This is a genomic window from Lysobacter sp. Root690 (assembly GCF_001427785.1).
Lineage (GTDB): Bacteria > Pseudomonadota > Gammaproteobacteria > Xanthomonadales > Xanthomonadaceae > Lysobacter.
This window is the reverse complement of record NZ_LMHM01000011.1, coordinates 83,781-139,318: the sequence shown is the minus strand read 5'-3', so window position 1 is coordinate 139,318 and position 55,538 is coordinate 83,781. Positions and strand designations below refer to the sequence as shown.

The window sequence follows — 55,538 nt, the reverse complement described above, 5'->3', positions numbered from 1 at the left end:
CCGCACGGCCACCGTGTACGAAGATCGGCCGTTCAATCAGGCGCGGATGTTCGGCCATCGCGACGATCAGCGCCTCGTCGTCGAGCGAGGCGTCGTCCAGGCCCAACTCGCGGTATTCGTCCTCGCCACTGCGCAGCAGCTCGCGCGCGGGCAGGCCCAGCAGCGCGAGCAGATCGCGCAATTGCGCGGCGTCGAGCGCTGTGTCCAGGTAGGCGACGATCGCCGGCTGTACGCCGCGTGCATGCAGCAGTTCCAGCGCGCCGCGTGATTTGGAGCAGCGCGGGTTGTGGTACAGCCGGGTCGGGGCGAGGTGGGCGTCGTTCATCCAGCGATCTCCTGTGCGGTTTCGGCGGTGCAGGGCGCGGCCGACAAAGCGTTCGCGGCGCGGGAACCGGTCGATTTCGGCGGGCTGGCGTATTCGCTCGGACCGGGCTTGCGGCGATCCAGTCGCGACGGCGCAACCGTCGGCGATCTGTCCGCGGCCTGCGTGCCGAAGGCCGCGCGGCCGTTTCGGACGGCACCGCCTGAAACGAAAAAAGCCGGCTTTCGCCGGCCTTTCCGTGAAACTGGTGGGCGGTGCAGGGTTCGAACCTGCGACCCTCGCCGTGTGAAGGCGATGCTCTACCGCTGAGCTAACCGCCCGATGTTGAATCGGGCCGCAGATTCTAATGGGCCTGCGGGGAACAGGCAAGCCTTGTTCGGCATTCGGGATTCGGCCCCGGCGTTGCCTTACAGATCCAGCACCCAGTCGTTGTGCCCGGCGAAATGGGTAGGGTGCGCGTCCCGGTAGGCCTTGACCTCGTCCATCTGGTCCTTTTCGCGCTTGAAGTCGGCCTCGCGCTTGCTCTTGTCGAGGAACGGGGCGTAGCTGTCGGCGCCGCGGTCCTTTTCCCATTTCTCGCGGAAGTCGGCGAACTCCTCGCGGTGGAAATCGAAGATGCTGCGGTCGCCCGGCGCCTGCCGGCCGCCCCAGTCGTCGTCTCGCAGCGAGGCGATCGCGTCGCTCTTGCTGCCGGCGTTGCGGAACTCGGCCAAGGTGGTCACCGCGTAGTCGTACTTGAGGTTCCAGTCCGGGCGCGCGATGCCGTCCTCGGCCAGGGTCTTGAACCACTCGTACTGGTCCTTGACGAAGCTCTTGTCCTTCGCGCTCTGCACCCAGGTGCCGATCAGCAGGCTGACCACGCCCGCGGCCACGCCGACCGCCGACAGGCCGCGCGACAGCGTGGACAGCACCCGCGAGGCGGTGTTGGCCTGGCCGCCCTGGGCGGCGCTGGCGAAGGCGCTGAGCGCGTTGGCGCCGGCCGAGGCGAGTTCGCTGGAGCCCGAGATCAGGCTCAGCACCGCCTCGGCGCGGTCGCCGGGGCTGCCGTCCTCGCCGAAGGCTTCCTTCACCGCCATGCCGCCGGTGACCACGTCGAGCACGCCGCCGGCCACGCCGGTGAATTTCGACACCACATCGACCGCCGCGGTGGCCGAGCGGCTCAGGCGCGAAGCGTCGGCGCCCGCGTCGCCGCCGGAGATCAGGCCGCGGAAACCGTCGGTGACCTTGTCGGCATCGCTCAGGCCGGTCGGCGCGGGCACGTCGGTGGCGGCGACGCGTTCGCCGACCTTGCTGACGATGCTGTTCGGTTCGGCCGAGCCCACGCCCAGCGCGCTTTGAGTCTTGCCGTCGACGCCGAGCAGATTCAGCGCCGAAGCGTCGATGCCGACCAGATTCGGCAACACCTTCGCCGCGTCGGGCAGCGAGCCGACGAAGCCGATCAGGCCGCCGGCCACGGCGAGATTTTCCTCGGCGGTGCCGAACTCGCCGGTGCTCAGCGAATGCACCGCGCCGGCCAGGCCGAACGCGCCGGTCACGGCCGGCAGCAGCCCTTGCGAATCGAGCTGGTCGAACAGCTTGCGGATCGAATCCTTGTCGCCGCTGCTGAAATCGATCTTGGAAAACGCCTTGTCGATGTCTTCGGATTTGTAACCGTTGGCGCGCAATTCGGCGGCGACGTTGGCCACGTCCACGCGCGCATCGGCGCCGTCCTTGCCGAGCAACACGTCGATCTGTTCGCCGATGTCGCCGGGCAGGCCGGTGACGGTGTCGAGCGTGCCCTTGACGGTCTCCAGTACGTCGGCCACGCCGCCGCCCTTGGCTTCGTCGCTGACCTTGGTCGGATCGGCGAAGGCGCTGTCGAAATCGCGGGCCAGCGCGTTCGCGGTGAAGGTCTGGCCGGCGCTGCGGGCGCGGTCGGGATCGAGCAGCGACAACTGGCCGATCGCGTCCTCGACGTCGGCGCGCGCGCGCGGCGCGTCCCAGGCCGGCAGTTTCGAAATCTGATCGACGTAATCGGCGCTCTCGACCACGCCGGCGAGCTTGTCGACCATCGCCTTGCGATCGGCCTCGGGCACGGCCTTGACCGCTTCGTCGAGCTTGGCGGCGAAGTCGGTCGCGATCGGCTCCTGCCGCATCAGGTATTCGATTTCGCGATTGATCGCGGCGCTATCGAAGATGTCCTTCATGTCGGCCGGTTCGAGCTGGGTCAGGCTTTCGACCTCGGTCTTGGTGCCGGTCCAGGGCTTGGGCGCTTCGTAGGTCGGTTTGATGAACTTGCCGTTGCTGACCGCGTCGCGCGCTTCCAGCAAGCGCACCAGCTTGGCTTGATTGCTGTCGGGTTCCAGATCGGCGTCTTTGTACTGATCGACCAGTTCCTTGTACGCGGCCTGGCCGATGGTGAGTTTTTCGTCGCCGCTTTCGATGTCGGTTTTGAGCGAGAACGCATCGGTCTCGCCCTTGGGCGGCAGGCCGGCCTTGTCGCGTGCGAGATCGACCGTCGGCGCGCCGATGTCGAGGTATTTCTGCTCGGCCGCGGCGAAGATCGACGGATTGCCGATCTGCGCGACCACGTGCTTGGCGCCGTCGTGGGTGGTGAAGCGGATGTAACCGGGTTGGACCTCGCCGGGAATGTCGACCGCGCGGATGTCCTCGTAGGTGATCTGCGCGTCGCGCGCGACCATCTGGTAACCGCCTTCGGTCACGCGCTCACGGATCTCCTTGCCCTGGGTCACCGGATTCGGCGGGCCCTGGTAGGGCTCGTGGCCGGGGCCGCTGGTCGGGCCGTTCGATTTGGCAACCGGTGGCGTTTCTTCCTTGCGCTGCAATTCGGCCAAGGTCGGCAGGGCGGCGCGGGAGGTGGCTTCGATCGCCATGATGAGCGACTCCTGTGTGGGCACGGTCGGTGTAACGACGGTGCCCGCGGCAGGGGGCGGGTGCATCTGGGGAAAACCCGAGAAACGCGCGCTTGCGCGTGATGCGCATCACGACGGCGATGACAGCGCTGTCGTCGGCGCGGTTCGGGCGAGGGTGTGGAGCTGATTCAGTCGCATCGCCGGCGAACCGCGTCGCGCGCGGTCCGCCGGTTTTCAGTGCGCAAGTCGTATACGAACGCGTATTTATTTCGCGCCTGCGTTCAACGCAACGCGATTATTCCAGCTGTTCTTTCGCGTACGCCGCATCGAGCGCTTCCATCGCGTCGAGCGGCTTGAGCTTGGCGGCTTTTTCGTACGCCGCCGCCGCGGCCGCTTCCTGCTTGTCGCCGTGCAACAGCATCAGCACGTTGCCGTGTTCGATGTGGGCGATCGGCGAGTCGGGGGTCAGCTTGACCGCGTTCTTGATGTGCTTTTCCGCTTCGGCGGCTTTCGCGCCGTAGGTCAGTCCGCCGATCATGCCGCCGATCTTGTTGATGATCTCGGCGTGGTACAGCGCCATCGCGGTATGCGCTTCGGCGTGCTTGGGTTCGAGTTCCAAGGTGGTGTCGAGCGCGGCGCGCACCTTGCCGGCGATGCCGGCCTTGAGCGCCTTGGCGATGCTGATGCCCTGGCTGTAGCGGCCCAATGCGAACGCGTGGCGGTAGTGGCTGTTGGCTTCGTCGGGCAGCGCCGCGACCGCGGCTTCGGCGAGCTTGGCGGCTTGTTCGTAGCGCTTGAGTTGTTCGGCTTCGTCGTCGACCAGATAGGTCGCGTGAATGCCCAGGGCCTTGACCGCGACGGAGGCGCCGGCGGGGCCGAGCGCCTGGCCGGCGTCGAACGCGGCCTTGAAATCGCCGCGGTGGAACGCGCGCCAGGCGTCCTGCAGCGCGGCGGCGAGCGCGTCGGCGTCCAGGCCCTTGGGCGCGGACTTGCCGGCGGCCTTGATCAAGGCTGCGGCGCGCTTCGCGTCGGGGTAGGGCTCGGCGTCGCCCGCGTGCAGCTTGGGCCAGGCTTTCTTGAGGGCGTCGCCGGCGTAGGCGTAGCCCTTGGCATCGTGGGGAAAGGCGGCCCAAGCGGTTTTGGCGGCCATCTGCGGTCCTTGTCGACAGGTCGGGAAGGCAGCATCCCGCCGTGGCCGCGCGATGGCAAGGGGCAGCGCGAAGCTGTTCGCCGCCTGAAGCGCTTAGTGTGATTGCTCGATGGGGCGCGGCCACAGTGGCCTGGTGAAACCGCCCAGTCCCGGGCGGTCAGCGGAGCAAACGATGGCAGCTGTGAAACGCAAGAAGCAGGCGGCGGCGGGCGAAACCACGCTGCGTCATTTTTGGCTGGCCGGTCTGGGCCTGGCCGTGATCGCGCGTCGCGAGGCGATCGCCTCGGCCGGTCGCGCCGCCGGCAGCGTGCAGTCGCTGCAGCAGCGCGTGCGCGATCTGGCCGTGGATGCGCGCAGCAATGTGCGCGGCGGGATCGAGACCGTGCGCGATCAGGTCGAGCCCAAGGTGGTGAAGTTCAGCGCCGATGTCGAAGCGCGCCTGGCGCCGGTGCTCGACAAGCTGGGCCTGAAGAAGGACGGCAAGGGCCGCGGCCAGCGCAAGTCGCGCAAGCCGGCGGCGAAGGTCAAGCCGCAGTCGCGCCGCACGGTGCGCAAGCCGGCCGCGCGTCGCGCGCGCAAGGCCTGATTGGTTCGGTCCTCGCGGCCGAGTTGCAGATCGAAACAAGGGGCGCCGATGGCGCCCCTTGTCGTTTACCTGCCTATGGCGATAAGGATCGCCGCCGGTCATGCGCGCCGATGGCGATCTCGACCCTGAGCGACCCGACCTGTCACGGGATCTCGCAGCCGTAGCCGTACAGGCACTCGTAGTACGCGAGCTCGCAATGGCTGCCGCCGCTGGCGCGGCATTCGTCGCGCAGGTTGATGCAGTTGTTGGGGCGACATTGCGCGTACACGACGCTGGAACAGGCCAGCAGGGCGAGCGCGATGAGCATGGCGACGCGGGTACGGGCGATTTTCATGCGGAACTCCTTTTCGTTGGATGTCGGGGTGACGTTGCCGGCGCTGTCGACGCCATGTCGCGGCCGGTTACCACGGTTCGCCCGCCACGATCGCCGCGGCGATCACCGCGCCGCCCATCGCGGCGAGCCATGGACTACTTGCTGAAACCGCAGATGTCCTCGCAACGCTGCCGGCGTACCTCGCAGACCGGCACGTTGCCCAGGGTGCTGACGCAATAGTCGTAGACCCGCTGGCATTGATTGACGTCGCAGCCGGCCGCGTCGGCGATCGAGGCGTAGGACAGGCAGGCGGCGAGAACGGCGAACAACGGCAGTTTGTCGGCGATGGCGCGCATGGGTCGCTTCCTTGTGTGGCGGATGGCCCGCCGCGGCGCGGCGGGTGGGCCCAGGCTAGCGCGGGCGGCGTTGATCGAAACGGCCGCAGGTCGGGTCGGTAGTGGCCGTTCGTGATCCCGGTCGCGCAACCGGGCGAAGCCCGTGGGGCAGGGCGATGGCTTTCGATGGGACCGAAGTGGGCGTTGCGCGCACAGCCGGCGCGCGCGTCACGCGCGCGCCATGCCTCGGGGCTTCAATCCAGATAAGCCCGGATCAGCGTATTGAGATGCATCCGTTCGGCGTCGCGCAGGAACGGCGCCAGCAGCATCATCACCTGGACGATGCCGTCGCGGATCGCGGCGTGCTCGTCCTTGTCGCCGCGCGCGGCGGCGTAGTTGAGCCAGAAGGTCGCGATCACCAGGACGTTGGTCGCGGTCGCGGCCAGTTCGTCGCCCGACGCGCGCATGACCCCGGCCTGCGACAACCCGCGCATGACCATGTGCGCCTGTTCATCGGCGCGCTTGAGGATGCGCGCGAAGCGCAGGCGCAGGCGGCGGTTGCGGCTGAGGATCTCGACCAGATCGCGGTACAGGAAGCGGTAGTCCCAGATGCACTCGAACACCAGATGCAACTGCAGCCAGATGTCCTCGAGCCCCGGCAGGCGGCCCTGCGGCGCGGCGAGCGCGATGTCCATGCGCTCTTCGTAGCGCGCGAACAGCTGCTCGATGATGTCGTCCTTGTTGCGGAAGTGGTAGTACAGATTGCCCGGGCTGATCTCCAGCTCGTCGGCGATGTGGTTGGTGGTTACATTGGGCTCGCCTTGCGCGTTGAACATGGTCAACGCGGCATCGAGGATGCGCTGGCGGGTCTGTTTCGCCATTGAGCGGGCCGGGGCCGGAGGCGGCGCGGCTTAGCCGCGCAGCTTCTTGACCATGTCGACGTACTTCTTCTTCGCCTCGTCCTGGCCGGTGCCCTTGAGCTTTTCCCAGGCCTCGTACTTGGCGGTGCCGACGAAATCGAAGAACCCCGGCTTGGGGCCGCTGACGTCGCCGTCGGCGCCCTGCTTGTACAGCGCGTACAGGCGCAGCAGGGTGTCGTTGTCCGGACGCTCGGGCAGGGCCTGGACGTCTTTCGCGGCTTGTTCGAATGCGGATTGAATATCGGACACGGGCTTCTCCTGGCGCCGGGCTGAGGCGGCATCACAGCATGCGCCCTGACGACCGGTCAATACGGAAAGGAATTGTTACTCGGCGTGGGCTCTGGCACCGTAGAGGCTCGCCGCCGCACGTGGCGGCCGATCGGCCATCCAGGAGAGGGGTATGAGCTATTTCGTCACCGGCGCGACAGGTTTCATCGGTCGCTTCCTTGTCAGTAATCTCCTGAAACGCAAGGGCACGATCCACGTGCTGGTGCGCAAGGATTCGCAAAAGAAGTTCGACGCCACGGCCAAGAAGATGGGCTGGGATCTCAAGCGCGTGATTCCGGTCGCGGGCGACATGACCCAGCCCAAGTGCGGCCTGACCGCCGCGCAGATTCGCGCGCTGAGCGGAAAAATTAAGCATTTCTTCCATCTGGCAGCGATCTACGACCTCACCGCCAGCGCCGCCGCGCAGCGCGAGGCCAATATCGACGGCACCCAGCACGCGCTGGACCTGGCCGCCGTGCTCAACGCCGGTTGTTTCCACCACACCAGCTCGATCGCCGCCGCCGGCCTGTACTCGGGCGTGTTCCGCGAGGACATGTTCGACGAGGCCGAGGGCCTGGACGATCCCTACCTGCGCACCAAGCACGATTCCGAGGGCCTGGTCCGCAACGAGAAGCGGATCAAGTGGCGGATCTACCGCCCGGGCATGGTGGTCGGCCATTCGCAGACCGGCGAGATGGACAAGATCGACGGCCCGTACTACTTCTTCACCTTCCTCAAGAAGCTGCGCGAGATGCTGCCGCCGTGGATGCCGATGCTCGGCCTGGAAGGCGGTCGCATCAACATCATCCCGGTCGACTACGTGGTCGACGCGATGGACCACATCGCGCACAAGCCCAAGCTCGACGGCCATTGCTTCCATCTGACCGATCCGGAACCGCAGCGCGTCGGCGAGGTGCTCAACACCTTCGCCCGCGCCGGCCACACGCCGGAGATGACCATGCGCATCGATGCGCGCATGTTCGCCTTCGTGCCGGCCGGCATCCGCGGCGCGGTGACCAACCTGCCGCCGGTCAAGCGTTTCATCGGCATGCTGCTGCGCGACTTCAAGATCCCCAAGGAGGTCATGAAGTTCATCACCTATCCGACCCGCTTCGACAACCGCGAAACCGAACGCGCGCTGCGCGGCAGCGGGATCAAGGTGCCGAACCTGGACAGCTACGCCTGGCGTTTGTGGGACTACTGGGAACGGCATCTGGACCCGGACCTGTTCATCGACCGCACCCTCAAGGGCAAGGTCTGCAACAAGGTCGTGGTGATCACCGGCGGTTCCTCGGGCATCGGCCTGGCGACCGCGGAGAAGGTCGCCGCGGCCGGCGCGGTCACCATCATCGTCGCGCGCGGCGAGGACGAGTTGTTCAAGGCGCGCGACGCGATGAAGGCGCAGGGCGGCAAAGTCTTCGCCTACACCGCCGATCTGGCCGACATGGCCGACTGCGATCGCCTGGTCAAGCAGATCCTGACCGAGCACGGCCACGTCGACATCCTGGTCAACAACGCCGGCCGCTCGATCCGCCGTTCGATCGAACTGAGCTACGACCGCTTCCACGATTTCGAACGCACCATGCAGCTGAATTATTTCGGCAGCCTGCGTCTGATCATGGGCTTCATGCCGAAGATGACCGAGCGCCGCAAGGGCCACATCATCAACATCAGCTCGATCGGCGTGCTGGCCAATTCGCCGCGGTTCTCGGCGTATGTGGCGTCGAAGGCGGCGCTGGACGCGTTCAGCCGCTGCGCCCAGGGCGAGCTGTCTGGCAAGGGCATCAGCTTCACCACGATCAACATGCCGTTGGTGAAGACCCCGATGATCGCGCCGACCAAGATGTACGACAGCATCCCGACCCTGAGCCCGGACGAAGCCGCCGACCTGGTGGTCAAGGGCATCATCGAAAAGCCCAGCCGCATCGCGACCCGCCTGGGCATCTTCGCCTCGGTGGTCAACGCGCTGGCGCCGAAGGCCTACGAGGTGGTGATGAGCACCGCGTTCGAACTGTTCCCGGATTCGGCCGCCGCCAAGGGCGATCGCAAGGGGCTCAAGGACGAGCACGCGAGCAACGAGCAGATCGCGTTCGCGGCGTTGATGCGTGGTGTGCATTGGTGAGTTCGCGGCGGATGTCCGCTTAAGCCCGCTGCGGTGAGGACGCACGTTCGGCTTCCTTCGTGGAAGCCGAGCGTTGGATGTTCGGAGGCTTCGGCCGTGGAGCTCATGCGGTCCAGGCCACCCGGTTTCCGACTGCCGAAGCCGTGCATCGATCCGGCTTATACGAATCCCCGAGACGTTCCCCCCCTTTGAAAAAGGGGGGCTAGGGGGGATTTGCTTTGCCTTTGCTTTCGCTCGACTTCCAGCCAAAAGCAAATCCCCCCAGCCCCCCCCTTTTTCAAAGGGGGGAAGACTTCGGGGTAGCGTCGTAATTGTTTTGCGAATGCATTTCGCTTTCGTGCGGACGCGTCAGTGCATGCGTGCCGCGTTGCTGTGCGCACGCGATCATCGCGGCTTAGGCCGCGTATCTCATCGAACGTTTGCGTCGCAAGCCGGTTTCGCGGTCGCGGCTTGCGCCGCTCCTACATCGAGCGTTCGCGCGTCCGACGAATGGTGCGGCAAACCGTTGCGGCGATCGTGGATCGCCAAGCGAATGCCGCATCAATGCACTAAGTCGGCCGAACCTGGCGAATCGGCCGAACCTAGTACGCCCGGCACTGGAAGAACCGCACCCGCGTCGCGCTGCCCGGCGGCGGCTGCAACTGCACGCGCGAGGAGCGCAATTCCGGATAGCCGTCGAGCACCTGGCAGATGCGGTCGACGTCCTGCTTGCTGGCGTCGGTCAAGCGGTAGATCAGCAGGTTCGACGGCGTCGACCACAGCGCGCGTTCGACCCCGTCCAGGGTCGCAATGGCGCGGATGACCTGGGCGCGATCGGCGGAAGGATTACCGGATGCGGCATTCGCCGGCGTCGCTGTGTTTGGCGTCGTCGGAGTCGCAGCGGGAACAGTTTCGTCGACGCGGGCCGGCGTGGCGGTTTCGCCAGCCGCGGGTGAACTGGCGGCAGGCGCGGCAGTCGATGCGGCCGTATCGGGCGCAGACGCAGCGGGCGCGGCTGCGGCTGGCGAGGTTGAAGCTGGCGCGGGGGCTGCGGCGGCCGGGTTCGCCGGCGACGTCGTGGTGGCCGGAGCCGTAGCGGTTTGGGTCGTGCTCCGCGCCGGTTCGGCGGGAGCGCGCGAGCTCAGCAGCGGCACCACGAAGCCCACGATCAGGCCCAGTGCAATCGCCCCCGCCCAAGCCGCGACGATGGTCTGGATGCTGCGCTTCTGCGCGGCGGCGATGACCTCGTGCCGGGTCGAGGCCGGCAACTGCGGCTCGACCAGTTCCCACAGCGTCTCGCCGCTGTACAGGTCCAGGCCGTCGGCTACGCGTTCGGAATGACCGTCGAAACGGCCGGTGGTGACCAGCAGGCCGCCGGCGGCGCCGTTGAAGCGCACCGCATCGGCCAGTTCGGCCACGGTCGCGGCGGAGACTTTGTAATCCGCATCGCCGAGCTTGCACGCCAGCAGCCAGGGCTTGCCGGCGCGCAGCAGGCGCAGCTCGGCCTGGGTGCCGCGGGCCAGCGATTCCTCCACCGATTCGGCCTCGAAACCGCGTTCGCGCAAGGCCTCGACGATCAGGCGCGCGAATTCGCGCCAGCGCATCTTGGACAGACCGGCAATGCCGGTGCTGACCTCAGTGCGATGACGGCGATACGACCAAAGGTAGGCGGTGGACGCCAGGCCGATCGTCAGTGCGACGGCGGCGGCGGACCACAGGGAGAAACTCGACATGCAGCACGAAGCCCATAAAAGACGCTGAGGATATACGGCTTCAGACACATGAAATTCATGAAAATTGAGACGCGTTTCGCGAATTCGATGTGTCCGTCATCAGCCGTTATTGATTCAACGTCCCAGATGCGGGTCTGTGAAGCCGAGTTTGCATGGGCCGGGAAGTCACGGCCGGGACGCTGAAAGTCAGCGTGCAACGGCTTTGCGAGGCGGTCGCGTGTCTGCACGCGGAGGCTGGAATAAGAAAGCCCGCCAGTCCGAAACCGTAAGGGGAGGGGAGCATACGGAAGCGCGGACTGGCGGGCTTAAACGTCGCGTCGCCGATGCGCGGCGACGCGGTGAAACCGGTTCGCGGCCGATGGATGGCTGCGAGGAACTGCGAGCGGGCGGTACTGCGATTGCCGCGTTGCTGCGACGGTTGAGCGTCGCTACTGCCGAGCGTCGCTACTGCTAAGCGTGTACCAATACCCGCTGTGAATCGCTTACGGTGCGACCGGCGGTTTGGGACGCGCGATCGACTTGCGCGCGGCCTTGGCCGGCTTGGCGGCCGACTTTGTAGCAGCCTTGCGCGGCGCGGCGGCCTTCTTGGCCGGTGCCTTCGCCGCCGGTGCCTTGGCCGCCTTGCGCGCAGCCGGGGCGCCGCCCTGGCGACGCAGCTCGGCGGTCAGCGCATCGACGCGGTCGCTCAGGCCGGCCAGATCGTCGCGGCCCGGCACGCCGAGCTTGACCAGCGCGCGCTGCACGCGTTCTTCGAACACCTTTTCCAGACGGTCCCAGGTGTCGGTGGCGCGTTCGCGCGCCTGGCCGACCTTGGACTCGACCGCATCGCGCAGCACGCTGGCCTGGCCGCCGGTGAACTTGCGCGCGGTCTGCTCGAGGTTGAGACCTTCCTTGACCAGACCTTCGAACAGCTTGGTGCCCTCGGCCTGAGCGCGACCGAACGCGCCGACGCCGGCCAGCCAGATCTGTTGCGCGGACTCGCTCAGCGTCTTGGACAGGCGCTCGGCCTGTTCCTGCGCGCTGCCCTTGCCGGCGGTGTTGCTGGTCTTGCCGGAAGTCTTCTTCGCGGTCTTCTTGAACTTGGCGGCCATGGACATCCTGTAGTTGGGGTTAGTGCTGTGCCCCCACCATGGCGTTGCTGTCTAGAGTATTCACACCACCCCTCGAAGGTTGTACCTGCACTCACAGGCAGCACCACGATGGTCTGCAGCCGTATCCCGGCTTTTGCTCCAGAGGCCTTAAGCGCGAGCCCCCGACTTGGCCGCGGATTTCGCCCGCGCCGCACGCGGCGCCTTACCGCGCCCGGCCACCAGATGATCCACATCATCCAGCGCCCGCCGCAGCCGCGCCGTGGTCTCGGTATCGCGCCGCGGCGGTTCGATCCCGTCGAGGATCGAGCGCTCGGTATCGGCCAGCACGTCCGCGCGCAGGCGCAGGCCGTGCGCGGCCAGCATCGGCCCCAGCGTGTCCGCGCGCAGGCGCAGGTCGGCCAGGGTGTTGCGGTAGGCGATCTCGCAGATGCGCTTGCGCGCCGAGAAGCTGAAGGCGTTGGTGAAGAACAGCTCGCGGTCTTCGGCGTTGGGTTCGAACACCAACTGGTCGACGTCCGGATATTGCTGGGCGTAACGCGCCAGCCCGACCTGCATGCGCGATTGCAGCAGGGTGCGGAAGGTCTGCGACAGCACCGCCGGCAGGCCGCCCGCGGCGAGGCTGTTGTCTTCGCTGACCGGCATGCCCTGGGGATGATTGAACGGCACCAGCGGATTGATCCCGATCAGCAGGTCGATGCCGCGTTCGAGCACCACCGAGGCATGCATGGTCCGGCGCAGCGCGCCGTCGACGAAGTGGCGGCCGCGGATCTGCACCGGCGGGTACAGCCCGGGCAGCGCGGCGCTGGCCTGGACCGCTTGCGAGATCGGCACGTCCTTCCAGTTGTCGCCGCCGAAGCGCACCGCGTCGCCGCTGTCGATGTCGACCGCGACCACGTACAGATCGGCGTCGAGTTCGCGGAAGTCGTTGCTGCGGCCGCGGCGGGTGAACACTTCGCGCAGGAACAGCTCGACCTGGGCGTTGTCGAACAGGCCGTTGGGGATCAGCCCGCCGAAGCGGGTGATCAGGTCCGACCAGCGCGCTTCCAGCGGCGAGAACAGCAGCTCGCGCCACCATTCGGTCGCCAGGCGCGGAAAGCTCGCGGCGCGCTTGATGTATTCGAGGAAGGCCGGACGCATGAAGGTCTCGGGACGGAACTCGACATCGGCGCTGTCGCCGGTGACGAAGATCCGGCACATCTCGGCGGTGTCCATGCGATTGGCCAGGCCGGCGGCGAGAAACGCGCCGCTGCTGACGCCGACGTAGCAATCCAGCCGGGTCAGGTCCAGGCCTTCGATGGCTTCGTCGAGGGCGCGCAGGGCGCCGAGTTCGTACATGCCGCCGATCGGGCCGCCGCCGGCGATGGCCAGGCCGATCCGCGGCTTGGCGTTGGGCGGTGCCGCCTTCGCGTTGCCCGCTTTGGAGGCGCGGGTCTTGGTCGCGCCGGCCTTGTATTTGCCGGTTTCGGACGCTGTCGGGTGGGAAGAGCCGTTGGCCGTGCGTTTGCGGTTCGCCCGATGCTGGGCGGCATGAAGTGACAGCATGTGATCGGCAGCACGTCCTAGGCGGAATCGGCCGAGTGTAGCCCAGCTGGGGCAAGCGTCCAGCGGGTTAGGACCAAGGTCGCAGGGCCGGGATGGTGATTGGATACGGTGCGATCGGGCACCTTCGATGCGCCTGTTGGCTCAGCGGTCGGATGTCGGGCGGGCAGCGCTTGCGGTACGGCGCGGACGTCGCGATCATCCCGAACGATGTCCAGAACGACCGACCTCAGCCAACGACTGGGCTGCCTGCTGGCCCGCCACCAGGCCCTGCACGACCCGCGCCGTGAGCCGCGCAACCAGTTGCGCTGGTTGCCGGAACTGCGCAGTTGGCAGGCGCGGCGGCTGGAGGCCAGCTTCGACCGCTTCCTGCGCGACCCGCGCCGGCGCCCGGCGGCGCAGTTCTTCCTCAGCGACGTCTATAACGACCGCGACTTCAGCCGCCGCGACGCCGACATCGCCAAGGTCCTGCCGATGATGCAGCGGCTGTTGCCCGGCGCGCTGCTGAATACCGTCGCCGACGCGATCGAGCTGGGCCTGCTGACCCATGCCTTCGACCTGCGCATCAGCCAGTGCCTGCACGAGATCGCGCCGCGCCGGCGCAAGCTCGACGGCCAGTTGTACGCGCAGGCCTATCGCGCCTGCGGCCTGCCGCGACTGCGCGACCATCAGATCGACCTGATCGCCCGGGTCGGCCTGGGCCTGGGCAAGGCGCTGCGGATGCCGGGGATCATGACCTTGCTGAAACTCTCGCGCGGCCCGGCCAAGGCCGCCGGCCTGTCGGAACTGCAGGGCTTCCTGGAGCGCGGCTTCGCCGCGTTCTCGCAACTGGGCGACGTGCGCGAATTCATCGCCGAAATCGAACAGGACGAGCGCGAAGTGGCGCGGCGGTTGTTCGAGGAGGATGGGGATCCGTTTCCGCATTTGGGGTGATGCGGCGGATCGGCGGGCTGTGGGGCCGTCGAGAAACACGGCCTGGCGCTTCACCTTTCTCCAGCGCGTTCGCGTTCTTTCACTTCGTCATTCCCGCGAAAGCGGGAATCCAGAGCCTTCAGCGCCGTCCCTCCAGTTCGTCATTCCCGCGAACGCGGGAATCCAGTGCCTTTCGTGCGAAAACGTTTGAAGTCACTGGATTCCCGCCTTCGCGGGAATGACGTTCTGGGGAGGACGTCAAGTAACCGGGTGCTTAGGCTCCGATTCCCGACTCCCGACTCCCGACTCCCGACTCCCGATTCCGAGTCTCGAATCCCCAATCCCGGCCTTACTTGAACCGCTCCTCCAGCACCCGCCGGATCTCCGACTCGATCGGCCCCTTCAGCGCGCCGAGCAGAAAGCCCAGCTGAGCCGACACATGCAACTGATTGGGCTGCAGCGCGATCTTGCCGTCGACGCCGCTGCGGCTGAAATTCAGGGTGTCGCCGACCCAGCCGTATTCGACGTCGAAACGCTCGGCGAGCTTCTTGGCGACTTCTTCGACGGCCTTGCGGGCCTTGGCCGGGGCGAGCGTGTGCGGGTGTTGGATATCGATACTGGACATGGTCGGGCTCGTCGAAGTCTGGGTTTCCCTGGAACCGACTATTGTGCGGGCAGGGACGGGCGCATCCAAGCCTCGTCCGGGCACTAGGTATCCGTCAGCCTGGGCGGCTACCGGATCGGTACGCCCGGTGCCCATGCGAAGGAGGCGTTTTTCGAGCTTCGGCCTGTTGCTCGCGACGCACGCGTGCTCACCGCTTCCGAGGGCAAAGCCGATCGGCGGCGCGCATGCGTATCCGTTCAGTCCGTTGCCGCACCCCGGATGTGCCTATCCCCACAACCTGCTAGATTCCTGCCGGGTGAGCGCACTCAAACTTCGATACCCCAACCGCGAACATGCCGACCTGCCGCTGAAACCCGGCGTGCATGCGATCGGCCGCGATCCCGCCGGCCGCACCGTGCTGGTCGAGGACGCCGGCGCGGCGATCGCGCAATTCAGCGTCGACCGCCGCGGCGTTTGGTTGCAGGTGCGCGAAGGCCTGCGCGGGCTGCACGTCAACGGTCGGCCGGTGAAGCGCATGGCGATGCTGCGGCCGGGCGATGCAATCTTTCTGGATGGGGTCGAGCTGCTGTTGGTGTCGGACAAGCCCGATGCGGCGCCGCCGTTCGGGGTCGAGATTCCGGCCGATTCGCGCATGGTCGTGCGCGGCGTCGGCGGCATCCACCATGGCCGCTGCTACACCCTGGAGCAGCCGCGGGTGATCGGCCGCGCCGGTGACTGCGATATCCGCATCAACGAGCCGGCCTTCGCCGACCGCCACGCCCGTCTGGAGGCGCATGCCGACGGCGTGGTGCTGCGCGACGTCGGCTCGGTCGACGGCAGCGTGGTCAATGGTCAGCCGGTGCGGCACGCCTTGCTCAAGCCAGGCGATCAGTTGCTGCTCGACGGCCAGCATCGGTTCGTGATCGAAGCGCCGACCCGTCAGTTCAGCGCGGCCGAGGCCTTGCAGGCGCAACTGGCCCAGGAAGCGGCCGCGAACGAAGACCGTCCGCCGCCGCCGTCGGCCTTGCCGGCGTCGGTGCGGCGCATGCCGTGGCTGCTGCTTGCGGCCGTGGTGATGGCGGGGTTGCTGGGGTTATTGCTGCTATACGGGGTGCGTTGAGCGTCGGTGGCTTCCTGTAGGAGCGGCGCAAGCCGCGACTGCGAGACCTCGCCTGCGTCGTAACTGCGGTATCTCGCGTGCCTTACGATCTCGCCTTCATGCCATCGCCGTATCCGCGATGTCGTTGTCGCGGCTCGCGCCGCTCCTACAGGGGCTTCAGCGACCGCGCTGCGGCTGGCTTGGCGCGGCTTCGTGCGTCGGTCACTCGTTTGTACAGCCGCCATCCCAACAGCACGGCCAAGATCGCCGCATACAGCAGCGGTTCGCGGATGTCGGATTTCACCAGCCACCAGAAGTGCAGCACCGCCAACACCGCGATCGCATAGATCAGCCGATGCAGCTTGCCCCACAGCCGGCCGAGTCGACGCATCATGCCCTGAGTCGAGGTCACCGCCAGCGGGATCAGTAGCAGCCAGGCCAGGAAACCGACGGTGATGTAGGGCCGCTTGGCGATCTCTTCGAAAATCTGGGTCCAATACCCCTTCAGATCGAGCAGCAGATACGCCGCCAGATGCGCGCTGGCATAGAAGAACGCGTACAACCCGAGCATTCGCCGGAATCGCAGCAACACCGCCTGGCCGGTCAGCTGGCGCAGCGGGGTGATCGCCAGGGTGATCAGCAGCAGGCGCAGCGCCCATAGCCCCAGGCGATGCTCGATCGCGGCGATCGGGTCGGCGCCCAGGCCGCCGCTGCCGGTGAGGAATTCCTCGCGGATCTGCCAAGCCAGGATCGCCGCGGGCGTCAGCGCGAGCGCATGCACCAGAACCTTGGCGGCGATCACGCCCTTGGGCGTCTTGCGCTTGGGGATCGGCCGCGACGCGCGCGCGGCGGCAGCATCGCCGCCGGGAGTACTGGTCGAATCGCTCATCTCAGAACCAGGTCTTGAGGTTCATGCCGGTATACAGCCCGGCGACCTGATCGGCGTAGCCGTTGTACAGCCGGGTCGCGATGCGGTCGGCGAACAACTTGCTGCCGGTGCCGGCGATGCGGCGCTCGGTCTTCTGGCTCCAGCGCGGGTGATCGACGTTGGGGTTCACGTTGGAAAAGAAGCCGTATTCGCTGGGCTGCAGCTGGTTCCAGCTGGTCACCGGCATCGACTCGACGAAGGTGATCGCGATGATCGACTTGATGCTCTTGAAGCCGTATTTCCACGGCACCACCAGCCGCAGCGGCGCGCCGTTCTGCTGCGGCAGCGATTTGCCGTACAGGCCGGTCGCGAGCAGGGTCAGCGGGTGCATCGCCTCGTCGATGCGCAAGCCCTCGCGATAGGGCCAGTTGATCGAGTCGTAGGCGATGCCGGGCATCTGCTTGCGATCGGCCAGGGTGGTGAAGGCGACGTACTTGGCCTTGGAGGTCGGTTCGAAACGCTTGAGCACGTCGGCCAGCGGCACGCCGAGCCACGGGATCACCATCGACCAGCCCTCCACGCAGCGCAGCCGGTAGATGCGCTCCTGCGGGGTCAGGCCCTTGATCAGGTCCTCCAGCGAGAGTTTGCCGGGCTTGGCGCAGGCGCCGCCGACCGCGACCGTCCACGGACTGGTGCGCAAGGTCTTGGCCGCGGCCGAGGGGTCGCCCTTGTTGGTGCCGAATTCGTAGAAGTTGTTGTAACTGGAGACGTCCTCGAAGCGGGTGAGCACTTCGTCGGTGCGAAACCCGGCCTTGGCCTGCTCGGGGCTGACCGGCTTGCCGGCCGGCGGCGGCGGGGCCTCGGCCTCGGCGCAGCCGGACAGGCTCAGCGCCGGCGCCAGGGCCAGCGCGGTCAGCAGGCGGCGGCGGTCGCGGTAGACCGCCTCGTCGGTGATTTCGGAAGCGGGAAGGTTGAGCACTTGGCGCAGCGACATGGGACGGCTCCGGAGCGGGGGACGAGCGGGTTCGCGGACGGACTTAGCACAGCGGGACTTCTGGAGCGGGCAATGCATTCAGCAATACGAGACCGCATGCCCATATAGAGGCAGCTGCCGGGGTAAAAGTTGCGCGAGTAACGACAGGTACACACGGTGTTGCACTGCGGCATACTTGGGGTCCACCCCACACCCCGGAGCCTCCCGATGTCCCGCGCCTTCAACTTTAGTGCCGGTCCCGCGACCCTGCCCGAATCGGTCTTGCTGCAGGCGCAGTCGGAACTGTTGGAGTGGAACAACGCCGGGGCCTCGATCGTCGAACTCAGCCACCGCGGCCCGGAGTTCATCCAGGTCGCCGCCGAGGCCGAGCGCAACCTGCGCACGCTGATGTCGATCCCGGACGATTACGCGGTGCTGTTCCTGCAAGGCGGCGCGACCGCGCAGCAGGCGCTGATCGCGCTGAACTTCGCCGACCCCGGCCAGACCGTCGACTACATCGTCAGCGGCCACTGGGGCAAGACCGCATTGAAGCAGGTCAAGCCTTACGTCAACGCGAACGTGGCCGCCAACGGCGAACCCGGCGGCTTCCGCGACATTCCCGCGCGCGACACCTGGAATCTGTCCAAGGACGCGGCCTATGTCCACTACACCGCCAACGAAACCATCCACGGCGTCGAGTTCCGCGATATTCCCGATGTCGGCGATGTTCCGCTGGTCGCCGACTTCAGCTCCTCGATCGTGTCCGAGCCGCTGGACGTTTCGAAATTTGGCGTGATCTATGCCGGCGCGCAGAAGAACCTCGGCCCGGTCGGCGTCAGCGTGGTCATCGTCAAGCGCGAACTGCTCGAACGCGCCGGCCAGCCGCGCGCGGAAATCTTCGACTACCGCGCCCACGTCAAGGGCGAGTCGATGCTCAACACGCCGCCGACCTACAACTGGTATCTGGCCGGACTGGTGTTCAAGTGGATGCTGGCCGAAGGCGGCGTCGAGGAATTCGCCAAGCGCAACGCGCGCAAGTCGGCGCTGCTGTACGGCGTGATCGACAACTCCGGCGGTTTCTATCGCAATGAAGTCGTGGTGGCCGCGCGCTCGCGCATGAACGTGCCGTTCTTCCTCAAGGACGAAGCGCTCGACAAGCCGTTCCTCAAGGAAGCCGAAGCGGCCGGGCTGATCTCGCTCAAGGGCCATCGCGCGCTGGGCGGCATGCGCGCTTCGATCTACAACGCGATGCCGGAAGCCGGCGTGCAGGCGTTGGCGTCCTTCATGCAAGACTTCCAACAACGGCACGGTTGAGATGGCCAGCAAAGATACGAAGAAGCCGGCCAAGCCCGGCAAGCAGAAACCCGTCGCCGCTTCCAAGAGCGCGACCGACAAGAAGGCCGCCGGCAAATCCAAGGCCGCCAAGGTCGAGGACGCCGCGCCCATCGCGGCCGCTCCCGACCTGGCCACCTTGCGCGAACGCATCGACGGCATCGACCTGCATATCCAGCAGTTGATCGGTGAGCGCGCGCAGTTCGCCAATCAGGTCGGCAAGGCCAAGGGCAAGCTCGCCGCGGCGGTGGATTACTACCGTCCCGAACGCGAAGCGCAGGTGCTGCGCCGGGTGGTCGACCGCAACGACGGCCCGCTGCACGACGAAGTGCTGGTGCGGCTGTTCCGCGAAATCATGTCGGCCTGCCTGGCCCAGCAGGAGCCGCTGAAGATCGGCTTCCTCGGCCCGGAAGGCACCCATTCGCAGCAGGCGGTGTTCAAGCACTTCGGCCATTCGATCCACGGCCTGCCGCTGGCGAGCATCGAGGAAGTGTTCCAGGAAGTCGAAGCCGGCAACGCCGATTTCGGCGTGGTCCCGGTCGAGAATTCGACCCAGGGCACGATCCAGTCCACGCTCGACATGTTCCTGACCTCCAAGCTCAAGATCAGCGGCGAAGTCGAACTGCGCGTGCATCAGCATCTGCTGTCGCGCAGCGGCCGGATCGAGGACATCGAGCGGGTCTATTCGCATCCGCAATCGTTCGCACAATGCAAGGCGTGGTTGCGCGAATACCTGCCGAAGGCCGAGAAGATCGCGGTGTCGAGCAACGCCGAAGCGGCGCGTCGCGCGCGCAATGCCGACGATGCGGCGGCGATCGCCGGGGCGAGCGCGGGCAATGTGTACGGGCTGCGTACGGTCGCCGGTCCGATCGAGGATCGTCCGGACAATACGACGCGATTCTTGGTGATCGGCCGCGAGCTGTTCACGCCCTCGGGCAACGACCGCACCTCGCTGCTGATCTTCATCAAGGACGAGCCGGGCGCGCTGTACAACGTGCTGTCGCCGTTCGCCAAGCGCGGCCTGAGCATGAACCGGATCGAATCGCGTCCGGGCCATACCGGCCGCTGGCAGTACGCGTTCTTCGTCGATATCGGCGGCCATGTGCAGGAACCGGCGATGCGCGAAGCGCTCGACGAACTGCAGGACCTCGCGCATGAAGTGAAGGTGCTCGGTTCCTACCCGGTGGCGATCGCATGAGTCAGGCGGCCGCGCAATCGCAGCAGCCGGAGTCGGCATCGACTCCGGCTTTCGACGAAGCCTGGTTCGCCGCGCGCGCGCAGCCCGGCGTGCAACGCTTGAAGGCCTACGACCCGGGTCACGATCTGGTCGCGTTGCGGCGCCGTTTCGGCGAGGCGAATCTCGCCGAACTGGGTTCCAACGAAAACCCATACGGCCCGTCGCCGGCCGCGCGCCAGGCGATCCTCGAATCGCTGCATGCGCTGCACCGTTATCCCGATCCGCTCGGCGCCGACCTCAAGCGCGCGCTGGCGACGCGGCACGGCGTGGACGTTTCGCAACTGCAGCTCGGCAACGGTTCGCACGAACTGCTGATGCAACTGGCGCAGGTGTTCGCCGGTCCCGGCGACGAGGTGGTGTTCTCGCGCTACGGTTTCGCGGTGTTCGCCCTGGCGACGCAATGCGCCGGCGCGACCATGCGCGTGGTCGAGGCGCTGCCGCGCGATGCGGCGATGCCCTGCGGCCACGATCTCGATGCGATCGCCGCGGCGATCGGCCCGCAGACGCGATTGGTGTATCTGGCCAATCCGAACAACCCCACCGGCACCTGGTTCGGCCGCGAGGCGATGATCGCGTTCCTCGAGCGCGTCCCGCCGCAGGTGATCGTGGTGATGGACGAAGCCTATGCCGAAATGGCCGACGCGCCCGATTACGCCAGCGCGGTGTCCTTGCTCGATCGCTACCGCAATCTCGCCGTCACCCGCACTTTCAGCAAGGCTTACGGGCTGGCCGGCTTGCGGGTCGGTTATCTGATCGCGCAGCCGGGCCTGATCGCGGTGATGGATCGCGCGCGCGAAAGTTTCAACGTCAACGGCCCGGCGCTGGCCGCGTGCGAGGCCGCGCTCGGCGATGTCGCGCATCTCGACTGGGCTTGCGCGCGCAATGCCGAGCAACGTTCGGCCCTGGCCGATGCGCTGACGCGGGGTGGGCTGCGGGTGTTTCCGTCGCAGACCAATTTCGTGCTGGTCGAATTCGGCGCGCGCACGCCGCAGATCGAGGCGGCCCTGGTCGAACTCGGCGTGATCCTGCGGCCGATGGGCGGCTACGGCTTGCCCGATTGCCTGCGCATCAGCGTCGGTTCGCCCGATGACAACCGTCGTCTGCTGAGCGCACTGGATCGGGTGTTGGCATGAGTGTTTCGGCGGATACGCAGCACACGCAAACTCAAGAGCAACAAGCCTGGATCGCCGGCACCGGCACGCCGCTGCGCGGCTCGCTGCGCGTGCCCGGTGACAAGTCGGTGTCGCATCGCGCGGTCATGCTCGGCGCCCTGGCCGAGGGCGTCACCCGAGTCACCGGTTTTCTCGAAGGCGAGGACACTCGTGCCACCGCGCGCGTGTTCGAACGCCTGGGCGTGCGCATCGAAACGCCGAGCGCGAGCGAACGCATCGTCCACGGCGTTGGCCTGCACGGCCTGCGCGGCATCGCCGAACCGCTGGATTGCGGCAACGCCGGCACCGGCATGCGTCTGCTCGCCGGCGCGCTGGCGGGGCAGGCCTTCGACAGCGTGTTGATCGGCGATGCGTCTTTGTCGAAGCGGCCGATGCGTCGTGTCACCGAGCCGCTCGCGGCGATGGGCGCGCAGATCGACACCGACGAAGGCGGCTTGCCGCCGTTGCGCATTCGCGGCGGCCGCGCGTTGACCGGGATCGAATACACCTTGCCGGTCGCCAGTGCGCAGGTGAAGTCGGCGCTGCTGCTGGCCGGCCTATACGCGCAGGGCGACACCGTCGTCCACGAGCCGCATCCGACCCGCGACTACACCGAGCGCATGCTCGCCGCGTTCGCCTGGCCGATCGAATTCTCGCCGGGTTACGCCAAGCTCAGCGGCGGTCACGTGCTGCGCGCGGCCGATGTCGCGGTGCCGGCGGATTTCTCCTCGGCTGCGTTCTTCCTGGTGGCCGCGAGCGTGGTGCCGGGTTCGGAGCTGATACTCGAAGCCGTCGGCATGAATCCGCGCCGCACCGGACTGTTGTCGGCGCTGCGGCTGATGGGCGCGGATATCGTCGAGGAAAATCCACGCGCCGAGGGCGGCGAACCCGTCGCCGATCTGCGCGTGCGTTACGCGCCGCTGCAGGGTGTCGAAGTGCCCGAGGCCCTGGTGCCGGACATGATCGACGAATTCCCGGCGTTGTTCGTCGCCGCCGCGGTGGCGCGGGGCCGCACCGTCATTCGCGGCGCGGCCGAGCTGCGGGTCAAGGAGTCCGATCGCATCGCGAGCATGGCCACGGGCCTGCGCGCGCTCGGCGCGACGATCGAGGAAACCCCCGACGGCGCGATCATCGACGGCGGCGCCCTGCATGGCGGCGAGATCGACAGCCATGGCGACCATCGCATCGCGATGAGTTTCGCGATCGCCGCGCAACTGGCGAGCGGCGAGGTCCGTATCGGCGACGTGGCCAATGTCGCGACTTCGTTCCCGGGCTTCGAGGCCTTGGCGGCGAAGGCGGGGATGCGGGTCGACGCGGCGCGGTAAGCCGTATTGCCGGATGCAGTGATACGACGGCGGCCTGGAGCCGCCGTCGTTGTTTTGCGGTCCGTGAGTCCGGGAGCCTTCAAGCCGTCTGGAAGCCGCGATGCCTTCGTGGTGGGGCTTGAGTTTCGACGCGTATGTTGCAGATCACGGAGCAGCCGAAGCGTTGCGTCCGTGACAAGGAAGGGACTTTCGCAATCCGGATGCAACGCAGCGTGAGCACAAGACCTCGCGTTTCGCCGTCGTCAATCTGCGTGGCCGCGGCTCAGCCCATGTCCGAAACGGTCAGCGTGTACGCCAACGCTCGATTGCCGTAGCGAAATTCCTCGATCAGCGCGAACACGTTCCCGACCTGGCCATAGTCATCTTCGTGCCCTGGCTCCTTGCGCCAGTCGAGGTAGAAACGCAGACCTCGATGCTTCGCCGCCAGAGCGTCAAGATCCGGCGGTCCGACCAGTTCCAGATACTCCGCCTCACTGATGCGCCTGGACCAGTCCAGCAGCGCGTGAGGCGGGGACACCCGCGGCAAGTGGTAGCGATCGATAAGACCCAAGGCGCCGCCGGGCAGGGTGAATCCGCAGTACGACAAGTCGAGCGACATCGTGCGCGGATAGTCGGGCGATCTGTGCTTGCGAATCGCGATGGGATCGGCGAACTCGATGACGATGTAGGCGCTGACGGACAAGAGCGTGCTTCCGCGCGGGTGTGTTCGAAAAACGATTGCACGCCGTGGAGATTGAGACAAGACGTCCCAGTCATAGCCGAACCATCGCGATGCTCGCTCGACGATCGTCATGTCGCAACCGCACGACGGCGGTTTACCGATCCGTTCGGCCGCGGCCGCCACGCTCATGGTTTCGAATCAGTGCGGATCGGCGTGCAGCCGATGGCGTGCCAATGCCACGGTGCCACGAAGCCGCGATATCTCATGGAAGGAGCTTCAACCAGATGCCATTCGTCGCCGGTTGTCGAAGACGACGCGCCTGGTGGTCCAACGAATAACGGCGGCCCTCGCAGGCCGCCGTTATTCATTCAGTTGCTTGGCATCGAGTTGGTACCGACCCCGAGCCGGGTGGAGCGTTTCGCCACGCCATGGGCGTCGATCCGCGTTTCGCCCTCATGGCCGCTTATCCCGGCTTGCTGTCACGATGCTTATTGAAGCGGACGAAACTCCACCGGCTGCTCCACCACCGAGGCCACTTCGCGACCATTACGCGTGGCCGGCTTGAAGCGCCAGTCGCGCACCGCGGTCATCGCGGCGCGGTCGAGATCGCGCGAACCGCTGCGGCGGCTGACCGCGATATCGTCGGGCACGCCGTCCGCGCCGACGTTCACCCGCAGCACCACCGTGCCGCCTTCGCCGCGACGCAGCGCCGCGGCCGGATAACGCGGTTCCGGGCTGCGATTAGCGATCGGGCGGGCCTGGGTCGCGCGCGGCTTGGCCGCGACCGTCTTGGTGCTCGGCGCGGGCTTGGCGGCGCTGGGCTTGTTCGCCGTGTTCGCGGCATTGGCGATCGCGCCCGCATCGTTCGCGCCGCGATCCAGCGGCGGCAGCGCCACGATCGGCGGCAACGGCGCGGGCGGCGCGACCGGCGCGCGCTTGCCGTACAGATACCAACCTAGGAAGGTCGCGCCGAGCAGGATCATCAGCAGCCACAGGCCGGTGCGGCTGGGCGCGGCGTGGATCGCGGCCGCTTCAGGGGCCGGCGGCGTGTCGCGATCGGGCGCGTTGGGATCGATGGAATGTGATGTGGTGCTCATGTCGGCCTCCTTCTGACCGCCCCCGGGGGATGGGATCGGAGGCCGAGCTTCTTAGCGGCGTCGTTAGCGGGTGGTGAACAACGCGTGCATGCGGTTCAGTCGCGCGACAGGCTCAGGCACAGTCACTCGCGATCCGCGATGCATCGCTTCGCCACCGAAAAAAATCGCAGCGGCCGGCATCGAGACAAGGACGGACTGCTTCTCCGATTCCCAATTCCCAATTCCCGACTCCCGTCCCCAGCCTCACTGATTCGGATTGAACGTAATCGGCACGATCACCGCGCCCGCCACCGGTTGGCCGCCGCGCATCGCCGGCTTGAAGCGCCACGAACGCACCGCGCTCAGTGCCGCGCGATCGAGCGCGCGCGAGCCGCTGCCTTCGACCACGTCCACGCCGTCGACGTCGCCTTGCTCGCTGACCTCGACGCGGACGCGCACCGTGCCGCCTTCGCCGCGGCGCAGCGAGGCCGCCGGATACTGCGGCGGCCGATTGCCCGGCAGCGGCGACGCGGCGGTCTGCGCACCCGCGGCCGCGGTCGGCGCGGTCGGCGACTGCGGGCCGCTCGGCATGCTCTGCGGCGGCGCCGGCGGATTCGGGTTTTCGACCAATTGCGGGGTTTCCTGCGGCTCGCCGCCGGCCGTGGCGGGCGAGGGCTGCGGCGACGGAGCCGGCGCCACGCCCTCGCCATCGGCCGAGGCCGGCGCGGGCAGCGGCGCATAGAACGGTTGCGCGCTGGTCGGCGGGGTGTCGCCGCTGCGATAGAAGCCATCGCCGCGATTGCGGTTGCTCGACCAGACCCAGGCGAACAGGGCCAGGCCGATGGCGAATGCGCCCACGACCCACAGCCACGCCTTGCCCGACGGCAGCCAGGCGGCGAAATTGAAGGAACGGCGAGGTGCGGGTGACGGTGTCGACATGGGGCCGGCTGCTCGTGGATCTGATTCGTGATGCTCCGCATTCTGCATCGAAATGCCGCGCCGCGCCGAGCGCGCGTGATGCGGGTCCGCGCCGCGTCACCATGAAGTTCGCTAAAAACCCCGCCAGCCGCGATAATCTGCGGTTCTCCCGCCACGTCCTCCGGCACCGCCATGCTCGATCCGACCCTGCTGCGCCAACAGCCCGCCGAACTCGCCGCCCGCCTGCACGCCACCCGCGGCTATCTGCTCGATCCGGCGGCGCTGGCCTCGCTGGAAAGCGAGCGCAAGATGGTCCAGGTGCGGACCCAGGAACTGCAGGCCTCGCGCAACAAGCTGTCGGGCGAGATCGGCAAGCGCAAGAGCAAGGGCGAGGACGTGTCCGATCTGATGGCGCAGGTGTCGAGCTTCGGCGACGAGCAGAAGCGCGGCGAAACGCGTCTGGACGAAATCAAGGCCGAAATCGAGGCGATCGCGCTGGGCATCCCGAACCTGCCGAACGATTCGGTGCCGCTCGGCCCGGACGAAACCGGCAACGTCGAACAGCACCGCTGGGGCAACCCGCGCGAGTTCGATTTCGAGGTCAAGGACCACGTCGAACTCGGTGCGCGCAACGGCTGGCTCGACGGCGAGACCGCGGCCAAGCTGTCGGGCGCGCGTTTCACCGTGCTGCGCGGCGGCCTGGCGCGGCTGCATCGCGCGCTGGCCCAGTTCATGCTCGATCTGCACACCGAGCAGCACGAGTACCAGGAAACCAACGTGCCGCTGCTGGTCAACGCCGACGCGATGCGCGGCACCGGCCAGTTGCCGAAGTTCGAGGACGACCTGTTCGCGACCCACGTCGGCGAAGGCGAATCGGCGAGTAAGCGTTACCTGATCCCGACCTCGGAAGTGCCGCTGACCAATATCGTCCGCGACGAAATCCTCGAGGAGTCCGCGCTGCCGCTGCGCATGACCGCGCACTCGATGTGTTTCCGCGCCGAGGCCGGCAGCGCCGGTCGCGACACCCGCGGCATGATCCGCCAGCATCAGTTCGAGAAGGTCGAGCTGGTCACCATCGCGCGGCCCGATCAGAGCTACGAAGAACACGAGCGCATGACCCGCTGCGCCGAGGTCGTGCTCGAAAGCCTCGGCCTGCCGTACCGGCGCATGCTGCTGTGCACCGGCGACATGGGTTTCTCCGCGACCAAGACCTACGACCTGGAAGTGTGGCTGCCGAGCCAGGGCAGCTACCGCGAGATTTCCTCGTGCTCCAACTGCGAAGCCTTCCAGGCACGGCGCATGCAGGCGCGCTGGCGCAACCCGGCGACCGGCAAGCCCGAGCCGGTGCATACCCTCAACGGCTCCGGCGTCGCCATCGGCCGCGCGATGATCGCGGTGATGGAGAACTATCAGAACGCCGATGGCTCGATCACGGTGCCTGAGGTGTTGCGGCGGTATATGGGTGGGGTTGAGACGCTGGCTTGATGGCGCGAAGGTGGTAGCGGCGGGAGATCCTTTCCGGACCACCGATGCCGACCCTTCGGCACAAACGGTGGCGGGCGATGTTCACTCGCCCGGAAATACCTCCGCGATTCCGGTCCGTCGGTCCACTACGACCAGGAACATGCAGCCGGGCGGAGGTACAGGTTTGCAAAGGAAGCCGAACATCCATTCGCCGCCATCTTCCGATAGCTCGTTACCGAACGTATCGAGCGAGTAGCGCTCGAGATCGTAGCCGTGGGCCGTGGCGGCCTTGCGCGCGATCGGCAATGCCTGCTCGCGCGTCATCAAGCCTTCTGCCGGGCCGCTTCCTTCCTGTGCCGCGCCCGGGTTTTGCGCGATTGACGACGCTTCTCGGCATTGGTCCATCGCCGTGGGGCGATCTTTCCGCTGAAACCGCAGGTTATTGTCGAAGCAGACGTGATCGCATCCGCCGCCCACGCTGTGTCCGTGCGGACTCGCCAGGCAAGTGAGGACGCAATCCGCGGCCGGCGTGCACTGGTTTTTCAATCGGCCGACCAAGCAGTCTTCGTAAGCAGACAGCTCGCGCCGCGGAAGCGTCGTGCAGCCGTGGAAATGCGCGATGTCCCCCGTGTCGGGAGGCGGGGGTGGCTGTGCCTCGTGAGACGCCACAGGCCCGGTGGCAGGCGGGAGGTTTCCTGCGCCGCAGCCGCCAGCGGCCAGCGTCAATCCGGCGAGCAGTAGCGTTCCCACGATTCGGTGCATGTTTGACCCGGCCCCGCGCGATCGGATCGACACGTTATCAGCCTCGCGGACATTCGCTCCAGGCTGACAGACGTCCAAGCGCACCCGCGGCAATCCGGGCGGGACACAGCAAGCCCGGATCGGCCCGGACAGGATCGATGCTCACAAAAAAGCCGGGCCCGTCAGGACCCGGCCAATGCCGGCATGGGGGAGGGAACGCCGGCCTTGCACTTACACGGTGGGACACGGTACTCGCGGGACAAACGCGGAGAGCCTCACGCCGCGCGTCGTTGCGGCAGCGGGATGGAAGCGTGCGCCGCAGCGAGCGCGTCGGCACGATGCTGTGGCGAGTAAGCCACACCTTCGGCACGCACGAACTCGACATCGGTCACGCCAATGAAGCCGAGCACGTGACGCAGGTAGGTCTCCTGGAAATCGCTGGGCTGGCCGCTGTGCAGGCCGCCGCGGCCGCTGACGATGATCGCGCGCTTGCCCTTGGCCAGGCCTTCGGGGCCATCGGCGGTGTAGCGGAAGGTCTTGCCCGCGACCGCGACCCGGTCGATCCACGCCTTGAGCGTCGAAGGGATGCCGAAGTTGTACATCGGCACGCCCAAAACAATCACATCGGCGTCGAGGAATTGTTGCACGATGCGCTCGGAAGCCTCGGTTTCGGCCGGATCCGCCCCAGCCAGGGAACGACCGGTAAGATGCGGGATCGGATCGGCGTCGAGGTCGCGATAATCGATGCTCAGACCGGGCAGGGCGTCCAGCCACCGCGTTGCCACCGCGGCGGACAGCTCGCGAGTCACGGAATTTGCGCCCAGAGCGCTTGAATCGATGTGCAGGAGCTTCATTTCTATGACCTCGATGGGTCGTCTGATGCGGGCATCGCCGCGTTGGAGCAAAGTCTGCGTCGTTGCGTCAGTGGGATAAAGCTGCTTCAATATCACTAATTGTTCTATTATTGGAACTTCCGTCATGCACGATCTGAATGACCTGTACTACTTCGCCATGGTCGTCGACCACGCCGGGTTCGCCGCCGCGGAACGCGCGCTGGGCATTCCCAAGTCGCGCCTGAGCCGCCGCATCAGCCAGCTGGAAACCGACCTGGGCGTGCGCCTGCTGCAACGATCGACCCGCCGTTTCGCCGTCACCGAAGTCGGCAACAGCGTCTATCGCCACGCCCAGTCGATGCTGGCCGAGGCCCAGGCCGCGCGCGAAGTGGTCGACCGCCTCAGCGCCGAGCCGCGCGGGGTGATCCGGGTCAGCGTGCCGGTCGGTCTGGCCCAGCAGCAGATTCCCAAGCTGCTGCCCGAATTTTTGGCCAAATACCCACAGGTGCGCGTGCAGCTGCACGTCAGCAACCGCCGGGTCGACATCATCAACGAAGGCATCGACGTTGCCTTGCGCGTGCGCTCCAAGCTCGACGACGACGGCAGCCTGGTGATGCGCAGCTTCGGCCAGATCCAGGAGCTGCTGGTCGCCAGCCCGAAGTACCTGACCCGCATGGGCCGCCCGACCAATCCCGACGAACTGTCCGATCACGTCACCCTGAGCATCAGCGAAGACGACGCTCGCCAGCGCTGGGAGCTGCACGGCCCGGACGGCGAAGTGCGCAAGGTCGAACTCAAACCGCGGGTGATGGGTTTCGATTTCCCGATGCTGATGGCGCTGGCCGAGCAGGGCGTGGGCATCACCCTGCTGCCCGAGACCGTCTGTGCCGAAGCCGTGCGCCGCGGCGAACTGGAAGTGGTGCTGCCGAACTGGCGCCTGCCGCAGGGCATCTTCCACGCCGTATTCGCCTCGCGCCGTGGCCTGTTGCCGGCGGTGCGGGTGTTCATCGATTTCCTGGCCGAGAAGGCCCCGTCCCTGGTCGAATCCGCGCGCCTGCAATGCAGCGACATCAAGGGTATCCCGTGCCCCGACAGCATCGCCGGCCGCGACGGCAAGAAGCACGACAAGCCGGTGAAGATTTCCGCTCCGGCATGAGAGAATGCCCCGCGCCCGGTCCAGACCGGGCGCCTTGGGGGCGGCACCGCAACGGGCCGTCCCTGATCGATCCGGCGTTTGGGCTTAACCGCCGAACGCGCGATGATCGGTCGCCGGAGATCGCCTTCGTGCGTACCCGGGGAGCTGTAATTACGGAGAGATGGCCGAGTGGTTTAAGGCAGCGGTCTTGAAAACCGCCGAAGGGTCAAACCTTCCGTGGGTTCGAATCCCACTCTCTCCGCCATCGTCCCTGGCTTGATGGCGTCGTCGTCTCTGGTGGCGAGTCCTGCTGGTGCTCGGCGACTGAACGGTCTTGGTGGCTGATCCATAGTTACCTCGACCCAATTGAAACGCGCGCCCCTAGGCTGACATGTCGTCGCAGCCGCATGCGCGCGAATCCCACGGGTCGCTAACGACGATGGAACGCGTTGCCCGACATGATCGCGGTCGGCATATGGGCAGCCGGCGTCCTGTCGCCAGTGAATACGAAAGGTCTGCCGTCGATCTGGCGACTGCGTCTGGAATAGGTCACGCCGCCGAAGCGCAAGCGTGTTGAGGCAGCTATTTCACAGCCGCCTTCAGCGCGGCGAACGCCTGATCGGCAAATCTGCCGAGCGCGCCTTTCTGCGGTTGATAGTCGATGCCTTGCACTACGCTGACGGTCTTGTCATCGACTGCAATGCAATGAACGACAAACGTTCCGCTGGATTCGGACCCGCCCACGACGGTCACGAGTTTGCCCGGAGTGCTCTGCGAATTGGCGCGCAATCCGGCGCGCTGCGCGGCCTTGGTCACGACGCCGCTGCAGGTGTCCAGGCTCAATCGAGCGGCGGGCGTGCGCTCGACGTGATAAGTGACATTGAAATTATTTTCTTGCGCCAGTGCAGCAGTGGATGATCCGAGCAGCAAGGCAGCGCCTAATAGCGGAAGTGCGAGGTTCATGGCGAATTCCCGGTTGAGGTCCGGCAACAAGCTATCTCATTTCCTGACGGGGCTGGTGTAGGTTCCGTGTACGGGCGACGGCGCACCGGATGAGGGATGGCGCATTGCCGCGCCACTGGATGCGCTGCGAGCGTCCGTGAGCTTTCGGCCGTTGTGTTCTGCGCGATGCGATCTGACTTACCAGTCTTTGCGGGCGGGAAACGCAAGGATCGCCATGGCCTCGAGAATGACGCGGTTATTTCCTTTCTTGTCCGTGATCGACAAAGGCTGATCGTAGTGAGCCGACCGCACGATAAAGCAGGTGCCATTTACGCCCGTGTGGCGGTTGTACGACAAGCCCGGTTCGGCCCAGAACTTCTTGCCCAGCAAGGCGTTGAGTTTTTTGTCGCGGACGATGATGTCCCGATCCCCGATGATCAACGCCATTTCCGCGTTGCGGTAGTCGCGCGAAGCGCCTTCCCAATGGTTGCGGTCCTGTTCCTGGTCGCGATCGGTCAGTTGGTTCAGATCCTTGCTGAAGAAATCCTCCGGAATCGCGCTTTTCGATACGAAAAGCGCGGTGGTCTTCAGTTCGATCCGTTTTCCGTCGCGGTCGAAGATCACGTCCGGTATTGAGTCGGAAGTGACCGGGAAATCACCGGCCGGCGTGATGTTGTTCCCTAGTTGAAAAAAGCAGGCGCCGCTTTTGTCCTTGGTGAGTATCCCGAAGCCGCTGTCGATCAGATGGCGCCTTATCGCGCTGTTTACCGCGCCTTCTTGCTGGAGAAGCAAGCGATCCTTCGTGACGGCGACCAGGCTGGAGTCGAGTATCGCTTCGCCTACTTGTTCGATTTCGGCGACCGAGTCGTTGTGAATGCAGGCGCGCGCCGATTTGTGCTCGGCCGCGATGTGCTCGCTGATGAGGCTGTATTCCAGGTAATCGAACTCTGCCATGACCGCCTCGATGATCAACACGAGCAAGGAATACGTTTGCAGACGAGAAATACTCGGTCCAACAGGCGCGCGATTGCAAGTTGATCCGGATCGATGCCGTGACCTGAGCCGGCTGGCGGCGACGTTGCTTGACCGGTGAGATATCTCTTTGTGCCCGTCTAAACCTGGCCGTGTGACCGCTTCCGGCTTGCCGTCACGTTTCCGCAAGCAGAGATCGCAGATGAGCCGACGGCGCGACGCTGTTGCACGAACCGATCCGGCCATCACCCGTCCAAGGATGCGACATGTCGACGATCAAAGCCTTTCTGGAAGCAGGCAAATCCCTCATCACCCTCGGCGCCGGCGCCAATGCCGCGGCGCGGCAGCAGATTCGCGACGTAACCGGGCAGTTGGCCGACGAACTCGATCGGGCATTGTCTCTGGCCGATTCGTATTTGGTCGGAGTGCGCTTTTCCAAGGACGATCACGAACTCGCTGCCTATCTGTACGACGCGCGATCCAAGCTGATGGGCAGTTACCACGAGCACCACATTTGCGCGGGGCTGTATCAGCTGGCCGACAAGTTCGGGCAGATGTTCGATCCGACCCGGTTTTCGGTATCGCTGGGTTCTTATAGCGAAATTCCGCAATTGATCGAGCATCTCAAGAACGGTGAGCGCGCGGTCATCGACGATCTCGACGAGTTGATCGGCCAGTTTCACGAGCTGGCCGCGCGGCTGGACGCGGCGCCGGCGGAACAGAAAGAGCAGGCGCGGGCGGCGATTCTGGCTTCGGCCGACTATTTCCGCGACAAGCTCGCGCAGCAGCGCAAGCAAGTTAAAAATAGCCGGCGGCGGATCGTCGATACCTTATAGCGGCGCGGACGCCGCATCGCGGCGGGGTCCCATGATGGTGCTGGCTCCGACGACACGGGATTGCCGGACAATCGCATAGCCACTTGTCTACAACGACCCGCAACGGCCGCGCTAGCGATTCCGGCCGCCGCGCCCGCGCGAAGTTTTTTCGCGGCAGTGTCGATTCGGCCGCTGCTTGATCGTCGCCTTAGTGGAAGCCATGCGGTTTTCCACGATTCCCACCCGTTAAGGAGCGATGCCATGCAAGTCAAGCCGGTAGGTTGGTTCGAGATCTACGTCAACGACATCGAGCGTGCCCGCGCGTTCTACGAGGGCGTGTTCGCGCTCATGCTGGAAAAACTCGAAGGTCCCGATGCCGATTGGCAGATGTGGGCGTTCCCCGGTGCGATGGATCAGAGCAACGGCGCGTCGGGCGCGCTGGTGCATATGCCGGGCGCGCCGGTGGGCGGCAGCGGCACGATCGTGTACTTCATGTCGGCCGATTGCGCGGTCGAAGCCGGGCGTGCGGTCGCCCATGGAGGCACGGTCGACAAGGACAAGTTCTCCCTCGGCGAGTACGGCTTCGCGGCGCTGCTGACCGATACCGAAGGCAATACGATCGGCGTGCATTCGATGGAGTGAGGGGCAGGCGGACGGCCTACGCGCGAATCGCCGCGTTCGACGCGGCGATTCACGATTACGGCGCAGGACGGGTGCGCAATGCAACGCGGAAGCGGTTCCAGCCCCTGCATCGCAAGGGCCGGACGCTGTGTGCTGGTTCCGCGGCTTACAGCTCGATGCAGTCGAAGCTGACCTCGGGGTCGACTTCGGCGCTGTAGTCGACATCGTCGCGCTCGAAACCGAACAGCTTGAGGAACTCGTGCTTATAGCTGGCGTAGTCGGTGAGCTGGAACAAGGTCTCGGTGGTCACCTGCGGCCACAGCGCCTTGCATTCGCTCTGCACGTCCTCGCGCAGTTCCCAATCGTCCAGGCGCAGGCGGTTTTCCGAATCGGTTTCCGGCGCCTGACCGTCCTGGCGGTACATGCGTTCGCGCAGCAGGCGGTCGAGTTGATCGATCGGGCCTTCGTGCAGGCCTTTTTCCTTCATCACCTTGAACACCAGCGAGATGTACAGCGGCATCACCGGGATCGCTGAACTGGCCTGGGTGACGACCGACTTGAGCACCGCGACGTTGGCGCCGCCGCCGAGCTTCTGGCTCAGGCGCGCATCGAGTCGCTGCGCGGTCTGGTCGAGGTCGACCTTGGCCTTGCCGAGCGCGCCGTGCCAGTAGATCGGCCAGGTGATCTCGGTGCCGATGTAGCTGAAGGCGACCGTGCGCGCGCGCGGCGCCAGCGCGTCGGCGCGTTCGAGCGCGTCGATCCACAGTTCCCAGTCCTGGCCGCCCATCACCGTCACGGTGTCTTCGATTTCCTGCTCGGTCGCCGGTTCGACCGTGGCCTGGATGATGGTGTCCTTGTTGGTGTCGATCGCGGTCGAGGTGTAGGGCTCGCCGATGGTCTTGAGCGCCGAGCGCTTGAGTTCGCCGCCGCCCGGCAGCTTGCGCACCGGCGAGGCCAGCGAGTAGACGATCAGGTCGACCTGGCCGCCCATTTCGTTCTTGATCAGCTCGATCACCTGGGCGCGCGCTTCGTCGGAAAACGCGTCGCCGTTGATCGACTTGCTGTACAGCCCCTTGGCCTTGGCGAACTTGTCGAACGCGGCCGAGTTGTACCAGCCGGCGGTGCCGGGCTTCTTGTCGGTGCCGGGCTTTTCGAAGAACACGCCGAGGGTGTCGGCGCCGAAACCGAACGCGGCGGTGATGCGCGCGGCCAGGCCGTAGCCGCTGGACGCGCCGATCACCAACACTTTCTTCGGACCGTCTGCGCGCACGCCGCGGGCGACGGTGGCGTTGATCTGATCGCGGACATTGAGTTCGCAGCCGAGCGGATGCGTGGTGGTGCAAATGAAGCCGCGAACCTTGGGCTGAATGATCAACTCGATTACCTCGTCACTGGGCGATGGCCGGCAGTTTAGTACCTGCCATCGACTAATGCGCGGGTGGTAGGTGAGGGCGCGCAGGATGGGGCGCGACGACGCCCGCGAATCGGCGTCAGAAGCGCTCGTCGACCGGCAGATAGCGCCATTCGCCGACCGGCATCTTGCTCAGCGGAATGCGGCCGATACGCAGGCGTCTGGTCGATACCACCTCCAGGCCGACCTCGCCGCAGACGTGCCGCAACTGGCCCGGTTGCACGTTCTTGACCGCGAACCGCAGCCGGATCTCGTTCTGCCAGCTGACCTTGCACGGCGGCAGCGGGCGGCCAAGGTAATTCAGGCCGTGGGCGAGCTTCTTCAACCCGTATGGCGCGAGCTGACCGTTGACCTCGACCAGGAACTCCTGTTCGAGCTGCGCGTAATCCTCGTTCAGCCTGCGCCGCACGCGCGGGTCCTGGGTCAGCACCACCAGCCCGCTGGCGTCGGCATCGAGCGGCATCAGCGGGGCCAGATGCTGGAAATGGCGCTTGAGCCGGCGCACCCCCGACATATCGCCCTCGGCGTGGTTGACCGGCACGACCAGGCGGGCGCTCTCGTTGAACGGCAGCCCGGCCGGCTTGTGCAGCAGCATGGTGGCCGGCTCGGCGGGCTCGGCCCGCGCATCGGGGTCCAATTCGACCCGCTGGGCCATGATCGGCGCCTGCGGCTCCTCGACCACCTTGCCATCGACCCGGACCCAGCCGCCCTCGATGTATTGCTGGGCCTGCGCGCGTGAACAACCGATCAATTCGGCCAGGCATTTATCGAGTCGGACGGGTTCGGACATGAGGAAAGTCGATGTGGGAAGCGGCAAGTGTAAAGATATACGCCTGTCGCGCCGGAAATCCCCCGCAACCGGCGACGGCTTCACTCACAGGACGATATGAAGACTCCACCCGGTTTGCAGGCGCTGATCGACGACGGCGTGATCGACGAAGTGATGCGCCCGCTCAAGAGCGGCAAGGAAGCCGCGGTGTATGTCGTGCGCTGCGGCGACGAGATCCGCTGCGCCAAGGTGTACAAGGACATGGCCCAGCGCAGCTTCCAGCAGCGCGTGCAGTATCAGGAAGGGCGCAAGGTGCGCGGCAGCCGCGAGGCGCGCGCGATCGGCAAAGCCAGCAAATACGGCCGCAAGCAGCAGGAAACCGCCTGGAAGAACACCGAGGTCGACGCGCTGTACCAGTTGCGCGAGGCCGGCGTGCGCGTGCCCGAGCCGCACGGCTATTTCCACGGCGTGCTGGTGATGGAACTGGTGACCGACGCCGACGGCCATTCGGCGCCGCGCCTGGGCGAGGTCGAATTGGCGCCTGACCAGGCGCGCGGCTTCCACCGCTTCCTGGTGCGCCAGGTGGTCAAGATGCTGTGCGTGGGCCTGATCCACGGCGATCTGTCCGAATACAACGTGCTGGTCGCGCCGGACGGCCCGGTCATCATCGATTTCCCGCAGGTGGTCAGCGCGGCCGGCAACAACGCCGCGCGCACCATGCTGCTGCGCGACGTCAACAACCTCACCGCCAGCCTCGGCGCATGGGCGCCGGAGCTGCTCGATACCTGGTACGGCGAGGAAATGTGGGCGCTGTTCGTGGCCGGCGATCTGCATCCGGACAGCGAACTGACCGGCGTGTTCGTCCACGACGAATCGGCGGTGGACGTCGACAGCGTGCGTCACGCGATCAACGACGCGCGCGAGGAAGCGCTGATCCGGCAGCAGGGGCGCGAGGCGGCGGCCGAGGCGGATTAGGGCGCGCGCTTCGGTCTGTCCGGGGCGGCATGATGCCGCCTGGCTCCGGTACAGTCATGGCTATACGGTCAGGGCGGGCGCGGCGCGGCATGGAAATGGTTCTGTTCATCGGCGCCCAGGGCGCGGGCAAGTCGCGTTTTTATCTCGACCGATTCTTCGCCACCCACGTGCGGGTCAATCTGGACATGCTCAAGACCCGCCATCGCGAGCGGCTGTTGCTGCGCGCCTGTTTCGAGATGAAACAGCACTTCGTGGTCGATAACACAAACCCGACCCGCGACGAACGCGCCGCTTACATCGTCCAGGCGCGTGAGCATGGTTTCGCGGTGCGGGGCTATTATTTCGACGTGCCCTACGACGACTTGCTGTCGCGCAACGCCCAGCGCGAGGGCAAGGCTCGGGTGCCGGAGGTCGCGATACGCGCGACCCTGAAGCGATTGCAACCGCCGGCCTGGGCGGAAGGCTTCGAACAGCTCTACACGGTGCAGGTGCGCGATGGCGGCTGCATCGTGACCGATTATGAATCTGAAAGTGAAGGCGTGCGATGAAGTTCGAAAATCTCGATGCGCGCATGCGCGTCTACGAAACCGCTCATGACCACTGCGTACTGCCTGGTCTGCATATTGTGGTACGCCTGGACGGCAAGAACTTCACCCGCCTTACCAAGGAAACCTGGCCGTTCGAAGCGCCGTTCGACCCTTGTTTTCGCGACCTGATGCTCGATACCGTCACCCACCTGATGGAGTGCGGGGTCAGCGCGGTGTATGGCTATACCCAGAGCGATGAAATCTCTCTGCTGCTGCGACAGGACGACAACAGCTTCGGTCGCAAGACCCGCAAGCTGATCTCGGTGCTGGCCGGCGAGGCCAGCGCCAAGTTCAGCCTGGGCTTGGGCGGCGTGGGTGTTTTCGACGCGCGGGTGTCGCAATTGCCTTCGACAGCGAGTGTGATCGAGTACTTCCGCTGGCGCCATGAGGATGCACATCGCAATGCGCTCAGCGCGCATTGCTATTGGCTGCTGCGCAAGCGCGGCGATAGCGCACAGGCCGCGAACCAGGCCTTGCTCGGCCTGTCCACCGCCGGAAAGAACGAACTGCTGTTCCAGCACGGCATCCAGTTCAACGATCTGCCGGCCTGGCAGAAGCGCGGCACGGCGATCCATTGGGAGGATTACCAAAAGCCCGCGTTGGATCCCAAGACCGGCGAAGCGATCACTGCGCAACGCCGACGGCTGAGCCGCAACCTCGAATTACCGCTCGGCGAGGCGTACGCCGAGTACGTGCGCGGCTTTGTGATCTGATGGCATCGCGTCATTCGGTGATCGGCGATTGCACGGACGCCGCCGATCATCGCCGCGGCATCGGCCTTAACGCCTCAGCGGAGACCCCGCCAACAACCCACCGAACCCGATCAGCACCGCACCGAACACGCGGTCGATCCAGCGGCGCGCGCCCAGCAGTCGCGCTTTCAGCGCTCCGCCCGAAAACAACAAGGCCACCAGGCCGAACCACAGCACGTGGGTGGCGGATACGAACGCGCCGTAGCCGATTCGCGTCGCCAGCGGCGTGCTCGGCTGCACCACCTGCAGGAACAGGCTGACAATGAACACCGTGCATTTCGGGTTCAAGGCGTTGGTCAGGAAGCCAACGCGCAGCGCGGCCAGATCCGACAGCCCGGCGGTGTCGGAGTCGGCCGCCGATGCGTCGGCCGCGGGCGCGCGCAGCATTTTCCAACCAAGGTAGATCAGGTACAGCGCACCGGCGATCTTGAGCACCGCATACAGGCGCAGCGACTGCTGAATCACCAGCCCGACCCCGAGCAGGGTATAGGCCACATGCACCCACACGCCCAGGCCGATGCCGAGCGCGGTCAACAGGCCGGCGCGGCGCGAGCGCAGCAGGCTGTTGCGCGACACCATCGCGAAGTCCGGCCCGGGGCTGATCACGGCCAGTACGGTGATGGTGAGTACGGCTAACAGTTCCTGCATGGGCGATTCGTCGCGTATCGGAGTTAGGCGCTAAATTAGTCGGGTGCGGCCAGGGCGACAAACGATGAATAGTCACGACGGTAGTGAGAAAAATTCACGATCGGGCAGGGCGCCGCTGCCGCCGCTGGGCGGCTTGCGCTGTTTCGAGGCGGCCGCGCGGCTGGGCAGCTTCTCCCGCGCCGCCGAGGAACTGCACCTGACCCACGGCGCGATCAGCCGCGCGGTGCGTTCGCTCGAAGACGCGCTCGGCGTGGCCTTGTTCGAGCGCCGCAACCAGCGCGTGCATCTGACCGCGGCCGGGGCGACCTTGCGCGACGCGGCGGCGTCGGCCTTCGACGGGCTCGCCGCCGCCGTGCATGCGCTGCGCAGCACGCCGCGTTCGCCGGTGCTGGTGCTGTCGTGCGAACCGACCTTGCTGATGCGCTGGCTGATCCCGCGGTTGCCGTCGTTGCATGCCCTGCATCCGCGGATCGCGCTGCAGCTGGTCGCCGGCGGCGGGCCGGTCGGATTCGGCGAGGTCGATCTGGCGATCCGGCGCGACGATTTCGAGCGCGATGCGCGGGTGCATGCGCAGTTCCTGTTCGAGGAACGGATCGGGCCGGTGTGCAGCCCGCGTCTGAGTGCTCAGGTCGTGAGCGGTACCGGTTCGCGCCTGCGCCTGCGCGCGCGGGCCACGCGATTGCACAGCGCGACCCGGCCGGGTGCGTGGAATGATTGGGCGCGCGCGAGCGGCCGCGACCTGGCCGACGCGCCTTCGCAGCGTTTCGAGCATTTCTATTTCAGCCTGCAGGCGGCGTCGGCCGGGGTCGGTGTGGCGATCGGGCCGTGGCAGCTGGTGCGCGACGAGATCGATGCCGGCCTGCTCGAAGCGCCGTTCGGTTTCGTCGCCGACGGCAGCGCGTATCACCTGTTGTCGCCGGCGCCGATCGCGCCGGACTCCGATGCCGCGCATCTGCTCGACTGGCTGCGTTCGCAAGCCTGAATACGCCGATGCGGCGCGGAAGCGCCGGCCATGAAAACGGCCGATGGCCGCGGCCTGGCGCGAAAAAAAAACCGTCCCGTCGCGGCCGGTGGTGCGTGCGCGTAACCCGATCGGGTGGCCAGCCACGCTCGCCGATCGCCTGACGCAGCTGAATGAACACGCCGCCGAATCCTGTGTTCTCCCCATGCAGGAAGGAATCGGCATCGCGATGTGCGATCCCTGATTCGCGACAGTCAGCTTGTTTAACTTATGCATGACTCCGCCCGCGGCGCGTTCGCATTCGACATGAATGCCGATCGCGCTCGAATGCGTTTTGCAATGTGCAAGCCAGTTCTCGATTCGTTGCCGAATTTGTTGTGCATGTCGCAGATGCGTGTGTTTGCGCGTGCTTGAATGCTTCACGGCGAGGTGATTCGCTCGCACACGAAAGCAGGCCGATGGCCGGTTTTTTGTGCGACGCAGCGATCAGAGCGACTCGCCACAGGGGCGGCGCCGTGATGCGGCGTCGATAAGGATGGCGAGTAAGGATCACTCGTTCTATGGACGCGCTCGTTTCTTTTTCTATCGCGCTTGATGCGCCCGAGCCGGCGATTCCGCCGAGCCTGCGCCGTGCGTGCGAGTTTTCGCGCCGCGTGCGTTGTCGTGCGCTCACCGTCATGTCCCCTGTGTCCCAACGAACGCGGCCCCGGTGTGCAATCGGGGCTTTTTTACGCGGTTTCTCAGCTCCAGCCGGATAGCGCGGCGAGAGAAAGAAATTCGCGTGGATGCACGTGCATGAACCGTCGGCCATGGACAGCCGATGGTGAAGTCGAGTGCTTCGGCGCTCGATGCAACGCACGCCGGGACTGAGCGCGCGCCGGAGCCGGCACGCCTGCACGCTTCCAGGACGGAGGCGGACGGGATCACGTGGGGACGCAATCGCTGCGTCCTTTAATCGATATCTCAAGGAGGATAGACCCATGAACCGCATCTTGAACCTGCAGAAGCTCGCCATCAGCGCCGATCCGAGCGACGGCGCCGCCGGCGACAGCACCAGCAGTTTTGCCGGCTGCAACTGCTCGACCAGCAGCAACGGCAGCTGCCTGTGCAGCGGCGAAGTGACCATCGCGGTCTGAGTCGTGGTCGGAGCCCCGGGGAGGCAACGCCTCCCCGGGCTCCAATCGATCAAGCAGCACCGACGACGCGAACGGCGACGCGCGATCGACCGCGTGCGCGCGCCGAGCGCGGGTTTCGGGCAGACAACCACTATCGCTCGCCGCGACCATCGCGAGTGCGCGCACGGACAATCAATCAACCAGGGGATGGGGCATGGGCGAGCTGCTGATACAGGACAAACAGCTGTTCTCGATGGCGAGCAAGGAGTTCTACGAACCCATGTCGCGCTATCAACCCTTGCTCGGCGATTACCACGCGCAGGTGCGGCGTCTGCTTCCGCCCGATTGGCGCATCGACCAGCACAATGTCTGGTGGGGTTGCGCTTATGAGGGCGCGCAGATTCCCGCGCAGGGCTGGAAGATCCATCTGTCGGCCACGCCCGCGCATTCGCCGGCGATCCTGATGACCGTGGCGCGGATGATGATCGAGCGCCGGGTCACCTTCAAATTCCTGGTCGACCGCACCTTGCTGCATCTGTCCAACGGCAAGCGCTGGTCGCGCGGCGCGGCCGGAAAGTTCATCACTGTCTATCCCACCAGCACCGAGCATTGCGCCGAGTTGCTGGAGGATCTGCATCGGGCCACGATCGGTTACTGGGGCCCGTACATCCTGTCCGACCGCCGCTACAAGGACAGCCGGATCGTGCATTACCGCTATGGCGGTCTGTTGCCGGTCAAGCGCCTGGACGTCAGTGGCCGCACCGTGCATGTGATCCAGGATCAGGACGGCAACTACATCGACGACGAGCGCACGCCGTTCTTCCATCTGCCCGACGGCGTGCAGGATCCGTTCGAGCAGCCCTCCGCGGCGAGCGTCGACGAAGGCGAGGACGGCACCCTGTGCAAGGGACGCTATGAAGTGCGCGAAGTGCTGGCGTCGAGCAATCCGGGCAGCGTGTACCTGGCCTGGGACCGCCACGGCGAGCGCGAGGTCGTGATCAAGGAAGGCCGGCCGTACACCAACGTCTCGGCGCGCGGCCTGGATGCGATGCAGTTGCTCAAGAAGGAGCACCGTCTGCTCGGCCTGATCGCCGATCTCGGGATCGCGCCCAAGCCGCTGGATTTCTTCCTCGACTGGGAGCACGCCTACCTGGTCGAGGAATACCTGGAGGGCAGCCACACCTTGCGCGGCCATCTGCTGCAGATCGGCCTGCTGTTGCGCACCCGGCCGACCGTCGAGTACGCGCGCGAGTACTACCGCCGTTATCGCCACTTGTTCATCGAACTGGCGAAGATGGTCAAGGCGCTGCACGACCGCAACATCGTCTTCAGCGATCTGTCGATGGCCAACGTGATGGTGTTCATGCGCGACAGCGACGACCAGTATCCGACCTTGAAGCTGATCGACTTCGAGGGCGCGTACGAGGAAGGCATCGATGTGCCCACCCATCTGATGACCCCGGGGTTTTCGACCCAGCAGGCGGCCGACCGCGGCATGTCGACCAAGCGCGACGACTACTATTCGATCGGCGGGCTGATGATGGCCGGCCTGTTCCCGATGAATTCGCTGCTGGTGCTCGATCGCGACGCGCACCGGCGCTACATCGACGCGTGCCGGCGCGATTTCGACCTGCCCGACGATCTGGCCGAACTGATCCTCGCGCTGTTGCACCCCGACGAAGAACAGCGGCCGGGCATGGAGCATGTGATCGAGGTGCTGTCGGCCGAGCACGAGCCGCGCGAACCGAACATCGGCACCTATGAACTGGACCGGATCGATCTGGATCAGACCATCGAACGCATCCTGGGCTACGCCGACTCGGTCGCCGATTTCGATCGCAACGACCGGTTGTATCCGGCCGATGCGATGGTGTTCGACACCAATCCGCTCAGCATCGCGCACGGCGCCTGCGGCGTGGCCTATGTGATGCAGCGCGCGCGCGGCACGGTCGATCCGCGCGTGATCGAATGGATCCGCGCGCAGAACCTCAACATCAAGGGACGCACTTATTCGCCGGGCCTGTACACCGGGCTGGCCGGCATCGCCTGGTCGATGCTGGAACTGGGCCTGCGCGATGAGGCGATCGAGGCCATGGAGCACACCCGCGAGCATCGCCTGCTGTGGAATTCGCCGACCCTGTTCGACGGCGCATCGGGGTGGGCATGGCGCAGTTGCGGTTCTTCCGCGAGACCGGCGACCAGGCGTATCTGGAGGCGGCGCGCAAGGTCGGCAATTTCCTGATCGAAAGCCGCGAGGTCGATCCCGAGCTGTTCCCGGGCTGCTTCTGGAATGCGCCCGAGGGCGTGTCGTCCAGCCTGGCGCACGGCGCGGCGGGCATCGCGCTGTTCCTGCTGTACCTGCATTACGCCACCGGCGAGGAGCGGTTCCTGGCGACCGGGCAGCAGGCGATGGAATGGGTGATGCACAAATCGGTGCGCAACATCGAAGGCGGCCTGACCTGGCGCGCGCGCGACCGCACCGCGACCTTCACCCCGTACTGGCGCTGGGGCAGTTCCGGCATCGGCCGGGTGTTGCTGCGCTACTGGCATGCGAGCGGCGAAACCGATTATGCCGTGCCGCTGGAACAGATCCATATCGAATGCGATCGCAAGTACACGATCTTTCCCGGCTATTTCTTCGGCATCGCCGGGATCGCGGAAATGTACCTGGACATGGCGCGCTTCCCGCGCTGGGAATCGATGGCGATGGCGGCGACCCGGCGGTTGCTGGCCGGCGCGATGCTGTTCCCGGTCGAACGCGAGGGCGGCCTGGCGTTTCCGGGCGAATCGCTGACCCGGATCAGTTGCGACTTCGGCACCGGCGGCGCCGGCGTGGCGCTGGTGATGGACCGGTATCGCAAGCGCGACGGCGCCTCGTTCATGCTCGACGAACTGTTGCCGGACTGGGCGCCGCAGGATCGCCCGGAGCCGGCGTGCGAGGCCTTGTCATGAGGCCTGCGCCGATCGCGATCGATCGCTTGAATCCCGGTTCGCTCGGCCGCGCGCAAGGATGCGCGTAGCGATGAACGCATCGACGAGCGCGAAAGCAGGCGAAGACGGGCTGGAGCTGGGCGCGCAGGGTCGGCGCATCTACGCGTTCGCCCGGCCGTACGCCGGGCGGATCGCGCTGTCGCTGCTGCTGATCATGATCGCCACCGCGATCGGGTTGCTGCTGCCGCTGGGGATCAAGCGATTGTTCGATCAGATGCTGGCCGAGCGCGACACCGCGACCATCCACCTGGTGACTCTGGCCTTGCTCGGCATCTTCGTGCTGCGCGCGGTGTTCGGTTTCCTCGGCCAATTCCGCCTGCAACTGGTCGGCGACAGTGTGGTCGCCGAATTGCGCGTGCGCGTGTTCGAACACCTGCACACGCTGGGCCTGGACTATCACATCCAGCAGCGCATCGGCGATCTGCTGTCGCGGCTGGGCAACGATGTCGCCGCGGTGCGCAACATCGTCGCCAATCTGTCGGTGTACGTGGTCATCAACCTGTTCCAGTTCGTCGGCGCGGCGGTGGTGATGCTGGGCATGAACTGGCGCATGGGCCTGCTGGTGCTGGCGGTGACGCCGCTGACCACGATCGTCACGCGCGGCTTCGGTCCGGTGTTGCGCCGGCTGTCGGCCAAGATCCAGGACGAACTGGCGCATTCGACCACCATCGCCCAGGAATCGCTGACCGGAATCGAGCTGATCAAGGCCTACGCGCGCGCGCCGCGCGAGGCCCAGCGCTATCGCAGCGGCATGAACCGCTATCTCGCCGTGGTGCTGAGCGCGCGCCGCACCGATGCATTCTTCAATGCCCTGATTTCGCTGCTCACCGCCAGTTCGACCATCGCCATCTTCTGGTACGGCGGCCTGCAGGTGATGGCCGGCCGGCTCAGCGCCGGCAGTCTGGTCGCGTTCCTGCTGTATTCGCAGAACATCACCCAAAGCATCGTGACCTTGTCGCAGCAGTACTCGGCCTTCAGCCAGGCGGCCGGCGCGTCCCGACGGGTGTTCGAGATCCTCGACATCGAGCCGAGCCTGCGCGAGCGCGACGATGCGGTGGAACTGCGCAGCGAGCGCGCGGTGGTCGAGTTCGACGCGGTCGACTTCGCCTACCGCGCCGACGAGCCGGTGCTGGCCGGCATCCAGTTGCGCGCCGAACCCGGTCAGACCGTGGCCCTGGTCGGCCACAGCGGCGCCGGCAAATCGACGCTGATCCGGCTGATCCCGCGCTTGTACGACGTCGGCGCCGGCGCGGTGCGGATCAACGGCCGCGACGTGCGCGACTACACCCTGGAATCGTTGCGCCAGTCGGTGGCGATGGTGTCGCAGGACGTGTTCCTGTTCGGCACCAGCGTGCGCGAGAACATCCGCTACGGCCGCCTGGACGCCAGCGACGAAGAAGTCGAGGCCGCCGCGCGGGACGCGCACGCGCACGAGTTCATCGAACGCCTGCGCGACGGCTACGACACCCAGATCGGCGAGCGCGGCCTGCAGCTCAGCGGCGGCCAGCGGCAGCGCATCTCGATTGCCCGCGCACTGCTCAAGGATGCGCCGATCCTGTTGCTGGACGAGGCCACCTCGGCGGTCGACGGCGCGGCCGAGGCGCTGATCCAGCAGGCGATCGAACGGCTCAAGCGGCAGCGTACGACCTTCGTCGTCGCGCATCGCCAGGCCACCGTGCGCAATGCCGACGTGATCCTGGTGCTGGAGCACGGACGCATCGTCGAACGTCCCAGCTACGCCGAATTCATCGCCCGCGACCACGGCCTGGCGGTCGCGTTGCGCACGCGTCAGAACCCGGAGCCGGCGGCCGAGCCGGTCATGGTGGAGTGAGCGTCATGGATGTGATCAAAGCGAAAAAAACCGGATTCATGCCGAAGCGAAGCGGCTGGTGGCTGGCCGGCGGCAGCGTGGCCCTGGTCGCGATCAGCGCCGCGCTGATGGGCCTGGGCGAAGCGATGCCGAGCGCGCAACGTTCGGACCTGTGGATCGACGCGGCCACGCGCGGCGACATGGTGCATGAGATCCGCGCCACCGGCACCCTGGTGCCGCGCGACGTGCGCTGGATCACCGCGGCCACCGCCGGCACCGTGCAGGAGGTGCTGGTGCTCCCGGGCGCGCGGGTCGCCGTGGATACGGTGATCCTGCGGCTCGGCAATCCGGCCGCGCTGGCCGCGCTGGAAAAGGCGCGCGCGGCGCTGGCCGGCGCCGATGCCGATGTCGCCGCCCAGCGCACCGCCTTGCAGTCGCAGTTGCTCGATCAGGAAGCGACGCTGACCAAGGCCGAATCGGTGTACCAGATCAGCAAGGCCAAGACCGAAGCGCAGGCGCGCGCCGAGGCGGCCGGCGCTTCGTCGAAGATGGAACTGCGGCAAAGCCAGATCACCCTGGTCCAGGATGGCAATCTGGTCGCGGTGGAAAAACGCCGCGCCGCCGCGGCGAGGCAGAACTTCGATGCGCAGATGCGCGCCGCGCAGGCCAAGCGCGATGAAGTCGCCAGTGCGTTCGAACTGGCGCGACAGGACGTGGCCGCGCTGGAAGTCCGCGCCGGCATCGACGGCATCCTGCAGCAGATGGACGTTGAACCCGGGCAACAGGTTCCGCTCGGCACCAGCCTGGCGCGGGTGGCGCGGCAGGAGGTGCTGATCGCGCGGCTACAGGTGCCGGAAGTGCAGGCCAAAGACCTGAGCCTGGACCTGCCGGTGCAGGTCGATACCCACAACGGCGTGGCCGAGGGCCGGATCAGCCGGATCGACCCAGCGGTCAAGGAAGGCCGGGTCACGGTCGACGTCGGTTTCGCGCGTCCGCTGCCCTCCGGCGCGCGGCCGGACTTGTCGGTCGACGGCCGCATCGTGCTGGCGCGTCTGCGCGATGTGCTGAGCATTGGCCGGGCCGCGAGCGCGACGCCCGGTTCGGGCTCGCGCGTGTTCGTGCTGACGACCGGCAGCGATATCGCGCGGCGCACGCAGGTGGCCTACGGCCGCGCCTCCGGCGATCGCATAGAAGTGCGTTCGGGCCTGCGCCCGGGCGATCAGGTGATTCTTTCCGAAACCAGTCAGTGGGACCGCTACGACACCCTCAAGGTGCGTTGATCACTACGGAGCGCGCATGAACGCAGCAGCCAGTTTCCAATCCCTTCAGGGCGAAGGCGTTGCCGCGACCGGCGAGGCGTCGGCCGTACACGCCGCCGCGGCCGCCACGCCGCTGATCCGGCTGCGCGGGCTGGACAAGGTCTTCGATACCGACGAAGTGCAGACCCACGCGCTGTCGGCGGTGTCGCTGGAGATCGCGCGCGGCGATTTCGTCGCCATCACCGGGCCGTCGGGTTGCGGCAAATCGACTCTGCTGTCGATCCTCGGCCTGCTCGATGCGCCCAGCGGCGGCGAGTACTGGCTCAACGGCCGCGATGTCGCCGGGCTCGGCCGCGCGGCGCGCGCGCAGATCCGCAACGACGAGATCGGCTTCATCTTCCAGTCGTTCAACCTGATCGCCGATCTGAGCGTGGAGGAAAACGTCGAACTGCCGTTGACCTACCGCAACGCGATCGGCCGCGACGAGCGCCGCCGCCGCGTAGCCAGCGCGCTCGAACGGGTGGGCATGGCGCATCGCGCGCGGCACTACCCGGGGCAGTTGTCCGGCGGCCAGCAGCAGCGCGTGGCGGTGGCGCGCGCGCTGGTCGGCGAACCGGCGATCCTGCTCGCCGACGAACCCACCGGCAACCTCGACAGCCACAACGGCGAGGCGGTCATGGGCCTGCTCGAAGATCTGCATCGCGGCGGTTCGACCTTGTGCATGGTCAGCCACGATCCGAGCTTCGCCGCGCGCGCCGGGCGCGTGGTGCGCATGCTCGACGGGCGCATCCATTCCGACAACGCGGAAGCGGTGTGAGCATGGCCGCGATGCTGATCCTGGGCGAATGGCTGCGCGCGTGGCGCAATCTGCTGCGCAAGCCGGGTTATCTGCTGGTCGCGGCGCTGACCCTCGCGCTCGGCGTGGCCGCCAGTTGCGCGGTGTTCTCGCTGCTCTATCAGGGACTGCTGCGGCCGCTGCCGTTCGCGCAGCCGCAACAACTGGTCGCGATCGGCATGGACTACGAAGGCAGCGTGGTCGCCGCGCCGGCGATCCAGCGCAGCCTGCGCGAACTGCCGGAATTTTCCGCCAGCGGCATCGCCTCCTCGTTCGTGCGCAACGTCAATGTCGTGCGCGACGATGCGTTGCTGGTCAGTCCGTTGTTGCTGGCCGACCATGGATTCCTGCAAACGCTCGGCGTGCGCATGGCGCTGGGCCGCAATTTCAGCGACGCCGAGGATCGCCCCGAAGGCGACCGGGTGGTGGTGATCGGCCACGGCTTCTGGATCGCCCAGTTCGGCGGCGATGCGAACGTGCTCGGCCGTTCGATCGTGCTGGAAGGCAAGCCGGCGCGGATCATCGGCGTGCTGCCGAAAGACTTCGCCTGGGTCGAGGACTTCGACCTGCTGGTTCCGATGCGGCTCGCGCCCATCAGCCAGGACATGGACACCAACCAGTATGCGATCGCGCGCCTGCGCGGCCCGGCCGCGGGGTTGAACGCGCGAATCGACGCGCGCATCCACGCCTTGATCGGCGACCTGCGCTCGGGCATGGCGCCGGAGGCGTACCAGCATCTGTCGCGCCAGCGTTACCTCGCCATGCCGCTGCGCGAGTTCTACACCGGCGCCACCGGCGCGACCTTGTGGCTGTTCTTCGCCGCGGCCCTGTGCGTGCTGGCGATCGCCGCGATCAACCTGACCAACCTGGTGATCCAGCGTTCGATCGTGCGCACCCACGACAGCGCGGTGCGCGCGGCGTTGGGCGCGTCGGGCCTGCGCTTGGCGATGCCGGCGTTCGCCGAAGCGCTGTTGATCGGCGCCTGCGGCAGTGTCGCCGGAATCGCGCTGGCCTGGGCCGGCCTGCGGCTGTTGGGCGGTTCGGTGCCGCCGCAGTGGTTGCCTGGCGGACGCATCGCGCTGGTCGCGGCCGGCGGCTGGTTCGCGCTGGCGATCGGCGTGCTGGTGGCGTTGCTCGCGGCCGTGCTGGGCGTGTGGCGCGGCCGCGTGCGCAGCCTCAGCGCCGAACTGGTCGGCGGCGGCCGCTCCGGATTGAGCCGGCACGCCGGGCGTCTGGGGCGGGTACTGGTGATCGCGCAGGTGGCGCTGGCGGCATTGTTGTTGGTGGTCGCGAGTTTGTTCATGCGCAGCCTGTACGAATTGAATTCGGTGCCGCTGGGGTTCGACGCGACCTCGGTGGAGACCTTCAAGCTGGCGCCGGTGCGGCGCATCTACACCGACATCGACGCGGTCAACGCGCAGACGCGCGCGGTGCTCGATCGCTTGCGCGCGTTGCCGGGCGTGCAGTCGGTCGCGGTGACCGGCAACCTGCCGCTGGGCTCGCAGCTCAATCTGCCGGCGACCCTGGCCGACGGGCGCTCGATCCAGCCGCAGTACCGCCCGGTCGACGGCGACTACTTCGCGCTGTTCGCCATCGCCAGCAGCGCCGGGCGCGTGTTCGACGCGCGCGACAGCCACGGCGCCGAACCGGTGTGCGTGGTCAGCGCCGCGTTCGCGAGCGCCTATTTCAAGGGCGATCCGTTGGGCCAGACCCTGCGCATGGGCCGCGGCGACGGCAATGCGATGCCGACGATGCGGGTGGTCGGCGTGGTCGGCGATGTGCGCCAGTTCGGGCCGGCCGAACCGGCGCCGCCGATCGTGTACGTGCCGCTCGCGCAGATGCCGCCCAAGTTGTGGAACACGATGCGCGAATTCGGCCCCTTGAACTACGCGGTGCGCACGCGCGGGCAGATCGCGAACCTGGAGCCGGCGCTGCGCAAGGCCGTGGCCGAGGCGGCGCCACGGCAACCGATCGGCGATATCCGTTCGATGCGCTCGGTGGTCGATGAAGCGATGGGCGAAAGCCGGCTGCAGTTGCTGCTGGTCGGATTGTTCTCGCTGCTGGCGCTGTCGCTGGCCTGCATCGGGCTGTATGCGGTGCTGTCGGTCAACGTGGCCGCGCGCCGTCACGAGTACGGCGTGCGCGCCGCGCTCGGCGCGAGCGCGCGGCGTCTGCTGGCGCTGGTGTTCCGCGACAGCGCGGTGCAGGTCGCGATCGGCCTGGGCGCGGGCTTGCTCGCGGCGTTGCTGGCGGCGCGGGTGATCCGGCGTTTCCTGTTCGGGGTCGGCGCGGCCGATCCGCTGGCGATGCTGGCGGTGGCGCTGGTGTTGGCGCTCGCCGCGGCCGTGGCCACCGCGCTGCCGGCGTTGCGGGTCGCGCGCTCGGACCCGATGCAGGCGCTGCGCGTGGATTGAGCCGGCCGCGCATGCGGCGCCGGTTCAAGTGCCCTGAAAGCCCGATGGCAGTTCGCGCAGCCGCGCCACGTCGCGCAACGGCGGCGCGCCGAATAGGCGCGCGTATTCGCGGCTGAACTGCGAGGGGCTTTCGTAGCCGACCGCGTGGCCGGCGCTGGCCGCGTCCATGGCCTGGCCCAGCATCAGCCCGCGCGCCTGCTGCAGACGCAGTTGCTTCTGGTACTGCAACGGGCTCATGCGGGTGACGGTCTTGAAGTGCGCGTGCAGGGCCGAGGCGCTCATACGCGCGTGCGCGGCGAGTTCGGCCATGTCGAAGGGTTCGCGGAAATTGCGCTTGATCCAGTCGATCGCGCGATGCACCTGACGGCCGCGGCTTTCGCCGTGGGCGATGTCGTACAGGCGCGAGGCCTGCTCGCCCTTGATCAGGCGGTACAGGATTTCGCGTTCGATCAGCGGCGCCAGCATCGCAATGTCGGCGGGCGTGTCGAGCAGATTCAACAGACGCACCGCGGCATCGAGCAGATCGGCGGTGGCGTCGCTGAGCATCAGGCTGGGCCCAGGCGCGGTCTCGACCGCCGGCGGCAGTCCCGATTCGATCCACAGCGCGCTCAGCAGCGCCGGTTCGAGATCGATGCGCAGGCACAGATAGGGTTCGTCCTCGCTGGCGTGAACGATCTCGCCGATGATCGGCACGTCGACCGAGACCACCAGATAGCGCTGGCGATCGTATTCGTAGATGCGATCGCCGAGGATCACCCGCTTGCGGCCCTGGGCGACGATGCAGACCGCGGGCCGATGCAGTTCGTGCAGCGCATCGACCGGGCGGCTGCAACGGATCAGCTGAACCCGCGGCAATGCGGTCGGATGCAGGCCGTCGCCGTCGGAGTATCGGTCAATCGCGCGAGCGAGCAGGTGTGCGGCAGTCATGATGGGAACATCGCCTCGGTGGGATGCGGGCCGTGGTTTTCAGCGAATTACGCCGATCGGCCCGATGCGGCGATGATCCGCGCGCGGCGATGGCCGGACAAGCCTTCGCGGGCGGGTCTGGAGGATCGTGCAAGAGTGCGCGGCGATCGTGCTATCGCCGCGGGGCCGCGGTTCCTCAAAGTTCGCCGCAGGCCGGACGACCCGCGTCCGCCGTCCGAACACGAGGAAACCGACATGAGCGACAACACTTCTCTGCACGGCAAGACCGTATTGATCACCGGCGCCAGCAGCGGCATCGGCGAGGCCACCGCGAAGCTGCTGGCGCAGCGCGGCGCCAACGTGGTGATCGGCGCGCGCCGCGGCGAGCGGCTGCAGGCGCTGGAGCAGGCCATCACCGCGACCGGCGGATCGATCCGCCAGCGCCTGCTCGACGTCACCGACGCGGCCGATGTCGCCGCGTTCGTCGCTTACGCCCAGCAGCAATTCGGCCGCGTCGACGTGCTGGTCAACAACGCCGGGATCATGCCGCTGTCGCCGCTGAGCGCGCTCAAGCTTGACGAGTGGAACCGCATGATCGACGTGAACATCCGCGGCGTGCTGCACGGGATCGCGGCGATCCTGCCGGTGATGCAGGCGCAGGGATCGGGCCAGGTGATCAACGTCGCGTCATTGGGCGCGCACTACGTGGTGCCGACCGCGGCGGTGTACTGCGCGACCAAGTTCGCGGTGTGGGCGATCTCCGACGGCCTGCGCCAGGAGAGCGACACGATCCGGGTGACCACGATTTCGCCGGGTGTGGTCGAGTCGGAACTGGCCGACACCATCACCGATCCGGCCACCGCGCAGGGCATGAAGGAATTCCGCCGCATCGCGATCCAGCCCGATGCGATCGCGCGCGCGATCGCGTTCGCGATCGAACAGCCGGCCGATGTCGATGTCAGCGAAGTGATCGTGCGGCCGACGGCGGGGACGTTCTGATCCGGCGGTTTATGGGGGTGAATCCGCGCGCACTCGAACGGGTGCGCGTTTGTCCCGATGCGAGGCCATCGCTAACGGTTCCGATTAATCCGGCCGTGCGATCGAGGACCTCAAAAAGCAGCCTGTCGCCGCGATACCGTGGGCACAGGCTGTCTACATTGGCGCTACAGAGGTTTCGATGGCTTGAGTCGGGTTGGGCCGGATTGAGCTGAGCCGCGGCGAACCGTAACACCGACGTCAACTGCCGCCGCATCCACCACAACCGCCGCCGCAACCACCGCCCCCGCCGCCATCGCCACCCCCACCGCCGCCACCCCCATCTCCGCCGCCTACGCCGCCGTGACCACTCGGTTCGCGCACCAGGTTGTAGCTTTCCAGCGGCGTGCCCATCAGCGCGGCAGGGCCGATCAGGGCGACGTAGGTCAGCGCATCGCCTGGGGCCTCGTTCGCCTGGCGGCGTGCGCGGTACAACTCCCATTCGCCGGCGCGGCTGGTCGCGTCGGCCGGGATCGCCATCCGCACCAAGGTGATCAGCATCATCAGCACGGTCAGCACTATCAGGAATGCGACCGGATGATCGCCCTGCAGGCCGATCACGATCTTGCTCACGCCCAATACGACCACCGCCACCGGCGGTACCAACGACCACAGCTTGGCCTTGAAGCGTTGCTCGGTGGTATTGGCCAGGCCCACGCGCTGCAGTTCCTCGTCCATGCCTTCATAGCGTTGGCGCAGCAGGCCGAGGATGTGCGAGAGGTTCTTGCGCGAGGCGATGATGGTATCCATCGCTTCGCGCAGGATCGGCGGAAGTGCCTCCATCTGCGCCGGTATTAGCGGTTGCGGACGCAACCACACCTGATCGTTGTGGCGCGCGGCGTTGAGGTCCTTGCGGTCGAATTCGAGCACGACCAGATCGCGCGCCAGCAACTCGGCCACGACCGCGTCGGCGACGCGACTGGCGCCGCCGGCCAGGTAGGCCAGTTCCCAGGGTTCGGCCTTGCGGGTGGCGCGGTCGCCATGATCGCCGGCACGCCGCAGTAGCCAGCCGCTCAGGCGTACCGAGGCAAACATCAAGGTCAGGTACCACAGCAGGAACGCGCCGCCGGTCCAGTGCAGGGGATTGAGGCGTTCGCAGTACGAGGCCAGCAGGATGTAGACGATGGCGGTGATAGAACTCAGGCGCACCAGCCAGCGCAGGCTGTTGGACGGTTCGCGTTCCGAGCCCCGGCTGAGTGCGCGGACTTTCTGGGCGATGCGCGCATCGGGCCAGATGCGTTCGGGCAACGGGCCGAAGTAGCGCCGGTAACTGTCCAGGGTATCGGCGTATTGCGCTTCGTGGCGCCGGTCTTCGGCGACGCCGCCACGCGAAGGCACGTGGTGCAACTGCTGCTTCAGCACCTGCTGGCAGAACGCGTGATAGCCACGGGTGTCGGTGATGTGGGTATGCCAGACCTGATCGACCCGCTGGCTCGGCGTGACCGGATGGCCGGCGGCCACCGCGAGAAAGCAAAAGCGCCGGTATTCCTCGATCGCGGCGTGGGCATCGTCGAGTTGCAGTCGCGCGTCCTTGGCCACGCGCAGCGCGAATTCGTCGGAACCGGGCTCATCGAAACGATGCTCGCGCAAGCGTTTCCACAAGGCTTTTTGTTGGCTCGTCCATTGCGCGGCGTCCGTCGCCGCGGTGTTCGGATCGCTCATGACAATCCTCCGCTAGTCCATCCATTGAACCGTGGTGTCTTCACTGTACGGCGTTGGGTGCGATCCGTCGCCGTGCCAGCTTGGGCGGCACGGTACGTGGGCGGCGATCGTGGCGAAATAGCCGGATGTAGCTAGACACGCCGCTGTACGCACGGCGAAAAATTAACGAATGCATCGCCTCATCGCGATGCGATGCATTCGGTGTCGGTGCTTTAGTCAGCGGCGCGTTCGTTGCGCTGCGTGGCGAGCAAGCGCGAATACGCCGGTATCGCGGGCAATCGCTCCGCTTCTTCAACGGCCTTCGAACAAAGCGTTGAGTTGCGAGTACGGCGTCGCCTCGGCCGCGAGCGGCCGCGAATCGCCGTCGCGCAGGAAGCCGCTGGCCAGCGCGGACATGCGCGCGTACATCGACTGGGCGATATCCGAGCCGGCGCTTAGGCGGCGCACGCCCCAGGTGTGCAGGACCTCCGCCGACGGCAGCGCCGGACGCGCGAGCAGGTTCAGCGGCAAGCCGGCCTCGCTGGCGATCGCGCGGGTCTGCGCTTCGTCGGTCAGGCCGGGCACGAACAGGCCATCGGCGCCGGCGGCGCGATAGCGCGCGGCGCGGGCGAGGGTGGCTTCCACGCGCTGTTCCGGCGGCGCCAGGCCGCGCAGGTACACGTCGGTGCGCGCGTTGAGGTACAGCGCGATGCCCAGGCGCGCGCTCGCGCGCTTGATGTGCTCGATCTTGGCGCACAGCAGGTCGGGATCCTGGCCGCCGTCTTCCAGATTGATGCCGACCGCGCCGACGTCGATCAGCCCCGACACGGTTTCGGCGACCGCGGCCGGATCGTCCGAATAGCCGCCCTCGGCGTCGACGGTGAGCGGTATCTGGATCGCGCGCACGATGTCGGCGACGGTCGCCACCAGCCGCCGCACCGGCAACAGGTCGCCGTCGGGATAGCCGTGCGACCAGGCCACGCCGGCGCTGGTGGTCGCCATCGCCTTGGCGCCCAGGCTTTCGATCATGCGCGCGCTGCCGGCGTCCCAGGCGTTGGCGAGCAGCAGCAGGCCGTCGTGGTGCAGGGCATGGAACTGGGTGGCGAGTTCGGTTTGCGGACGGCTCATGAGTGGGTTTCCGGGTGCGGGAGAGGGGCGTGCGGTCAGCATGGCATGCGTGCCTTGGAGGTGCCGGCCGTTTTCGGTCGTGAACTTACCTGAGAAAGCGCGGCTCGCGTCTCGTTAAAAAGCGAACTGGATCGCATCTTCGCGTCATGCTGTTTTGGTTTTCCAGCGCGGGCGGATTATCGCGTAACCGACACGAAGCGCCGGTTTCCCGCCATTGTCGGCCGCCGCCGGGTTTGCCCGGCACGACTCGGATACCATTACCGCGTGCCAGCGCTGGCAACTGCGGTGAGTCAATGCCGGGTTGTGACGCAGATCATTCAAGGCGATCGGCTTGGCGCGGCACGGATGCTTTTTTCGCGTATGACAAGCCGGAGTTTGTGCGGCATCGGGGCGGCGTCGTTGAGTCATGAATATCAATGCCTTGCGCGGTTTCATACTGCCGCGTAGCCTCGCTTACGTTGGCTGAACGTGTTTTCTGGGGATCGTATGACCATCCGTGTATTCATCGTGGACGACCATGCTCTGGTGCGAACCGGCATGCGCATGATCCTGTCGGCGGAGACGGATATCGAAGTACTCGGCGATGTCGAGAGCGGCGAGGAGGCCTTGCCGCAGATCCGCAAACTCAAGCCCGATGTGGTGCTGTGCGATCTGCACTTGCCCGGCGTCAGCGGTCTGGAAGTCACCGAGCGCATCGTCAAGGGCGATCACGGCACCCGGGTGATCATCGTCTCGGTGCTCGAAGACGGGCCGATGCCCAAGCGCCTGCTCGAAGCCGGCGCATCGGGTTATGTCGGCAAGGGCGGCGACGCCAGCGAACTGCTGCGCGCGATCCGCGACGTGGCCCGCGGCAAGCGCTATCTGGCCAGCAACATCGCCCAGAACCTGGCCTTGTCGAATCTCGACGGCGGCGCTTCGCCGTTCGACGAATTGTCGCCGCGCGAACTGGAAATCGCCTTGCTGCTGGTGCAGGGCTTCCGTCAGGAAGAAATCGCCAAGCGCCTGAGCCTGAGCGCGAAGACCGTCAACACGCACAAGACGCGCTTGTTCGAGAAGCTCGCGATCAACGACAGCATTGCGCTGGCGCGCCTGGCGGCGCAGTACGGTCTGGCGGATCCCGCGCATTCGCTTTGAGGGTTTGCGAGATGCGTCGGGTTGGAATTGCGTCGCGGCTGTGAGTTACGCGGTCGCGGCTTGCGCCGCTCCTACAGTCTGACCCGAGCAGACGTAGCCACCCGTAGCTTCCTGTAGGAGCTGCGCAAGCTGCGACCGCGAAATCGCATGAGCCGGTGCGTGCACGCAGCAGCCGAATCTTCACGATCTGGTTCTGACGGTTGCGATGTGCGCTGGCGATCGCGCCAACGCCGGCTGCGTGTGGTTGCGTCGTGGTCTTAGGTTGCGCGGTCGCGGCTC

At 66.5% G+C, this 55,538-nt stretch carries 52 protein-coding genes, 2 tRNA genes and 1 pseudogene (1 of these 55 only partly in view); 27 read left to right on the top strand and 28 right to left on the bottom strand.

Going from position 1 to position 55,538, the window contains the following annotated elements; translation table 11 throughout:
- From arsC to ASD86_RS05740, 4 genes are all read right to left on the bottom strand, one after another.
- Positions 1-325: the 5' portion of an arsenate reductase (glutaredoxin) gene (arsC, locus tag ASD86_RS05755; protein WP_056108071.1), read on the bottom strand. 41 nt of this gene lie to the left of the window's left edge; only the first 325 of its 366 coding nucleotides appear in the window; it begins with the start codon at positions 323-325; its stop codon lies off the left edge, out of view.
- A 242-nt stretch (positions 326-567) separates the two neighbouring features.
- Positions 568-642, bottom strand: a tRNA-Val gene (locus ASD86_RS05750).
- An 87-nt stretch (positions 643-729) separates the two neighbouring features.
- A complete protein-coding gene (locus ASD86_RS05745; protein ID WP_056108068.1) occupies positions 730-3,195 on the bottom strand; it encodes a hypothetical protein in 2,466 nt (821 codons plus the stop codon).
- A 274-nt stretch (positions 3,196-3,469) separates the two neighbouring features.
- Positions 3,470-4,324, bottom strand: a complete 855-nt coding sequence (locus ASD86_RS05740) for a hypothetical protein (RefSeq protein WP_056108066.1) — start codon at positions 4,322-4,324, stop codon at positions 3,470-3,472.
- Positions 4,325-4,496: 172 nt separating this feature from the next.
- Here ASD86_RS05740 and ASD86_RS05735 point away from each other — a divergent pair, with 172 nt between their 5' ends.
- Positions 4,497-4,910 carry a hypothetical protein gene (locus ASD86_RS05735; RefSeq protein WP_157476212.1) on the top strand — a complete coding sequence of 138 codons (414 nt, stop codon included), beginning with the start codon at positions 4,497-4,499 and terminating at the stop codon, positions 4,908-4,910.
- 142 nt (positions 4,911-5,052) lie between these two features.
- Here the strand turns inward: ASD86_RS05735 and ASD86_RS05730 are convergent, their stop codons facing one another.
- The 4 genes from ASD86_RS05730 to ASD86_RS05715 form a co-directional block, all read right to left on the bottom strand.
- Entirely contained in the window at positions 5,053-5,244 is a 192-nt protein-coding gene (locus ASD86_RS05730) for a hypothetical protein (RefSeq protein WP_056108060.1), read from the bottom strand.
- 134 nt (positions 5,245-5,378) lie between these two features.
- On the bottom strand, positions 5,379-5,579 hold the full coding sequence (locus tag ASD86_RS05725) for a hypothetical protein (protein ID WP_056108057.1): 201 nt from the start codon (positions 5,577-5,579) through the stop codon (positions 5,379-5,381).
- Positions 5,580-5,812: 233 nt separating this feature from the next.
- Positions 5,813-6,439, bottom strand: coding sequence for a TetR/AcrR family transcriptional regulator (locus tag ASD86_RS05720; protein ID WP_036109716.1), 627 nt, complete (start codon positions 6,437-6,439; stop codon positions 5,813-5,815).
- A gap of 30 nt (positions 6,440-6,469) precedes the next feature.
- Entirely contained in the window at positions 6,470-6,727 is a 258-nt protein-coding gene (locus ASD86_RS05715; protein ID WP_036109721.1) for an acyl-CoA-binding protein, read from the bottom strand.
- A 151-nt stretch (positions 6,728-6,878) separates the two neighbouring features.
- On the opposite strand from ASD86_RS05715, the gene ASD86_RS05710 reads away from it, so the two are divergent.
- Positions 6,879-8,867: an SDR family oxidoreductase gene (locus ASD86_RS05710; RefSeq protein WP_056108053.1), complete on the top strand. Its 1,989-nt coding sequence runs from the start codon at positions 6,879-6,881 to the stop codon at positions 8,865-8,867.
- Between the two features lie 581 nt (positions 8,868-9,448).
- Here ASD86_RS05710 and ASD86_RS28250 read toward each other — a convergent pair.
- The 3 genes from ASD86_RS28250 to ASD86_RS05695 form a co-directional block, all read right to left on the bottom strand.
- Complete coding sequence (locus ASD86_RS28250; RefSeq protein ID WP_056108050.1) at positions 9,449-10,579, bottom strand: restriction endonuclease; 1,131 nt, start codon at positions 10,577-10,579, stop codon at positions 9,449-9,451.
- A 482-nt stretch (positions 10,580-11,061) separates the two neighbouring features.
- On the bottom strand, positions 11,062-11,670 hold the full coding sequence (locus ASD86_RS05700; RefSeq protein ID WP_056108047.1) for a phasin family protein: 609 nt from the start codon (positions 11,668-11,670) through the stop codon (positions 11,062-11,064).
- 147 nt (positions 11,671-11,817) lie between these two features.
- Entirely contained in the window at positions 11,818-13,212 is a 1,395-nt protein-coding gene (locus tag ASD86_RS05695) for a patatin-like phospholipase family protein (RefSeq protein ID WP_082578095.1), read from the bottom strand.
- A 207-nt stretch (positions 13,213-13,419) separates the two neighbouring features.
- Here ASD86_RS05695 and ASD86_RS05690 point away from each other — a divergent pair, with 207 nt between their 5' ends.
- Entirely contained in the window at positions 13,420-14,142 is a 723-nt protein-coding gene (locus ASD86_RS05690; protein ID WP_056108044.1) for a hypothetical protein, read from the top strand.
- Positions 14,143-14,470: 328 nt separating this feature from the next.
- On the opposite strand, the gene ASD86_RS05685 is transcribed toward ASD86_RS05690, so the two are convergent.
- Entirely contained in the window at positions 14,471-14,746 is a 276-nt protein-coding gene (locus tag ASD86_RS05685) for a polyhydroxyalkanoic acid system family protein (protein ID WP_036109733.1), read from the bottom strand.
- Positions 14,747-15,041: 295 nt separating this feature from the next.
- Here ASD86_RS05685 and ASD86_RS05680 point away from each other — a divergent pair, with 295 nt between their 5' ends.
- Positions 15,042-15,845 (top strand): FHA domain-containing protein, encoded by an 804-nt coding sequence (locus ASD86_RS05680; protein ID WP_056108041.1) that lies wholly within the window; start codon positions 15,042-15,044, stop codon positions 15,843-15,845.
- Positions 15,846-15,990: 145 nt separating this feature from the next.
- Here the strand turns inward: ASD86_RS05680 and msrQ are convergent, their stop codons facing one another.
- Positions 15,991-16,626, bottom strand: coding sequence for a protein-methionine-sulfoxide reductase heme-binding subunit MsrQ (gene msrQ, locus ASD86_RS05675; protein ID WP_056109088.1), 636 nt, complete (start codon positions 16,624-16,626; stop codon positions 15,991-15,993).
- 88 nt (positions 16,627-16,714) lie between these two features.
- On the bottom strand, positions 16,715-17,686 hold the full coding sequence (gene msrP, locus ASD86_RS05670) for a protein-methionine-sulfoxide reductase catalytic subunit MsrP (RefSeq protein WP_056108038.1): 972 nt from the start codon (positions 17,684-17,686) through the stop codon (positions 16,715-16,717).
- 207 nt (positions 17,687-17,893) lie between these two features.
- Between msrP and serC the strand changes: the two genes are divergently transcribed.
- Genes serC through aroA form a run of 4 tightly spaced genes read left to right on the top strand, consistent with a single transcriptional unit; the run spans position 17,894 to position 22,710 of the window.
- Complete coding sequence (gene serC / locus ASD86_RS05665; RefSeq protein ID WP_056108035.1) at positions 17,894-18,979, top strand: 3-phosphoserine/phosphohydroxythreonine transaminase; 1,086 nt, start codon at positions 17,894-17,896, stop codon at positions 18,977-18,979.
- A gap of 1 nt (position 18,980) precedes the next feature.
- Positions 18,981-20,195, top strand: a complete 1,215-nt coding sequence (gene pheA, locus ASD86_RS05660; protein WP_056108032.1) for a prephenate dehydratase — start codon at positions 18,981-18,983, stop codon at positions 20,193-20,195.
- Positions 20,192-21,367 (top strand): histidinol-phosphate transaminase, encoded by a 1,176-nt coding sequence (gene hisC, locus ASD86_RS05655; protein WP_082578092.1) that lies wholly within the window; start codon positions 20,192-20,194, stop codon positions 21,365-21,367. The genes pheA and hisC overlap by 4 nt, the downstream gene beginning before the upstream one ends.
- The gene (gene aroA, locus ASD86_RS05650) at positions 21,364-22,710 is read left to right on the top strand and encodes a 3-phosphoshikimate 1-carboxyvinyltransferase (RefSeq protein WP_056108029.1); all 1,347 of its coding nucleotides are present in this window, start codon (positions 21,364-21,366) and stop codon (positions 22,708-22,710) included. The genes hisC and aroA overlap by 4 nt, the downstream gene beginning before the upstream one ends.
- A 262-nt stretch (positions 22,711-22,972) precedes the next feature.
- On the opposite strand, the gene ASD86_RS05645 is transcribed toward aroA, so the two are convergent.
- From ASD86_RS05645 to ASD86_RS05635, 3 genes are all read right to left on the bottom strand, one after another.
- Positions 22,973-23,560 (bottom strand): hypothetical protein, encoded by a 588-nt coding sequence (locus ASD86_RS05645; RefSeq protein ID WP_157476210.1) that lies wholly within the window; start codon positions 23,558-23,560, stop codon positions 22,973-22,975.
- Between the two features lie 299 nt (positions 23,561-23,859).
- Positions 23,860-24,468 (bottom strand): energy transducer TonB, encoded by a 609-nt coding sequence (locus ASD86_RS05640; RefSeq protein WP_056108023.1) that lies wholly within the window; start codon positions 24,466-24,468, stop codon positions 23,860-23,862.
- 243 nt (positions 24,469-24,711) lie between these two features.
- Positions 24,712-25,386, bottom strand: a complete 675-nt coding sequence (locus ASD86_RS05635; protein ID WP_056108020.1) for an energy transducer TonB — start codon at positions 25,384-25,386, stop codon at positions 24,712-24,714.
- 171 nt (positions 25,387-25,557) lie between these two features.
- On the opposite strand from ASD86_RS05635, the gene serS reads away from it, so the two are divergent.
- Positions 25,558-26,850, top strand: coding sequence for a serine--tRNA ligase (gene serS, locus ASD86_RS05630; RefSeq protein ID WP_056108017.1), 1,293 nt, complete (start codon positions 25,558-25,560; stop codon positions 26,848-26,850).
- A gap of 81 nt (positions 26,851-26,931) precedes the next feature.
- On the opposite strand, the gene ASD86_RS26455 is transcribed toward serS, so the two are convergent.
- Both ASD86_RS26455 and ASD86_RS05620 read right to left on the bottom strand, forming a co-directional pair.
- A complete protein-coding gene (locus ASD86_RS26455; protein ID WP_157476208.1) occupies positions 26,932-27,591 on the bottom strand; it encodes a hypothetical protein in 660 nt (219 codons plus the stop codon).
- Between the two features lie 254 nt (positions 27,592-27,845).
- Positions 27,846-28,424, bottom strand: a complete 579-nt coding sequence (locus ASD86_RS05620) for an NAD(P)H-dependent oxidoreductase (protein WP_056108012.1) — start codon at positions 28,422-28,424, stop codon at positions 27,846-27,848.
- A gap of 109 nt (positions 28,425-28,533) precedes the next feature.
- On the opposite strand from ASD86_RS05620, the pseudogene ASD86_RS05615 reads away from it, so the two are divergent.
- Positions 28,534-29,427: pseudogene (locus tag ASD86_RS05615) on the top strand (LysR family transcriptional regulator); the annotation flags it as partial.
- A gap of 286 nt (positions 29,428-29,713) precedes the next feature.
- Positions 29,714-29,803 (top strand) — tRNA-Ser (locus ASD86_RS05610).
- Between the two features lie 317 nt (positions 29,804-30,120).
- On the opposite strand, the gene ASD86_RS05605 is transcribed toward ASD86_RS05610, so the two are convergent.
- Positions 30,121-30,501, bottom strand: a complete 381-nt coding sequence (locus ASD86_RS05605) for a DUF6180 family protein (protein WP_157476204.1) — start codon at positions 30,499-30,501, stop codon at positions 30,121-30,123.
- A 177-nt stretch (positions 30,502-30,678) separates the two neighbouring features.
- Complete coding sequence (locus tag ASD86_RS05600; protein ID WP_157476202.1) at positions 30,679-31,434, bottom strand: hypothetical protein; 756 nt, start codon at positions 31,432-31,434, stop codon at positions 30,679-30,681.
- 242 nt (positions 31,435-31,676) lie between these two features.
- Between ASD86_RS05600 and ASD86_RS05595 the strand changes: the two genes are divergently transcribed.
- Positions 31,677-32,288 (top strand): hypothetical protein, encoded by a 612-nt coding sequence (locus ASD86_RS05595; protein WP_157476200.1) that lies wholly within the window; start codon positions 31,677-31,679, stop codon positions 32,286-32,288.
- Positions 32,289-32,528: 240 nt separating this feature from the next.
- Complete coding sequence (locus ASD86_RS05590) at positions 32,529-32,909, top strand: VOC family protein (protein WP_056107998.1); 381 nt, start codon at positions 32,529-32,531, stop codon at positions 32,907-32,909.
- A gap of 145 nt (positions 32,910-33,054) precedes the next feature.
- On the opposite strand, the gene fabV is transcribed toward ASD86_RS05590, so the two are convergent.
- Both fabV and ASD86_RS05580 read right to left on the bottom strand, forming a co-directional pair.
- Complete coding sequence (fabV, locus tag ASD86_RS05585) at positions 33,055-34,263, bottom strand: enoyl-ACP reductase FabV (protein ID WP_056107996.1); 1,209 nt, start codon at positions 34,261-34,263, stop codon at positions 33,055-33,057.
- Positions 34,264-34,378: 115 nt separating this feature from the next.
- Complete coding sequence (locus ASD86_RS05580; RefSeq protein ID WP_056107993.1) at positions 34,379-35,089, bottom strand: rRNA pseudouridine synthase; 711 nt, start codon at positions 35,087-35,089, stop codon at positions 34,379-34,381.
- 96 nt (positions 35,090-35,185) lie between these two features.
- Here ASD86_RS05580 and ASD86_RS05575 point away from each other — a divergent pair, with 96 nt between their 5' ends.
- Genes ASD86_RS05575 through ASD86_RS05565 form a run of 3 tightly spaced genes read left to right on the top strand, consistent with a single transcriptional unit; the run spans position 35,186 to position 37,343 of the window.
- Positions 35,186-36,043, top strand: a complete 858-nt coding sequence (locus ASD86_RS05575) for a PA4780 family RIO1-like protein kinase (protein WP_036103231.1) — start codon at positions 35,186-35,188, stop codon at positions 36,041-36,043.
- Positions 36,044-36,075: 32 nt separating this feature from the next.
- Positions 36,076-36,591 (top strand): ATP-binding protein, encoded by a 516-nt coding sequence (locus ASD86_RS05570; RefSeq protein WP_200957210.1) that lies wholly within the window; start codon positions 36,076-36,078, stop codon positions 36,589-36,591.
- Complete coding sequence (locus ASD86_RS05565) at positions 36,588-37,343, top strand: tRNA(His) guanylyltransferase Thg1 family protein (protein WP_056107986.1); 756 nt, start codon at positions 36,588-36,590, stop codon at positions 37,341-37,343. Before ASD86_RS05570 ends, ASD86_RS05565 begins: the two co-directional genes overlap by 4 nt.
- Positions 37,344-37,409: 66 nt before the next feature.
- On the opposite strand, the gene ASD86_RS05560 is transcribed toward ASD86_RS05565, so the two are convergent.
- Positions 37,410-38,030, bottom strand: coding sequence for a LysE family transporter (locus ASD86_RS05560; protein WP_056107983.1), 621 nt, complete (start codon positions 38,028-38,030; stop codon positions 37,410-37,412).
- Between the two features lie 64 nt (positions 38,031-38,094).
- Between ASD86_RS05560 and ASD86_RS05555 the strand changes: the two genes are divergently transcribed.
- The 9 genes from ASD86_RS05555 to ASD86_RS05520 all read left to right on the top strand — a co-directional run bounded on the left by ASD86_RS05555 (position 38,095) and on the right by ASD86_RS05520 (position 49,415).
- Complete coding sequence (locus ASD86_RS05555; RefSeq protein ID WP_056107980.1) at positions 38,095-39,012, top strand: LysR substrate-binding domain-containing protein; 918 nt, start codon at positions 38,095-38,097, stop codon at positions 39,010-39,012.
- A 43-nt stretch (positions 39,013-39,055) separates the two neighbouring features.
- Positions 39,056-39,235 (top strand): hypothetical protein, encoded by a 180-nt coding sequence (locus ASD86_RS05550; RefSeq protein ID WP_056107978.1) that lies wholly within the window; start codon positions 39,056-39,058, stop codon positions 39,233-39,235.
- 736 nt (positions 39,236-39,971) lie between these two features.
- Complete coding sequence (locus ASD86_RS26450) at positions 39,972-40,127, top strand: class III lanthipeptide (protein WP_157476198.1); 156 nt, start codon at positions 39,972-39,974, stop codon at positions 40,125-40,127.
- A 193-nt stretch (positions 40,128-40,320) separates the two neighbouring features.
- A complete protein-coding gene (locus ASD86_RS05545; protein WP_056107975.1) occupies positions 40,321-42,348 on the top strand; it encodes a hypothetical protein in 2,028 nt (675 codons plus the stop codon).
- Entirely contained in the window at positions 42,270-43,058 is a 789-nt protein-coding gene (locus ASD86_RS05540) for a lanthionine synthetase C family protein (protein WP_056107972.1), read from the top strand. The genes ASD86_RS05545 and ASD86_RS05540 overlap by 79 nt, the downstream gene beginning before the upstream one ends.
- Positions 43,059-43,128: 70 nt before the next feature.
- Positions 43,129-44,928, top strand: coding sequence for an ABC transporter ATP-binding protein (locus tag ASD86_RS05535; RefSeq protein WP_162253618.1), 1,800 nt, complete (start codon positions 43,129-43,131; stop codon positions 44,926-44,928).
- 38 nt (positions 44,929-44,966) lie between these two features.
- Positions 44,967-46,187: an HlyD family efflux transporter periplasmic adaptor subunit gene (locus ASD86_RS05530; protein ID WP_235567682.1), complete on the top strand. Its 1,221-nt coding sequence runs from the start codon at positions 44,967-44,969 to the stop codon at positions 46,185-46,187.
- A gap of 16 nt (positions 46,188-46,203) precedes the next feature.
- Positions 46,204-46,983: an ABC transporter ATP-binding protein gene (locus tag ASD86_RS05525; protein WP_157476196.1), complete on the top strand. Its 780-nt coding sequence runs from the start codon at positions 46,204-46,206 to the stop codon at positions 46,981-46,983.
- 2 nt (positions 46,984-46,985) lie between these two features.
- A complete protein-coding gene (locus ASD86_RS05520; RefSeq protein ID WP_056107962.1) occupies positions 46,986-49,415 on the top strand; it encodes an ADOP family duplicated permease in 2,430 nt (809 codons plus the stop codon).
- 24 nt (positions 49,416-49,439) lie between these two features.
- Here the strand turns inward: ASD86_RS05520 and ASD86_RS05515 are convergent, their stop codons facing one another.
- Complete coding sequence (locus tag ASD86_RS05515) at positions 49,440-50,342, bottom strand: AraC family transcriptional regulator (protein WP_056107959.1); 903 nt, start codon at positions 50,340-50,342, stop codon at positions 49,440-49,442.
- A gap of 234 nt (positions 50,343-50,576) precedes the next feature.
- Here ASD86_RS05515 and ASD86_RS05510 point away from each other — a divergent pair, with 234 nt between their 5' ends.
- On the top strand, positions 50,577-51,320 hold the full coding sequence (locus tag ASD86_RS05510; protein ID WP_056109077.1) for an SDR family oxidoreductase: 744 nt from the start codon (positions 50,577-50,579) through the stop codon (positions 51,318-51,320).
- Positions 51,321-51,557: 237 nt separating this feature from the next.
- Here the strand turns inward: ASD86_RS05510 and ASD86_RS05505 are convergent, their stop codons facing one another.
- The 3 genes from ASD86_RS05505 to ASD86_RS26445 all read right to left on the bottom strand — a co-directional run bounded on the left by ASD86_RS05505 (position 51,558) and on the right by ASD86_RS26445 (position 54,560).
- The gene (locus ASD86_RS05505) at positions 51,558-53,018 is read right to left on the bottom strand and encodes a TIGR04222 domain-containing membrane protein (RefSeq protein ID WP_056107956.1); all 1,461 of its coding nucleotides are present in this window, start codon (positions 53,016-53,018) and stop codon (positions 51,558-51,560) included.
- Positions 53,019-53,309: 291 nt separating this feature from the next.
- Entirely contained in the window at positions 53,310-54,125 is an 816-nt protein-coding gene (locus tag ASD86_RS05500) for an isocitrate lyase/phosphoenolpyruvate mutase family protein (protein ID WP_056107953.1), read from the bottom strand.
- Between the two features lie 144 nt (positions 54,126-54,269).
- On the bottom strand, positions 54,270-54,560 hold the full coding sequence (locus tag ASD86_RS26445; RefSeq protein ID WP_157476193.1) for a hypothetical protein: 291 nt from the start codon (positions 54,558-54,560) through the stop codon (positions 54,270-54,272).
- A 51-nt stretch (positions 54,561-54,611) separates the two neighbouring features.
- Here ASD86_RS26445 and ASD86_RS05495 point away from each other — a divergent pair, with 51 nt between their 5' ends.
- Positions 54,612-55,259 carry a response regulator gene (locus tag ASD86_RS05495; protein ID WP_056107951.1) on the top strand — a complete coding sequence of 216 codons (648 nt, stop codon included), beginning with the start codon at positions 54,612-54,614 and terminating at the stop codon, positions 55,257-55,259.
- Positions 55,260-55,538: the final 279 nt, after the last annotated feature.

Bases quoted from the DNA above. Each gene is read 5' to 3' on its own strand.
- pheA (WP_056108032.1), top strand. From the start codon at position 18,981: ATGGCCAGCAAAGATACGAAGAAGCCGGCCAAGCCCGGCAAGCAGAAA.
- ASD86_RS05645 (WP_157476210.1), bottom strand. From the start codon at position 23,560: ATGAGCGTGGCGGCCGCGGCCGAACGGATCGGTAAACCGCCGTCGTGC.
- hisC (WP_082578092.1), top strand. From the start codon at position 20,192: ATGAGTCAGGCGGCCGCGCAATCGCAGCAGCCGGAGTCGGCATCGACT.
- ASD86_RS05520 (WP_056107962.1), top strand. From the start codon at position 46,986: ATGGCCGCGATGCTGATCCTGGGCGAATGGCTGCGCGCGTGGCGCAAT.
- ASD86_RS05575 (WP_036103231.1), top strand. From the start codon at position 35,186: ATGAAGACTCCACCCGGTTTGCAGGCGCTGATCGACGACGGCGTGATC.
- ASD86_RS05745 (WP_056108068.1), bottom strand. From the start codon at position 3,195: ATGGCGATCGAAGCCACCTCCCGCGCCGCCCTGCCGACCTTGGCCGAA.
- ASD86_RS05545 (WP_056107975.1), top strand. From the start codon at position 40,321: ATGGGCGAGCTGCTGATACAGGACAAACAGCTGTTCTCGATGGCGAGC.
- ASD86_RS05560 (WP_056107983.1), bottom strand. From the start codon at position 38,030: ATGCAGGAACTGTTAGCCGTACTCACCATCACCGTACTGGCCGTGATC.
- ASD86_RS26455 (WP_157476208.1), bottom strand. From the start codon at position 27,591: ATGCACCGAATCGTGGGAACGCTACTGCTCGCCGGATTGACGCTGGCC.
- ASD86_RS05515 (WP_056107959.1), bottom strand. From the start codon at position 50,342: ATGACTGCCGCACACCTGCTCGCTCGCGCGATTGACCGATACTCCGAC.
- ASD86_RS05695 (WP_082578095.1), bottom strand. From the start codon at position 13,212: ATGCTGTCACTTCATGCCGCCCAGCATCGGGCGAACCGCAAACGCACG.
- ASD86_RS05530 (WP_235567682.1), top strand. From the start codon at position 44,967: ATGCCGAAGCGAAGCGGCTGGTGGCTGGCCGGCGGCAGCGTGGCCCTG.
- ASD86_RS05640 (WP_056108023.1), bottom strand. From the start codon at position 24,468: ATGAGCACCACATCACATTCCATCGATCCCAACGCGCCCGATCGCGAC.
- ASD86_RS05590 (WP_056107998.1), top strand. From the start codon at position 32,529: ATGCAAGTCAAGCCGGTAGGTTGGTTCGAGATCTACGTCAACGACATC.
- ASD86_RS05510 (WP_056109077.1), top strand. From the start codon at position 50,577: ATGAGCGACAACACTTCTCTGCACGGCAAGACCGTATTGATCACCGGC.
- ASD86_RS05690 (WP_056108044.1), top strand. From the start codon at position 13,420: ATGTCCAGAACGACCGACCTCAGCCAACGACTGGGCTGCCTGCTGGCC.
- ASD86_RS05635 (WP_056108020.1), bottom strand. From the start codon at position 25,386: ATGTCGACACCGTCACCCGCACCTCGCCGTTCCTTCAATTTCGCCGCC.
- ASD86_RS05620 (WP_056108012.1), bottom strand. From the start codon at position 28,424: ATGAAGCTCCTGCACATCGATTCAAGCGCTCTGGGCGCAAATTCCGTG.
- ASD86_RS05525 (WP_157476196.1), top strand. From the start codon at position 46,204: ATGAACGCAGCAGCCAGTTTCCAATCCCTTCAGGGCGAAGGCGTTGCC.
- serC (WP_056108035.1), top strand. From the start codon at position 17,894: ATGTCCCGCGCCTTCAACTTTAGTGCCGGTCCCGCGACCCTGCCCGAA.
- ASD86_RS26445 (WP_157476193.1), bottom strand. From the start codon at position 54,560: ATGAAACCGCGCAAGGCATTGATATTCATGACTCAACGACGCCGCCCC.
- ASD86_RS05685 (WP_036109733.1), bottom strand. From the start codon at position 14,746: ATGTCCAGTATCGATATCCAACACCCGCACACGCTCGCCCCGGCCAAG.
- ASD86_RS05605 (WP_157476204.1), bottom strand. From the start codon at position 30,501: ATGAACCTCGCACTTCCGCTATTAGGCGCTGCCTTGCTGCTCGGATCA.
- ASD86_RS05730 (WP_056108060.1), bottom strand. From the start codon at position 5,244: ATGAAAATCGCCCGTACCCGCGTCGCCATGCTCATCGCGCTCGCCCTG.
- ASD86_RS05570 (WP_200957210.1), top strand. From the start codon at position 36,076: ATGCCGCCTGGCTCCGGTACAGTCATGGCTATACGGTCAGGGCGGGCG.
- serS (WP_056108017.1), top strand. From the start codon at position 25,558: ATGCTCGATCCGACCCTGCTGCGCCAACAGCCCGCCGAACTCGCCGCC.
- aroA (WP_056108029.1), top strand. From the start codon at position 21,364: ATGAGTGTTTCGGCGGATACGCAGCACACGCAAACTCAAGAGCAACAA.
- ASD86_RS05495 (WP_056107951.1), top strand. From the start codon at position 54,612: ATGACCATCCGTGTATTCATCGTGGACGACCATGCTCTGGTGCGAACC.
- ASD86_RS05550 (WP_056107978.1), top strand. From the start codon at position 39,056: ATGGCCGCGGCCTGGCGCGAAAAAAAAACCGTCCCGTCGCGGCCGGTG.
- ASD86_RS05725 (WP_056108057.1), bottom strand. From the start codon at position 5,579: ATGCGCGCCATCGCCGACAAACTGCCGTTGTTCGCCGTTCTCGCCGCC.
- ASD86_RS05555 (WP_056107980.1), top strand. From the start codon at position 38,095: ATGAATAGTCACGACGGTAGTGAGAAAAATTCACGATCGGGCAGGGCG.
- ASD86_RS05740 (WP_056108066.1), bottom strand. From the start codon at position 4,324: ATGGCCGCCAAAACCGCTTGGGCCGCCTTTCCCCACGATGCCAAGGGC.
- ASD86_RS05580 (WP_056107993.1), bottom strand. From the start codon at position 35,089: ATGTCCGAACCCGTCCGACTCGATAAATGCCTGGCCGAATTGATCGGT.
- ASD86_RS05505 (WP_056107956.1), bottom strand. From the start codon at position 53,018: ATGAGCGATCCGAACACCGCGGCGACGGACGCCGCGCAATGGACGAGC.
- ASD86_RS05565 (WP_056107986.1), top strand. From the start codon at position 36,588: ATGAAGTTCGAAAATCTCGATGCGCGCATGCGCGTCTACGAAACCGCT.
- ASD86_RS26450 (WP_157476198.1), top strand. From the start codon at position 39,972: ATGAACCGCATCTTGAACCTGCAGAAGCTCGCCATCAGCGCCGATCCG.
- ASD86_RS28250 (WP_056108050.1), bottom strand. From the start codon at position 10,579: ATGTCGAGTTTCTCCCTGTGGTCCGCCGCCGCCGTCGCACTGACGATC.
- ASD86_RS05735 (WP_157476212.1), top strand. From the start codon at position 4,497: ATGGCAGCTGTGAAACGCAAGAAGCAGGCGGCGGCGGGCGAAACCACG.
- ASD86_RS05710 (WP_056108053.1), top strand. From the start codon at position 6,879: ATGAGCTATTTCGTCACCGGCGCGACAGGTTTCATCGGTCGCTTCCTT.
- ASD86_RS05535 (WP_162253618.1), top strand. From the start codon at position 43,129: ATGAACGCATCGACGAGCGCGAAAGCAGGCGAAGACGGGCTGGAGCTG.
- ASD86_RS05500 (WP_056107953.1), bottom strand. From the start codon at position 54,125: ATGAGCCGTCCGCAAACCGAACTCGCCACCCAGTTCCATGCCCTGCAC.
- ASD86_RS05700 (WP_056108047.1), bottom strand. From the start codon at position 11,670: ATGGCCGCCAAGTTCAAGAAGACCGCGAAGAAGACTTCCGGCAAGACC.
- ASD86_RS05720 (WP_036109716.1), bottom strand. From the start codon at position 6,439: ATGGCGAAACAGACCCGCCAGCGCATCCTCGATGCCGCGTTGACCATG.
- ASD86_RS05540 (WP_056107972.1), top strand. From the start codon at position 42,270: ATGGCGCAGTTGCGGTTCTTCCGCGAGACCGGCGACCAGGCGTATCTG.
- ASD86_RS05600 (WP_157476202.1), bottom strand. From the start codon at position 31,434: ATGGCAGAGTTCGATTACCTGGAATACAGCCTCATCAGCGAGCACATC.
- msrP (WP_056108038.1), bottom strand. From the start codon at position 17,686: ATGTCGCTGCGCCAAGTGCTCAACCTTCCCGCTTCCGAAATCACCGAC.